General features: G+C 70.7%; 43 protein-coding genes and 1 tRNA gene (1 of these 44 running past the window's edge). 19 read left to right on the top strand and 25 right to left on the bottom strand.

Annotated elements, in window-relative coordinates; genetic code table 11:
* The 4 genes from H6726_29300 to H6726_29315 all read left to right on the top strand — a co-directional run.
* Window positions 1-478, top strand: the 3' end of a protein-coding gene (locus tag H6726_29300; GenBank protein MCB9661774.1) for an ABC transporter permease. 521 nt of this gene lie to the left of the window's left edge; only the last 478 of its 999 coding nucleotides appear in the window; its start codon lies beyond the left edge, outside the window; its stop codon occupies window positions 476-478.
* 111 nt (window positions 479-589) lie between these two features.
* Window positions 590-3652 (top strand): hypothetical protein, encoded by a 3063-nt coding sequence (locus tag H6726_29305; protein MCB9661775.1) that lies wholly within the window; start codon window positions 590-592, stop codon window positions 3650-3652.
* An 8-nt stretch (window positions 3653-3660) separates the two neighbouring features.
* A complete protein-coding gene (locus tag H6726_29310; GenBank protein MCB9661776.1) occupies window positions 3661-5439 on the top strand; it encodes an outer membrane protein transport protein in 1779 nt (592 codons plus the stop codon).
* Between the two features lie 173 nt (window positions 5440-5612).
* Entirely contained in the window at window positions 5613-6512 is a 900-nt protein-coding gene (locus H6726_29315; protein ID MCB9661777.1) for a hypothetical protein, read from the top strand.
* A gap of 112 nt (window positions 6513-6624) precedes the next feature.
* On the opposite strand, the gene H6726_29320 is transcribed toward H6726_29315, so the two are convergent.
* Entirely contained in the window at window positions 6625-7272 is a 648-nt protein-coding gene (locus tag H6726_29320) for a metallophosphoesterase family protein (GenBank protein ID MCB9661778.1), read from the bottom strand.
* 85 nt (window positions 7273-7357) lie between these two features.
* On the opposite strand from H6726_29320, the gene H6726_29325 reads away from it, so the two are divergent.
* Together H6726_29325 and H6726_29330 are read left to right on the top strand one after the other, a co-directional pair.
* Window positions 7358-7837, top strand: coding sequence for a hypothetical protein (locus H6726_29325; GenBank protein MCB9661779.1), 480 nt, complete (start codon window positions 7358-7360; stop codon window positions 7835-7837).
* The gene (locus H6726_29330; protein ID MCB9661780.1) at window positions 7834-8841 is read left to right on the top strand and encodes a tetratricopeptide repeat protein; all 1008 of its coding nucleotides are present in this window, start codon (window positions 7834-7836) and stop codon (window positions 8839-8841) included. Before H6726_29325 ends, H6726_29330 begins: the two co-directional genes overlap by 4 nt.
* A gap of 20 nt (window positions 8842-8861) precedes the next feature.
* Here H6726_29330 and H6726_29335 read toward each other — a convergent pair whose 3' ends face one another.
* Window positions 8862-9797 carry a DUF4388 domain-containing protein gene (locus H6726_29335; protein MCB9661781.1) on the bottom strand — a complete coding sequence of 312 codons (936 nt, stop codon included), beginning with the start codon at window positions 9795-9797 and terminating at the stop codon, window positions 8862-8864.
* Between the two features lie 152 nt (window positions 9798-9949).
* Here H6726_29335 and H6726_29340 point away from each other — a divergent pair, with 152 nt between their 5' ends.
* From H6726_29340 to frr, 3 genes are all read left to right on the top strand, one after another.
* Entirely contained in the window at window positions 9950-12853 is a 2904-nt protein-coding gene (locus H6726_29340; GenBank protein ID MCB9661782.1) for a PD40 domain-containing protein, read from the top strand.
* A 60-nt stretch (window positions 12854-12913) separates the two neighbouring features.
* Window positions 12914-13642, top strand: coding sequence for a UMP kinase (locus tag H6726_29345; GenBank protein ID MCB9661783.1), 729 nt, complete (start codon window positions 12914-12916; stop codon window positions 13640-13642).
* 74 nt (window positions 13643-13716) lie between these two features.
* Window positions 13717-14274: a ribosome recycling factor gene (gene frr / locus H6726_29350; GenBank protein MCB9661784.1), complete on the top strand. Its 558-nt coding sequence runs from the start codon at window positions 13717-13719 to the stop codon at window positions 14272-14274.
* Window positions 14275-14498: 224 nt separating this feature from the next.
* On the opposite strand, the gene tsf is transcribed toward frr, so the two are convergent.
* Together tsf and rpsB are read right to left on the bottom strand one after the other, a co-directional pair.
* On the bottom strand, window positions 14499-15176 hold the full coding sequence (gene tsf, locus H6726_29355; GenBank protein MCB9661785.1) for a translation elongation factor Ts: 678 nt from the start codon (window positions 15174-15176) through the stop codon (window positions 14499-14501).
* A 33-nt stretch (window positions 15177-15209) separates the two neighbouring features.
* Window positions 15210-16085, bottom strand: a complete 876-nt coding sequence (gene rpsB, locus H6726_29360) for a 30S ribosomal protein S2 (GenBank protein ID MCB9661786.1) — start codon at window positions 16083-16085, stop codon at window positions 15210-15212.
* A gap of 379 nt (window positions 16086-16464) precedes the next feature.
* On the opposite strand from rpsB, the gene obgE reads away from it, so the two are divergent.
* Complete coding sequence (gene obgE / locus H6726_29365; protein ID MCB9661787.1) at window positions 16465-17574, top strand: GTPase ObgE; 1110 nt, start codon at window positions 16465-16467, stop codon at window positions 17572-17574.
* A 97-nt stretch (window positions 17575-17671) separates the two neighbouring features.
* Here the strand turns inward: obgE and queG are convergent, their stop codons facing one another.
* The 5 genes from queG to H6726_29390 form a co-directional block, all read right to left on the bottom strand.
* The gene (gene queG, locus H6726_29370) at window positions 17672-18868 is read right to left on the bottom strand and encodes a tRNA epoxyqueuosine(34) reductase QueG (GenBank protein ID MCB9661788.1); all 1197 of its coding nucleotides are present in this window, start codon (window positions 18866-18868) and stop codon (window positions 17672-17674) included.
* A 4-nt stretch (window positions 18869-18872) separates the two neighbouring features.
* On the bottom strand, window positions 18873-20816 hold the full coding sequence (locus tag H6726_29375) for a TonB C-terminal domain-containing protein (protein ID MCB9661789.1): 1944 nt from the start codon (window positions 20814-20816) through the stop codon (window positions 18873-18875).
* A 176-nt stretch (window positions 20817-20992) separates the two neighbouring features.
* A complete protein-coding gene (locus tag H6726_29380; protein ID MCB9661790.1) occupies window positions 20993-21892 on the bottom strand; it encodes a hypothetical protein in 900 nt (299 codons plus the stop codon).
* Window positions 21893-21899: 7 nt separating this feature from the next.
* Window positions 21900-24005: an IgGFc-binding protein gene (locus H6726_29385; protein MCB9661791.1), complete on the bottom strand. Its 2106-nt coding sequence runs from the start codon at window positions 24003-24005 to the stop codon at window positions 21900-21902.
* Window positions 24005-26254, bottom strand: coding sequence for an IPT/TIG domain-containing protein (locus H6726_29390; protein ID MCB9661792.1), 2250 nt, complete (start codon window positions 26252-26254; stop codon window positions 24005-24007). Before H6726_29390 ends, H6726_29385 begins: the two co-directional genes overlap by 1 nt.
* A 177-nt stretch (window positions 26255-26431) precedes the next feature.
* Between H6726_29390 and H6726_29395 the strand changes: the two genes are divergently transcribed.
* From H6726_29395 to H6726_29410, 4 genes are all read left to right on the top strand, one after another.
* Complete coding sequence (locus H6726_29395) at window positions 26432-27538, top strand: metallophosphoesterase (GenBank protein MCB9661793.1); 1107 nt, start codon at window positions 26432-26434, stop codon at window positions 27536-27538.
* 100 nt (window positions 27539-27638) lie between these two features.
* Window positions 27639-28427 carry a tetratricopeptide repeat protein gene (locus H6726_29400; protein MCB9661794.1) on the top strand — a complete coding sequence of 263 codons (789 nt, stop codon included), beginning with the start codon at window positions 27639-27641 and terminating at the stop codon, window positions 28425-28427.
* Between the two features lie 125 nt (window positions 28428-28552).
* Window positions 28553-30190 carry a hypothetical protein gene (locus tag H6726_29405; protein ID MCB9661795.1) on the top strand — a complete coding sequence of 546 codons (1638 nt, stop codon included), beginning with the start codon at window positions 28553-28555 and terminating at the stop codon, window positions 30188-30190.
* A 63-nt stretch (window positions 30191-30253) separates the two neighbouring features.
* Window positions 30254-31000: a hypothetical protein gene (locus tag H6726_29410; protein ID MCB9661796.1), complete on the top strand. Its 747-nt coding sequence runs from the start codon at window positions 30254-30256 to the stop codon at window positions 30998-31000.
* 40 nt (window positions 31001-31040) lie between these two features.
* On the opposite strand, the gene H6726_29415 is transcribed toward H6726_29410, so the two are convergent.
* Window positions 31041-32915, bottom strand: a complete 1875-nt coding sequence (locus H6726_29415; protein ID MCB9661797.1) for a protein kinase — start codon at window positions 32913-32915, stop codon at window positions 31041-31043.
* A gap of 642 nt (window positions 32916-33557) precedes the next feature.
* Here H6726_29415 and H6726_29420 point away from each other — a divergent pair.
* Together H6726_29420 and mdoH are read left to right on the top strand one after the other, a co-directional pair.
* The gene (locus H6726_29420) at window positions 33558-34949 is read left to right on the top strand and encodes a glucan biosynthesis protein (protein MCB9661798.1); all 1392 of its coding nucleotides are present in this window, start codon (window positions 33558-33560) and stop codon (window positions 34947-34949) included.
* Window positions 34931-37387 carry a glucans biosynthesis glucosyltransferase MdoH gene (mdoH, locus tag H6726_29425; GenBank protein ID MCB9661799.1) on the top strand — a complete coding sequence of 819 codons (2457 nt, stop codon included), beginning with the start codon at window positions 34931-34933 and terminating at the stop codon, window positions 37385-37387. Before H6726_29420 ends, mdoH begins: the two co-directional genes overlap by 19 nt.
* 104 nt (window positions 37388-37491) lie before the next feature.
* Here mdoH and H6726_29430 read toward each other — a convergent pair whose 3' ends face one another.
* Genes H6726_29430 through H6726_29440 form a run of 3 tightly spaced genes read right to left on the bottom strand, consistent with a single transcriptional unit; the run spans window position 37492 to window position 40872 of the window.
* A complete protein-coding gene (locus H6726_29430) occupies window positions 37492-38202 on the bottom strand; it encodes an HAD hydrolase-like protein (GenBank protein ID MCB9661800.1) in 711 nt (236 codons plus the stop codon).
* Complete coding sequence (locus H6726_29435; GenBank protein ID MCB9661801.1) at window positions 38195-39058, bottom strand: hypothetical protein; 864 nt, start codon at window positions 39056-39058, stop codon at window positions 38195-38197. Before H6726_29435 ends, H6726_29430 begins: the two co-directional genes overlap by 8 nt.
* Window positions 39055-40872, bottom strand: a complete 1818-nt coding sequence (locus H6726_29440) for an acyl-CoA dehydrogenase (GenBank protein ID MCB9661802.1) — start codon at window positions 40870-40872, stop codon at window positions 39055-39057. Before H6726_29440 ends, H6726_29435 begins: the two co-directional genes overlap by 4 nt.
* Before the next feature lie 126 nt (window positions 40873-40998).
* On the opposite strand from H6726_29440, the gene H6726_29445 reads away from it, so the two are divergent.
* Complete coding sequence (locus tag H6726_29445) at window positions 40999-41877, top strand: tetratricopeptide repeat protein (protein MCB9661803.1); 879 nt, start codon at window positions 40999-41001, stop codon at window positions 41875-41877.
* Here H6726_29445 and H6726_29450 read toward each other — a convergent pair.
* From H6726_29450 to H6726_29470, 5 genes are all read right to left on the bottom strand, one after another.
* On the bottom strand, window positions 41867-44770 hold the full coding sequence (locus H6726_29450; protein ID MCB9661804.1) for a protein kinase: 2904 nt from the start codon (window positions 44768-44770) through the stop codon (window positions 41867-41869). The genes H6726_29445 and H6726_29450 overlap by 11 nt on opposite strands.
* Before the next feature lie 117 nt (window positions 44771-44887).
* Entirely contained in the window at window positions 44888-45481 is a 594-nt protein-coding gene (locus H6726_29455) for a hypothetical protein (protein MCB9661805.1), read from the bottom strand.
* Between the two features lie 123 nt (window positions 45482-45604).
* Window positions 45605-46648, bottom strand: a complete 1044-nt coding sequence (locus H6726_29460) for an alpha/beta hydrolase (GenBank protein ID MCB9661806.1) — start codon at window positions 46646-46648, stop codon at window positions 45605-45607.
* Window positions 46649-46696: 48 nt separating this feature from the next.
* Window positions 46697-47212, bottom strand: a complete 516-nt coding sequence (locus H6726_29465; protein ID MCB9661807.1) for a hypothetical protein — start codon at window positions 47210-47212, stop codon at window positions 46697-46699.
* Between the two features lie 33 nt (window positions 47213-47245).
* Window positions 47246-47632 (bottom strand): RidA family protein, encoded by a 387-nt coding sequence (locus H6726_29470; GenBank protein ID MCB9661808.1) that lies wholly within the window; start codon window positions 47630-47632, stop codon window positions 47246-47248.
* Window positions 47633-47656: 24 nt separating this feature from the next.
* Between H6726_29470 and xth the strand changes: the two genes are divergently transcribed.
* Entirely contained in the window at window positions 47657-48442 is a 786-nt protein-coding gene (gene xth / locus H6726_29475) for an exodeoxyribonuclease III (protein ID MCB9661809.1), read from the top strand.
* 10 nt (window positions 48443-48452) lie between these two features.
* Window positions 48453-49274 carry a hypothetical protein gene (locus tag H6726_29480; protein MCB9661810.1) on the top strand — a complete coding sequence of 274 codons (822 nt, stop codon included), beginning with the start codon at window positions 48453-48455 and terminating at the stop codon, window positions 49272-49274.
* 71 nt (window positions 49275-49345) lie between these two features.
* Here the strand turns inward: H6726_29480 and H6726_29485 are convergent, their stop codons facing one another.
* The 7 genes from H6726_29485 to H6726_29515 form a co-directional block, all read right to left on the bottom strand.
* A complete protein-coding gene (locus H6726_29485) occupies window positions 49346-50128 on the bottom strand; it encodes an enoyl-CoA hydratase/isomerase family protein (GenBank protein ID MCB9661811.1) in 783 nt (260 codons plus the stop codon).
* 190 nt (window positions 50129-50318) lie between these two features.
* Window positions 50319-52142 carry a hypothetical protein gene (locus tag H6726_29490; GenBank protein MCB9661812.1) on the bottom strand — a complete coding sequence of 608 codons (1824 nt, stop codon included), beginning with the start codon at window positions 52140-52142 and terminating at the stop codon, window positions 50319-50321.
* Window positions 52139-53224 (bottom strand): methylmalonyl Co-A mutase-associated GTPase MeaB, encoded by a 1086-nt coding sequence (gene meaB / locus H6726_29495; GenBank protein ID MCB9661813.1) that lies wholly within the window; start codon window positions 53222-53224, stop codon window positions 52139-52141. The genes H6726_29490 and meaB overlap by 4 nt, the downstream gene beginning before the upstream one ends.
* A 124-nt stretch (window positions 53225-53348) precedes the next feature.
* Complete coding sequence (locus tag H6726_29500) at window positions 53349-53864, bottom strand: type VI secretion system tube protein Hcp (protein ID MCB9661814.1); 516 nt, start codon at window positions 53862-53864, stop codon at window positions 53349-53351.
* A gap of 41 nt (window positions 53865-53905) precedes the next feature.
* Entirely contained in the window at window positions 53906-54457 is a 552-nt protein-coding gene (locus H6726_29505; protein ID MCB9661815.1) for a pentapeptide repeat-containing protein, read from the bottom strand.
* A 155-nt stretch (window positions 54458-54612) separates the two neighbouring features.
* Window positions 54613-54687: transfer RNA gene (locus H6726_29510), tRNA-Val, on the bottom strand.
* Window positions 54688-55316: 629 nt separating this feature from the next.
* Window positions 55317-57419, bottom strand: a complete 2103-nt coding sequence (locus tag H6726_29515) for a S1 RNA-binding domain-containing protein (protein MCB9661816.1) — start codon at window positions 57417-57419, stop codon at window positions 55317-55319.
* Window positions 57420-57671: the final 252 nt, after the last annotated feature.

Raw genomic sequence — 57671 nt, forward strand, 5'->3', positions numbered from 1 at the left:
CTTCCTGCTGGGGTGGTTCCCCATGGGCGGCTACGGCGTCGGCTTCTGGGACCACGTGCGGCACGGTCTGCTGCCCGCGATGATCCTCGCGGTCGGTGGTGCGGCGACCTACGCGCGGATCCTGCGGGGCGAGCTGGTCGAGACGCTCCGCATGGACTACGTACGCACCGCGCGCGCCAAGGGGCTGGCGCCGCGCGTAGTCGTCGTGCGGCACGCGCTGCGGAACGCGCTGATCCCGATCGTGACGCTGCTCGGGCTGTCGCTGCCGGGACTCGTGGGGGGGGCCATCATCACCGAGAAGATCTTCAACTGGCCTGGGCTCGGCATGCTCACCATCGAGGCCATCAACAAGCTCGACGTGCCCATCATCATGGCGACGGTGCTCATGTTCGGCGTGCTGGTGCAGCTCGGAAACTTGCTGGCCGATGTCGCGGTGGCGGCGTTGGACCCCCGCATCCGCATTGGCGAACGCGGCTGAGCGCCGACGCCCACGGGCGTCACCGACCCACCCTCGACCTCGTAACCTACGGTGGTGGAACCTTTTTCCATTCGTTACGCTGACCCGCGCCCCCCGCCACCTCAGGTAGTCATGTTGCGGATTCGTTCTTTCGCCCTCTCGGCGCTGGCCTTGGCGTTGGCCACTGCGCTCCTCTCCAGCTGTTCCCCTGCGTCGCCCGACTTCCGCGACCCACGGACAGGCACGCCCAAGAGCCTGGGCGAGCTGGTCTACCAGATCCTCCTGGCCAACTTGCAGGAGTCACCGACCTGCCCCGAGACGTACGTCGCTCAGCTCACGGCCCACCACGAGGACTTCGTCACGACGTTCGACTACTTGGTCGACGGAGAGGTCGTTCAGGAGCTGCCCGAGATCCTGGGTGAGGTCCTGCAGCCCGTCATCGACAGCGGCGACCTGCCGCGCATGACCGACGCCGTCGCCCGCGCGCTGGCCCTGCTCATCAGCGACGAGTTCGACCCCGAGCGGCTGACCATCCAGTCGGCCATGTCGCTGCAGGACACGCGCACCGTGCTCGAGGGGTCGATGGCCATCGAGTTGGTCAGCCGGCTGCTGGCCGACCCCGAGCTGACGGCGCGCATTCACGACCTGGCCGAGTTCGCGGCGCACGACGACGGAATCGACTACACCCTGGACGCGCTGCTCTACATCGCCGAGCGCCGCTTGGCGGACACCAGCGACGACACGAGCATGTGCCAGGGCCTGACGATCGGGCCCCTCGAGGACACGCTGCTGACCCAGCAGGGCTTCACCTTCGGCCCGGGGACGGGCGCCGCCGCGTGGGTTCCGCGCGTGGATGCGCACGGCAACCCGCGGGTGCGCGAGATGGGGGGAGCGTTGCTGGGACCCTTCGTCGATCTGGACCATGACGGCGACGCCGACGTGAACGCGGAGGGCGAGCCCATCGACGCGAGCGGGACCCCGATCGACCTCCCGGCGTTGGCGAACGCTGCCGGCGCCGGACGAGACAGCTACGGGCGCGCCATCGACGCGGACGGTGAGCTCATCTACGAATACTACGACGCCAAGCGCACGGGGCTGGCGGCCGCCGTCCAGATCGCGCGCGGTCTCCTCGAGGCGGACCTGCATCACGACCTGAACGGTGTTGCCGCGGCGGTGCTCGGCGGGCAGGTGCCCTGCAGCGACGGGACGGACACGTGCCGCGCGTACCCGTCCGCCGACAACCCCCTCGCCGACATCGCGTTCATGGTGACGGAGATCGCGAAGCTGGATCGCCCGAAGGCGCTGCTGGACACCCTGTCCGTGCTGGTCACGGACAACCCCGTGCTCGCCGAGGATCTGTTCGTGGCGGTCGGTGACCTCATCCACCGCGTGGACACGCAGACCAGCATCAGCATCACGGACCCTGCCCTGATCGACCTCGGCATGGAGCTCGTGCCGCTGATCGAGGACGTGCTGGACTCCAGCAACACCAGCGGGCAGAGCACCGCGCGTGTGCTGCTCGACGTGCTGGTGGAGGTGCGCGCCGAGCAGCCCGACTTCCTCGAGCGGGTGGCGTGGATGATCGACTACATCGACCTCGACAAGTCCAACACCTGCAGCGCACAGGACCCCAACCTCGCGACGAGCCGGCGCGTGGACTACGACCAGCCGCGGTGGACCGGGGCCGTCAACACGGGCACGGACAACCGCAGCATCCTCGAGCAGGTGGTGGAGCTGTTGTACACAGCCGACTGCGGCAACCTCTTCGGGGGCACCGTGGCGTACCAGATCCTCGACCTCTTGGTGGCCCAGGATCCGAGCACGGTCTGCCAGGTCATCAATGTGCTCGGTGTGATTGATGGCGTGTTCGCGAACTCGTGCGAGTTCCAGTGGTGGAACCCGCTCTCCTGGATCCAGTGCGTGGCCAACGCCGTCGCGAACGGCGCGCTCAACGCCATCGGCTGCTCCAACGGGCAGGCCGTGCTGAACGAGCTGGAGTCGCTCCAGGGGCTGGCCGAGAGCGGCTCCCTCGACGCGCTCATCCCGCTGGCCAAGCTCTTCGACGATCGCGGGCAGCTGCGCCTGTTGGTGAACCTCCTCAAATTCCTGCACGAGGAGACGCTGCTGGACGAGGACAACGACCCGAACACAGAGAGCGTCATCCGGCAGCTCCTCCCGGTCATCAGTGAGTTCATCCACAGCGGCGGCGCGGACAAGCTGCTGGACACGCTGGAGCTGATGGTGACCGTGCCCGCCAGCGACAACCCCAGCCAGACCATGGCCGACGTCGTGGTCGACACCCTCGAGCGGGTCACCGAGACACGCGTGGTCCAGACCCGCAGCGGCGGCCGTCCCAGCACCTCCATGCTGCGCGAGACGATGCTCCCGCTGCGCGTGATGGTGAACCGCATCAACCAGCGCGGCGCCAAGCCCGAGCTGGACCACATGCTCGACTACGTCCTGAGCGGCATCACGACGACGCGCATGGAGGGGCCGCGACGTCGCCTGAACAACCCGAACCTCCTGCCGCTCATGCAGGTGGGGCTCGAGGTGGTGCGCGACGCGGCCGACCTGCCACACGCCCAGTACCTCTGCTACGTCGGCGAAGCGCAGAGCAGCGCGGTGAACCTTCTGCTCGACCGCGACTTCGCGACCGTCGTCCGGTTGGCCAGCTCGCTCGAGTCCACCGAGGAGGGTCCGCGGCTCGAAGCGTGGGTCACCGAGCTGCTCACGCCGAGCCTCTCGTCGCCCGACACGGAGGCATACGGACCGCTGATGCAGATCCTCGCCGCAGCGCTGAGCAGCGAGCTGCCGGACAGTGACCTCAGCGCCCTGTTCCGGTACGTGGGCACGGTCAGCGGGCAGCTGCGCAACGACGGGCGCGACTTCGTCGGGACGCTGGACGAGCTGCTCGCGGGGGACCGGGACGGGGTCATCCTGCGCATCGTGAGGGACGCCATCTCCGAGGGGCCGCTGCCCAGCCGCGAGCTGCCAATCTGCACCATGGCGGATGTGTTCAGCGACGTCGCGACGGTGACCGACGAGCCCATGTGCATGGCCGGTGGCGAGGTGGAGTTCACCGCGACCGACGTCGAGTCCGTCCTCGAGGGCGTGGTCGGCTTCATGGACGACGACACGGGTGGTCTGGGCGCGGTATACCGCTTGGTGGGTGAGCTCTCCTCCGTGCAGAACTGAGCGGATTCATGACGAATGACAACACACGCGCGGCCGCGATCGCGCTGAGCGTGGCGTGCGCGCTGGGGGTGTCCTCGGCCTCGGTCCCGCGGGCCCGCGCCAACGCCCCCGAAGACGTGCAGGGTGTGGGCGCCCGGATCAACGGCATGGGGGGCGCGGGCACCGCCGCGGCGGTGGACTTCTCCGCCACGTACTACAACCCCGCCAACCTCTCCCGTTGTTCGAACAGCCAGGTGGGTGTGGACATCCGGCACACCTTCTACAACTTGGACGTGGAGGACGACGGCCCTGCCCTGGCCGGCGATCCCGACGGCGATCCCACGACCGACGCGGACTACCCCACCCCCAAGCCGCTACGCAACCAGACGCGCGCGACCATGGGCTTCTGCAACCACCTGCCGTTCGGACTCTCGTTCGGGATGGTGTTCGGCATCGGTCTGCAGAACCCGATGACCCTGGACCAGAGCACGCTCAACCAGCGCCCCCACTGGCTGCTGTATGGTGAGCAACTCGAAGCCCTGAGCATCGCGCTGGCGATCGGCTACAGGCCCATCCCCCAGCTCAGCTTCGGGCTCGGGGCCAGCATCCTCATCCACTCGGCGTTGAGCATCAACACCGACATCGCCGTGCTCTCGGACGAACCCTCGGAGGTCATCTTCCAGTGGGACCTGCAGCCGGCGGCGGCGCTCTACGTGGGCGTCGACGTCAACCCCGTCGACTGGCTGCACCTGGGCATCGCGTACCGCGGGGCGCTCTACCACGACCTGCAGACTCCGGTGAACGTCGACGCGAGCGCGCTCGGGCTGGCCATCCCCATCCAGCTGTTCGTACAGTCCGCCGCCTGGTACACCCCGCGCCAAGTCGCCGTCGGCGCCAGCGTCGACCCGCTGGACATGCTGACGGTGGCCCTGGACCTGACCTGGTACAACTACGCGGCGCACCCAGGGCCCTTCTTGGTGGCCACTCCGGACAACGACTTGACGGCGGCCGCAGTGGGCTTCCCCACCCGCGAAGACTACGGCCAGCGCAACGTCGTCGTGACACGCCTGGGCGCCGAGCTGCGGGTGCTCGATGACGCGCTCGCCATTCGCGCGGGCTACGGGTTCCGTCCCTCGTCGCTTGCGCGCCCGGGCACGAGCGCTGGGTGCCTCGAGCGCACGGGCACGAGCGACCCCTGCCGCGCCAACGTGCTGGACGCAAACACACACAGCATCGCGTTCGGCGCGGGATACCGCTTCGGGGACAGTCCTGACACCGTCGCGCATCCACTCGAGGACGCGTCCGACGTGCCCCCGGACGAGTCCGCGGAAGAGAGCGATGTCGGGAGCCCGGAAAGCGACCGGGCCTCGGCGGGGGCGGGTGGAGCCCAGGGAGCGACGCCGACCAGCGCGGCCGGTCGCGGAGGGCAACCAGCCTGGGCGACGCGTGGTGGCGCGGATACTGGACCGAGCACGAGCGCTGCGGCGCCCCCTGGCACGCCAGCGGCGCCTTCGGCTCCTCCTGGAACCGCAGCGCAGGGAGCCAGCGCACAGCCTGGGAGCGGGGCTCCGGCGGACAGCGGTGGTCGCGTCGCGCTCGACGCCGAGAACGAGCGCACGTACGACCCGCACCGCTCGGTGGGCGCCAACGCGTCAATCGACTTCTTCTTCCGCGCCAACATGATGCGGCACCGGCGCGTGACGCGCAGCGCCGAGGACGTCGCGAACGGCATCGACTATCTGCAGAGCTTCCGCTACGGCGGGGCCGTGCTGGACATCGGCATCACGCTCACGCTCGGCTGGTACTGAGCGTCTTCCTCGGCCGAAGGGCCAGGTGCGCCGTCGTCTGCGAACGGGGCAGCGGCGCGCCGGTGGCCCCGTCAGGCTGTGCAGCCTCTGCCCGCCACCGATTTACATGCAGACTGTCGCGCTCCTGGACGACGCGTGTGGACAGCAGCTCGGCGGTTCAGGTCGGTGTCCCCTTGTGCTGTACCAAAAATGAACAGTACCCTCGGGGTGATGAACGCCTCGACACCACGGTCTTCGAAGAGGTGGCGGGGCAGGACACGCCCACCATCCTGGGTGAGACGGTGCAGTTCCTGGCGGAGCGCTACGGCGTGATCGCGGCGTGTGCGCCCGTGCCGGTCATCGACATCAACAACTCGGACTTCATCACGGGCAACTTCGTGCTGGCCGACGGGGCGTTCGCGCTCTACACCGCCGACGACCTCGCGGGCGGCCCCTGCCCCCAGACGAACCTCGACCCGCGACAGCCCTCGTTCTACCTCGAGACCATCGAGCAGTCGGGCGACTTCGAGGTGTCGCTCAGCGCGCGCGGCATCCCGCTCCCCATCCACAGCGATGTGACCCTCGTGCAGGTGCTGATCCTCCCGGCCAAGAGCGGCCTCGTGCTCGGCGGCACCTACGCCGCGGACCACGGCCCCTACGAGCTGATCCCCCTCGACCCGTCCGACCTGACCGTGCCCTACGACGACCTGTTGTACGGCACGATGGTCGTGGACTGGCGCGCGCGTCGCACCCTCATCCACTTCGAGTCGCTCGAGCCCAACACCACCACGCCCGCGGGCGGCAAGCGTCAGACCATGCTGCTCGAGAGCCCGCTGTTCGGCACCGGCGTGTACGAAGCGACCTACCGTGCGATGGCGCGCTCCTGGGCCGAAGACCCCGAGCTGACGGGCAACCCCGTCATCGGCGTGCCCCGCAACCCCATCCTCACGCCCCGCCGCGTGGACTTCCGCTACCACGGCGCCGCGCGCTTCCCGTACGTGCCCGAGACCGGCGTGCACGCGCCGTGTGAGAGCGACTTCAGCGACCCTGCGCACCTCGAGATCTGCCCGAGCAGCGCGCCCACCGCTCCCTGACCATCGAGCATCCGCTCGCTCACCCGTGTGAGCGCGACGTGAACCGCACGAGAGCCCGCCGTCGATGGCGGGCTCTCTGCGTCTCGGCGTGGTGTCGCCCTTGGCCCGTCGGTCAGAGCGTGACGAAGTCCTGGAGGATCTCCGTGCCGTCCATGCGCGGGTGCACGATGGTGAAGTGCGCCACGCCGCCCCCTGGCGCCTGCCCGACGGAGCCTACGTTGATGACATGCGCGCCTGTCAGCGCCCGCTGGAACGGGACATGGGTCGACCCGACGACGAACAGGTCCGCAGGGTCGCTGTCCAACAGCGTGATCAGCTCCTCGTCGTCGAGGTCGTGGCTCAGCTCCGCGCCCGTGCCCAGAGGCGACTCGTGGGTCATCAGGATCTCGCGGCCGTCGATCATCGGGATGCGCAGACGCTCCGGCAGCCGCCGCAGGGACTGGAGCACAAGCTCTCCGAGGTCGCGGCGGGTGCGCGCGAAGCGCTCGGCGCTCCTGCGTTCGGCGTCGTCGCTTGGCTCGAGCGAGCTCGGGTCGATCATGCACAGCGCGGTGTCACTGGCTCCCCGCGTACAGCGAGCGCCCACCGCCTGCAGCCGGCGCCACACCTCGAGCGGCTCGTCGCCCCCCAAGAGCAGGTCGCCAGCGACGTAGATGTCGCTCACGTCGCGCCGGGCGAGCTCTTGCAGCACGGCCTCGAGGGGCGCGAGCGCACCGTGGACATCGGAGAGGAAGGCCATCGACTTGGCAGCAGGCAGCATGCTGGTGCGTATAGCAGCCCGGCACGCCCAAGGAGCGCTTGTCACGATCTTGGTAGGCCGATGTAGGCAAAGGTACGCTTCGTCGATGCTCAGCCCAGCGCGTGTCCCCCCGCCCCGCCCTCAGCTCGCCCGCGCCACGCGCGCTCGCCTCGTACGGCACGCCGAGCCTCGCTGCACGCTCACGCGCGAAGCCGAAGAAGCCATCTTCGCGTGCGGAGAGCTCTTGTCGGAGGGCTCCCAAGCGCTCCGACCGGGCGCCGACGGTTGCGCGCGCTACTTCGGGACGTCGATGTTCAGCGTGGACCTGGGCCGCGTTGCGCGGCTGCTCGGCGCGCGCAGCACGCCGACCGAGTTGGCGGCGCTGCGAGACGCCATCGATGGGTCGATGCGGGTGCGCCTGCGGCTGATGCGCTGGGCGCGGGCCGAGGCCGCTCGTCGGGTCCCGAGTCACATGCTTGGCACGGCCACGGTCGAGACCCGGATGCGCCTGACCGAGAACGAGCTACACATCGACATCGATCTCGAAGTCCCCCTTGAAGTATTGTCGGAGCGGAGCATCCCTTGAGCGAAGAGCGCGACAACGTCATCCACGTCGCTTTCAGCCGCGATGGCGTGGGCACGCGCATCGCCGCGCCCGCGCCCCTGGCTCAAGGCACCGACGACGCGCCGAAGCCGCAGCGCCGCGCGGACGACCCGCTGGCGGACCTGTACGGAACCGCCGACGTCGCCAAGCTGTTCGACCTGAAGGAGAGCCGCCTGCGCAGCTGGGCGCGCTCCGGCTTCATCACGCCGTCGGCCACGCTCGGGAAGCGGCAGCTCTACACCTTCCAGGACCTCGTCAGCGTGCGCGCCGCCAAGGCGCTGCTCGAGCGCGGTGTCCCGCTGCAGCGCGTGAAAGACTCGGTGGCGGCCATTCGGCGCACGCTGCCCACCATCAGCCGGCCGCTGGCCGAATTGCGCGTCACCGAGGAAGGCGGCTCCGTGGTCATGCGCGACCGCCGCGGCGCGTTCGAGCCCACGACTGGGCAGCTGGTGATCGACTTCGAGGTCGAGAGCCTGCGCGACGACGTGGTGCGCGTGCTGCGCACGGGGCCTACCGCCGAGGCCCGCCGCACGGCCTACGAGCACTACCTGGAGGGCTGCCGCCTGGACGAAGACGAGGCCACGTTCGAGCGAGCCGAGGCGGCGTACTTGGCCGCGCTCCGCCTGGACGCCTCGCTAGGCAACGCGCACACCAACCTGGGCAACCTCTGCTACCGACGCGGGCGCGTGGAGGAGGCGCGGGGCCACTACCAGAACGCGCTCCGCATCGACGCCGAGCAGCCAGAGGCCCACTACAACCTCGGCTTCCTCGCGCTGGACGCCGGAGACGCCTCCAGCGCAGTGCGTTCGTTCGAGCGCGCCCTCGGGTCGGACCCGTCGTTCGCGGACGCGCACTTCAATCTGGCGATGGCGTACGAAGAGCTGGGCCGCCCTCGGGACGCACGCCCGCATTGGGAGACGTACCTGGCCCTCGAACCCGCTGGAAGCTGGGCGTCCATCGCCGAGCGGTACCTGCTGCCGCGCTGATCCCACCCCGGGGGGGCGCCTCAGATGACCTTGAGGTAGCCCGCCTTGAGCAGCTTCACGATCAGCTCGCTGGTGTGGACGTCACCCGCCAGGCTCTTGTTGAGGACGGTCTCCACGCGCGAGTAGTTGTGCGCGATCTGCAGGATGTCCAGCTCGTCCGGGCTGAGGTCGCGCAGCGGTGGGATGAGCGGGGAGCACATCTCGAGCTGGGCGCTGTGCGGCGGCACCTCCGGGCCGAGGCGCTTGACCTCGTCCAGCTGGCGCATGGCTTCCATGAGCAGCCCCTCGGTGCTCATCTCGATCTCGCCAGGGAAGTCGCGCTCCTCGACACCTTCCATGTCGAAGGTGCCCTCCGCCCACGTGAGGATGCGGTAGAAGCTCTTCTCGGGCGCGACGTCGTAGTTGTCGTTCACGGCCGCGTAGTGCAGGCGCCCCTTGTCGAGGTGCAGCTTGCCCACGTCCGTGTCGGTGCGGACCACCAGGGTGCCGCTCTTCTTGCTGGCCGCGAACAGCTGCAGCAAGTCCGGGAGGGGCACCTCGGCGATGGAGCCGGTCATGGTGCGCACCTGCGACGTGCGCTTGCCCGCTGCCACGTCCTCCAGCGCGGCCTTGGCCTCGCGCATGGTGGCGGCGCCCTCCGTGGCGACCACCTTGATGATGCTGGTGCCGATGAGGACGCGGTCGCCCTCGGAGAGCTTGGAGCGCTTGATGCGCTCACCGTTCACGAAGCTCCCGTTGGTGGAGCCCAGGTCCTGGATGAAGATCTGCCCGTTGGTGACGGTGATCTTGGCGTGACGGCGCGACACCATGTCTTCGACGAGCACCATGTCGAGCTCGCCGGAGCGACCGACCACGACCTCCCCGTTCTCGGGCAGCGGAAACTCGCCACCCTGGTACTTCCCGGAGATGAAGCGGAGCGCAAAGGCACGGGCGGGCCGCGAGGGCGGCGGCGGCATCATGTTCGGGATAGGAGTCTCCACGTGGCGTATCGCTGCGAGTCACAACCCGCAGAGCGCAAGGCTAGAAGGCCAAGGGGCACCCGGTCAAGGACGAGGTGCGCAGAAGCGTCGTTCCCATCGACATTCGCCGGTCATGTTATAGGAGCCCCATGTTCGTGCCGCGCCGCGTCGGCGTTTCGACGCTCTTGCTCGCCCTCTGGCTAGCCGCGCTGCCCAGCACGGGGGCCGCCCAGCTGCGCGATCGAAGTGTGCGCTGGCGCACCGTGAACACCGAGCATTTTGCCGTCCACTATCCCGCCCACCTGGGGCCCGTGGCGCGTCGCGCGGGCTACGCGCTGGAGCGGGCGCACGCGCGTGTGTCCCCGGTGGTGGAGAACGAGATGAGCGGTCGCGTGCAGGTGACGCTCTCGGACGACTCGGAGTCCGCGAACGGCCTGGCCACCGCACTCCCGTACGACGCGATCCGACTGTTCGCGACCGCGCCCGAGGACATGAGCGCCTTGGCCGACTTCGACGACTGGCTCACGACGCTGATCACCCACGAGCACACGCACATCTTGCACCTGAGCAACATCTCGGGGCTGCCCGCCATCATCAACCGCATCTTCGGTCGCCTGCTGGCTCCCAACCAGACGCAGCCTCGCTTCATCGTCGAGGGGCTCGCCACGTACATGGAGTCGCGCGAGACGGCGGGCGGCCGCATGCGCTCGACGCAGTTCGAGATGTACCTGCGCATGGCGTTCCTGGAGGACCGCGTCCTGACCCTGGACCAGCTCGCCAACGACATCGACCAGTGGCCCCGCGGCGCGACGTGGTACCTGTACGGCTCGCGTCTGATGGCGCACATCGCGCAGCACTACGGCGATCACGCCATCGCCGAGATGGCCGACATCTACGGACGCAACCCCGTGCCCTACGGGCTGAGTCGCGCTGCGCGGCGGGCCACGGGTTCCACCTGGCCCGAGCTGTACGCAGCGTTCCAAGAGGAGATGCGCGCCCGCTATCGGGCCGAACAGGAGGCCGTGGAGGCCGCCGGGCGCGTCGAGGGTGAGCGCCTGACCCACCACGGCGAGACCGCGCTCTACCCGCGCTTCGCGCCCGATGGGAGCCTGATTTACATGGCCATGGACGGCCGCAGCGATCCCCAGCTGCGGAGACTGCCCGTAGGCGGTGGCGCCCCCGAGAAGATCACCCGCGTCGCGGGCGCGGCCGCGCCCAGCGCACTGCCGGACGGGAGCATCGTGTACGACTCGGTCGACTTCGACCGTGGCATCTACGCGCGCTTCGACCTGTTCCGCAAGCGCCCCGGACGGCGGCGCCCCGAGCGCCTGACGACGGGCTTGCGCGCTCGTGCCCCCGACGTCTCGCCGGACGGAACCCAGGTGGTGTTCACGGTGAACGATGGCGGCACCTCGCACCTCGAGGTCGCGCAGCTGGACGACGTCGCGGGCACGCGGAGACGCCTGGTGACGAGCGCGCCGTTCGAGCAGGTCTACACGCCGCGCTTCTCGCCGGACGGTCGACACGTCGCCTACTCGGTGTGGCGCGCGGGGGGATATCGCGACGTGCACGTGATCGACGCCGTGACGGGCCGAGTGCGCGAGCTGACCCACGACCGCGCGCTCGATCTCGGCCCGACCTTCACGCCCGACGGGGCACACGTGGTGTTCTCCTCGGACCGCACCGGCATCGCCAACCTCTACGCGATCGCGCTCGACACGGGCGTCACGCGCCAGCTGACCAACGTCGTGAGCGGCGCGTACTGCCCCGTCGTCTCGCCCTCGGGAGACCGCATCGTCTACGTCGGCTACACGAGCTACGGCTTCGACCTGTACGCGCTCCGCCTGGACGGTTCTCCCGAGACGTGGGGGCGCCCTGCCCTGCCGTACCGAGACACGCGCCCGGAGCCCAGCGCGACAGGGGTCCTCGGGGGCCCGAGCCATCGCTATCGCCCGGTGGAGACGCTCTACCCTCGCAGCTATCGTCTCGGCTTCGAGAGCAACACGCTGTTGGGCGGCAGCATGCTGAGCCTCTCGGTCGACGGCGAGGACGCCGTGGGCTGGTTCGTCTGGAGCGCGAGGGTCGACCTCACGCTCCCGGCGGGAGAGGTCGACCTGACCACCAGCGGCCGCTACCAGCGCGGGACGGTCCCGGTCGCGTGGCGCTTCTTCCGTCGACACGCGGCGCGCAACGACTTGGTGGTGGAGGGCGTGCGACAGCCGTGGCGCGAGCGGGCCCTGGGCGGTGACATCTCGCTCTCGCGGAGCTTCCCGCGGTCGTTCCACTCCACCACGCTCTCGGGAGGCTACGCGGTGACACACATCGCGAGCGTGAGCCCCTTCCGCGGCGAGCTGGACCCGAACTTCCCGCCTCCGAGCGTGCCGGAGCGTGGGTTCTTCACGCGAGCCCGGGTGGGCTTCGCGTACTCCGACGCGCGCGCGCAGATCTACGACATGACCACGTCGGTGGGGCGCTCGCTGAACGTGACGATGAGCGCCGCAGACCGCGCCATCGGCAATCCCTACCGGGCGGCGGCGCTCAGCTGGGGCTTCTCACGGTACTGGGAGAACCCTCTCATCCATCACCACATCTTCGCGCTGCGCTACAGCGGTGGGCTCTCGGCCGGCGACCGAGGCAGGCGCGCTCTCTACAGCATCGGCGGGTTCCCCTCCCCCGACTTCCAGGAGCTGCTGTTCGAGCATCCGGTGTTCGGTGGGCAGGCGCTCCGGGGCTACGCGCCCGGGGACCGTCGCGGGCTGCGCTTCCAGCTCGTCCAGCTGGAGTACCGCTTCCCGATCGTGCGCATCCAGCACGGCCTGCAGACCAACCCGTTCTACCTGAACCGTGTGCACGCGCTGGTGTTCGCGGACTACGGCGACGCCTACAGCACGCGCCTCGATCTCTCCACGTTCCGGCTGGGCGTCGGGGCCGAGCTGTTCCTCGACTTCACGGTGGGGTACGTCCTGCCGTTCACGCTCCGCCTGGGATTCGCGTACGGCGCGAACGAAGGTGGGGGCCCGCGCATGTACTTTCACTTGGGCCGCCCGTTCTGACGCGGGGGGCGGCTGCGAGCGCGGTTGCGCCTCTCCCCGCCGGACGCTAGACCCGTCCCCATGGCGGAACTCAAGCACAAGCGCGTGTTGCTCAAGCTCTCGGGCGAGGCCCTCTGTGGCGAAGTGGGCGGCTTCGGGCTGCGCCCCTCGACGCTCAGCGACATCGCGTCGGAGATCGCCGAGGTGCACCACGCGGGCGCCGAGATCGGCATCGTGATTGGCGGCGGGAACATCTTCCGTGGCCTCAAAGGCAGCGCGAGCGGCATGGACCGCACGTCGGCCGACCACATGGGCATGCTGGCCACCGTCATCAACGGCCTCGCCCTCCAGGACGCGCTGGAGAAGAAGGGCGTCCAGACGCGCGTGATGAGCGCTCTGGCGGTCAGCGCGGTGGCCGAGCCCTACATCCGCCGGCGGGCCATCCGGCACCTCGAGAAGCACCGTATCGTCATCTTCGTGGCGGGCACGGGTAACCCGTACTTCTCGACGGACACGGCCGCGGCGCTGCGCGCGATGGAGATCCACGCCGACGCGCTGATGAAGGCCACCAAGGTCGAGGGCGTGTACGACGCGGACCCGGCCACCCACGCCAACGCGCAGATGTACCGCCGCCTCAGCTACGACCGCTTCCTCGCGGACCGCGTAGGGGTCATGGACAGCACGGCCGTCACGCTCTGTCGGGACAACAAGCTGCCCATCCGGGTGTTCGCGCTGCACCAGCGCGGCAACATCAAGCGGGTGGTCATGGGCGAGGACGTCGGCACCCTCGTCGCCGAAGAGGGCGAATGACGCACCACGGCCGCGCGGTTTTTTGATAGGACTGCGCGGCACAACGGGCTCCGCCAGCCCGAGGGAGAACGGACATGCTCGACGAGACACTGGAAGACCTGAAGCAGAGCATCGAGAAGGCGCATGACGCCCTGCGACGGGACCTCGCGAAGATCCGCACGGGCCGCGCGAACCCCGGCATTCTGGACGGCGTGCGTGTCGACTACTACGGCGTCCCCACGCCGCTCAAGCAGATGGCGGGTATCAACGTGCCCGAGGCGCGCATGATCACGCTCAAGGCCTTCGAGCGGAATCTCATCCCCGTCATCGAGTCCGCCATTCGCTCCGCGCAGCTGGGCCTCAACCCCAGCAACGACGGCGAGCTCATCCGCATCCCCATCCCGCCGCTCACCGAGGAGCGCCGACGTGACCTGGCCAAGACGGCGCGCAAGGAGGGCGAGGACTGCAAGATCGCCATCCGCAAGGCCCGGCACGACGCCAAGGACATGATCGACGAGCTCGAGAAGTCGGGTGAGGTCGGCAAGGACGACGCGGCCCGCGCGCTGAAGGAGCTGGAGGCCATCGTGAAGGACGGCGGCGCCAAGGTGGACGAGATCGTCGCCAACAAGGAAGAAGACATCATGAAGGTCTGAGCCTCGGCTCGACCTCGGCGCGCGGGCTCGGTCCGCTGCACCACGAAGAAAGCCCGGCGCGCATCAGCGGCCGGGCTTATTCGTACCGTGCAGGGTCGACCCTCGACCCCGCGGTGTCCTCGTCGGAGCGGGCGTCGTGGGTTGGGGGCCCGCCACCCACCCCAAACGAACGAAGCCCGGCACGCGCGAGCGGCCGGGCTTCTTCATGTGCAGCGAAAGCTGGCTCAGCTGCCCGCGAGCGTCTCGGCCACGTCGGCCGCGAGGTCCGCCTTCTTCTTCTCGATGCCCTCGCCGAGCTCGTAGCGCACGAAGCGGCGCACCGAGATCTTCTCGCCGATGCGAGCCGAGAGCTCGTCGCAGATGTCCCCGATGGTCTTCTTGTCCTCGACCATGATGGACACCTGATCCAGGAGGCAGTTCTCCTTCTTCCACTTGGCGATCTTGCCCTCCAGGATCTTCTGGGTGGCCTCGGCGGGCTTGGACTTGCCCGTCTCGCGCGCCTCTTCTTCCATCTGACCGGCGAAGAGGTTGGTCTGCGCCTCGACGTCCGCCTCGGGGATGTCGGACTCGCGCACGTAGAGCGGCGTCATGGACGCGATCTGCATGGCGACGTCGTTCACGAAGGCCTTGAACTCCTCGTTGCGCGCCACGAAGTCGGTCTGGCAGTTCACCTCGACCAACACGCCCACGCGGCTGCCCGCGTGGATGTACGCGTGCACCACGCCCTCGGCGGCGATGGCGCCGGCCTTCTTCGCCACCTTGGCGAGGCCCTTCTTCTGGATGTCCTCCATGGCCTTGTCCTCGTCGCCATCTGCGTCGATGAGGGCCTTCTTGCAGTCCATCATGCCTGCGCCCGTGCGGTCACGGAGCGCCTTTACCTGTGCGGCTGAGATCGTCGCCATTTGCTCGTCCTGTCTTCGAGGTTTGGGAAAGGTTCAGCGGCGGGGCCCTGGCGCACCGCGCCCGGGACGCTTGCGCGCCGTCTCGACCGAGGGGCCATCGCCCACCGCGCCGCCCACGTGGCCCACGTTGGCGTTCTGCACGACGTGGTCACGACGGGACTGCGAGCCCTCGATGCACGCGTCGGCGATGCGCGAGGCCACGAGCTTGATGGAGCGGATGGCGTCGTCGTTGCCGGGGATCAGCAGGTCGACGAGGTCGGGGTTACAGTTGGTGTCCGTGAGCGCGATGATCGGGATGTTGAGCTTGCGCCCCTCCTTCACCGCGATGTGCTCGTTGTTCGGGTCGATCACGAACAGCGCGGCCGGCAGGCCGTCCATGTGCTTGATGCCGCCGAGGAACTTCTCGAGGCGCTCGCGCTCGCGACGCAGGCCGAGGGCCTCCTTCTTGGTGAGCAGCTCGAGCGTGCCGTCCGCCTCCTGGCGGTCGAGGTCGCGCAGGCGGTCGATGCCCTTCTTGACGGTGGCGAAGTTGGTGAGCGTGCCGCCCAGCCAGCGCCCCGTCACGTAGAACTGACCAGCGCGGATGGCCTCCTCCTGCACCACGTCGCTCGCCTGGCGCTTGGTGCCGACGAACAGCACGTGGCCACCGCGACCGACGGCTTCGGTGACGAAGCTGAACGCGCGGCGGAAGAGCACCGCCGTCTGGTCCAGGTCGACGATGTGGATGCCGTTGCGGGCGCCGTAGATGTACGGGCGCATCTTCGGGTTCCAGCGCTTGGTCTGGTGACCGAAGTGGACGCCGGCGTCGATGAGCGCGCGCAGGCCGATGGGGAGGTCGCCGCTGGCGACGTCGGGGCGACCGAGGGCCGCGAGCTCAGGGGCTTCTTGCACTTCTTGTTCGGTGGTCATGGCTCTTCTTTCTTGGTTGTGCGTCTGCCCCCCTGCGCGTGGCCACCCCGAGGAGGGGCACCAGGCCACGCGTTTGAGCCGGGAGACATGTGTGATTTCGGCCACTTGGAATCAAGTAACCGGCCGCAGCGGAGCCGCGAGCGGGGCTGACGTAGCACGGAACGCTCCCGCGGGCCAGCCCTTCGGGGGCCACGCCCACGACCCGGACGCGCAGCGGTCCCTGGGGCTCGGGGCCTCGGCGGAGCGCCCCAGCCCAGGCCGAGCACCACCCACCGCCGTCGTCGCGGTCAGAGACCTTCCGACACATCGTACGCTCGCTCGTCGCGCGCGCCGTCGCGCCGGCTTGCAGCGAACCCGACGCGAACGCACCTTGCGCCCCGTGCGTTTCGTCGACCAAGTAGAAATCGAAGTCCAGGCCGGGAACGGCGGCAACGGCGCCGTGGCGTTTCGTCGCGAGAAGTACCGTCCACTCGGCGGTCCCTCGGGCGGCGACGGAGGCAAGGGCGGCGATGTGGTGCTCCAGGCGCACGAGCGCATGTCGACGCTGATGGACCTGCACTATCGACGCACGCTGAACGCGCCCGACGGCGAGAACGGCCGCGGCAAGGATCAGTTCGGCGCGGCAGGGCGCGACGAGCTCGTCCAGGTGCCCGTCGGCACGCAGGTGTACGACGCCGACACGGGCGAGCTTCTGGTGGACCTCTCGGAGCCCGAGCAGACGTTCGTCGTGGCGCGAGGCGGTCAGGGAGGGCGCGGCAACATGCGCTTCGCGACGCCGTACGATCGCGCCCCCCGGCGTGCCGACCCTGGCGAAGAGGGCGAGCACCGCATGCTCAAGCTGGAGCTCAAGCTCATGGCGGACGTGGGCGTGGTGGGCTTCCCCAACGTGGGGAAGTCCACCTTCATCGCCGCGGTGTCGCGCGCGCGGCCGAAGATCGCGGACTATCCGTTCACCACGCTGGTGCCCAACCTTGGCGTCGCCTCGCTCGGCCCTGACCGCAGCTTCGTCATCGCGGACATCCCCGGCATCATCGAGGGTGCGTCCGAAGGCGCGGGCCTCGGTCTGCGCTTCTTGCGCCACGTGGAGCGCAACCGCGTGCTGCTGCACGTGGTCAGCTACGACCCGGACCCGGACCGCGACCCGGTCGCCGACTACCGGACGCTCCTGAACGAGATGGAGACCTTCGACGCGTCCCTGTCCGAGCGGCCGGCCATCGTCGCTTTCAGCAAGCTGGATCTGCCCGAGGCCCAAGCTGCGTTCGAGGCTGCTCTGGAAGAGTTCACGGCCATGGGGGTGACGGTGATGCCGTTCAGCGCGGCGACGCACACGGGGCTGACCGAGATCCTCGAGGCGCTCGAGGCCGTGTTGAAGGAGACCGACCCCACCCGGGTAGCCACCGACACGCTGGACCTCGGCGCGCGACCGCAGGACCTGCACGCGCCCGCCGACGTGGAGGCACCGGACGCGCTTGACGACGACGACGCGTAGCAGGCGGTTGCGGTGCCGCCGCGCGAGCCCGGCTCGGGATCACCGGCGGGGCGTTCGGACGAGCCAGCGCTTCCGTCGATCTTGAATCTTACTCGAGCTACGCGTCACGCGTGTCGCGCGCTGCCTCGCTGGCGTCGCGCTCTTCGCTGGGTGTCGCCGTGCTTCGTGCCGTGGCGTGGGGCCCCTCTGCGCCACGCTGGTCGGAGACCACCTGCGCGCCGTCGTCCGTCGCGCGCCCTGCAGCGCGTGCCTCGATGCGGCCCAGCGCCCAACGCGCAGCCGCGCGCACGTGCTCCGACGGATGACGGGTCGCCGCGTGCCCGAGGACCGGGAGGTGCAGGCGTCCCCCCGTGTTGCCCAAGACCACCGCCGCGTTGCGCGCCATGCGTGCGCTACCCGCACGACGCAGAGGCGAGCCCTCCGACCACTCGCGGAAGCGGGCTTCGTCCATGCCGAGGAGGTCCTCGAGTGCCAGCGCGGTCAGCCGTGGGTGCGGCGCGAAGGCGGGGTCGAGCACACCCGGGCGCGTCTGGTTGTAGGGGCACACGTCCTGACACGCGTCGCAACCGAACAGCCAGTCGCCCGTCTGCGTCAGCAGATCCGTCGCGGCGTTGTCCTCGCGCTCGATGGTCAGGTTGCTGATGCAGCGGGGTGCAGACAGAACGCGGGGCGCGACGAACGCCCCCGTGGGACACGCGTCCAGGCACGCCGTGCACCGCCCGCAGCCCTCACGCAGCGGCGCGTCCACAGGCAGCGTCGCAGTGGTGACCAGCGTGCTGAGGAACACGTGCGAGCCCAAACCCGGGACGATCAGGCAGCAGTTCTTGCCCACGAAGCCGACCCCGGCGCGCACGGCCCAGGCGCGCTCGAACACGGGCCGCGAGTCCACGGAGTGCCGCACGGCGTGCCCTTGGTCGCGCAGCCAAACCTCCAACTTGCGCAGACGTCGACCGATCACGTTGTGGTAGTCGCGGCCCCAGGCGTAGCGCGCCACGCGCCCCACCCCCACACCTGGCGTGCCCGGCTGTCGTGAGAGGAACGGTGTCGCCAGCACCACGACGCTCGCGGCGCCCGGCAGCATCCCCGCGTGCCGCGGGTCACGGCGCACCTCGCGTGTGTTGGACATCCACGTCATCTGGTCGTGGTGTCCGGCCTCGAGCCACGTGTTCAGGCGCTCCCCTTCCAGCTCCAGCGCTTCGGCGCGCGCCACGCCAATGCGCGCGAAGCCCAGCGTCAGGGCGCGCTCGGTGAGCTCGCCGCGTAGCGCATCGGAGTCGAGGGCTGCTTCAGCCACGCGCCTACAGCCGTGGTCCGCGGCTACGTGGGGTCGCAGCCCGCGGAGGACTGCCCGTCCCCCCCGATGCGCCGGGCTCGGCGGCCGCTTCTTGGTCCGTGTCGTCCTCGTCCGGCCCGTCGTCGTCGTCCTCGCTGTCGGTCGCCACGCCGGACACCCCGTAGTTCGCCTGCGCGCCGCTGGGCACGACTGCGCTGTCTTGTAGTCGCTGCACTGGCGCGTCGTCTTCGCCCCCGCGTACGTTGGGGAGCAGGTACGGCCGCGCATGGCTCTGGTGGCAGTAGGGCTGCTCTCTGTGAAAGTCCCAGTGCATGTAGACGCGCCCGTCACCACTCAGGATGGCGTCCGGTGCGACCGGGTACGGCTGGCCGCGCATGACGGCGTTGTACGCCCCGTAGTCGAACATCGACAGGCCAGAGGAGCGCACGACCCCCACGCGATGGACGCTACCGTCGCGGTTGAGAACGATCTCGAGCAGCGTACGCAGGTTGGGGTCCCCGAAGGGCCCGCTCGGGTCGAGCGGAAGGTTCTCCACGAAGCCATGGTACGTCTGATGGACGCGGTCGTGCATGCGGGCGATGTACGTGGCGAAGGGTGAGCGCGCTGCGTTGAGCGCCGTCTGCGTGCCGGGCCGCACGCTGGGCATGTAGTTCTCGAGCGCCGCCCGGAATTGCTCCCAGCGCGCCCCGCTCGAGCTGCCCCGAATGCGCGACCGCTGCTCCTGGAAGTAGGCCTCGCGCTCTTCCGTCAAGCGCTCCTCACCCACGATGTCCGACAGCTGACTGAAGCGCAGCGTCAGGTCGGGCCCGGGTCGTCCGCTGCGCTCACCTGGGCGCCGGCCACTCCGCGCCGAGCCCCGCTGTGACCCCCGCTCTTCGCCTTCGCGTCCCGCGCGCTCGGGGACGGGTACACCCGCCGCGCCATCGCGACCGCCCACCCCGAGTGCGCCCTCGCCCTGCACCGACCAATCGCTCTGTGAGCTCGCCAGCAGCCCAGGCGCGCCACCGGCCGAAGCGCTCCCTCCCCCAGCGCGCCCCTGTTGCGCTTCCTCGCGACGCGCGACGGCGCCTGCGCCATCGCCCTGGGGCGTACTGGACGCTCGTGAGTCGGGAGGGGCCTCGCTGGTGGTGCGGCCCTCGGCGCGCGGGGGCGTGATCGGGCGGTCCCGTGGGCGGCGCGTGACCTCCTCTGGCGTGGGTCGTCGCTCGTCGCTCCCATCGACGTCTTCGGACTCGGCCAGCTGGGCATCGTCCGCGTTCCCGCGTTCCTCCGTCGCCTCGCTAGGCGGCTCGATGGCCGCTCCGACGCTGGTCTCCGCGTCGTCGCGATCGAGGTTCGTGACCTCCGCGACGGTCTCTTCTTCGACCGTGTTGTTTTCGTCGGCGATGAAGGCCGTATCGGGGGGTGGGTCGTCAGGGTTCTGCGAATGCTGACGCACCGCGATGCGAGCCTGGTCCTCCGGTGGCGGCGTGGGCGGAGGCGCGGGACGGGCGGGCTCGGGCAGCAGCTCGGGCTCGGGTTCCGGCTCGGGCTCGGGCGTCGCCTCGGGCGGAGTTTCGAGCTGGGCGACTCGTTCGCGACGACGCGTCTCCTGCTCGGCGCGGCGCCGAGCACGTTCCTGCGCACGGCGGGCAGCGTCGGCGGCGTCCGGGGTTTCCTGAGGAGGCGGGGCCTCAGAGACCTCGGTGATGTCGACAGGCTGTCCGTCCGCGGCGGGCGGCGTGCGCACGGGTCGCTCGGAAGCCGCTGCCGGCTCGTCCGCCAGGTCGAACTCCAGCGTCGCGCGGCGCGCGTCCCGCTGCTGGGCCTGGGCGCGAGCCAGCGCCGCGAGCGCCTGCGCCTTCGCCAGCTGCCCCAGCTCGTAGTGCACGCCAGCATGCGCGACGACCGACGCGACGAGCATCGAGACGAGGATGAGCGACGTGGAATCGAGGGTGGAGAGGCGCACGTACCGACAAGTGGATTATGGCCGCGAAGGCCGCGTTGGGAAACGCGCGGGACCCCACTATTGTTCGAACGTGTCGAAATGACACGCCCCGAGGGTCTGTCGACCACTGCGTCTCACCGTGTCGGCAGGACGACCGTCTCGCCCGGCATCGGCCCGCGACGCGCGTTCGCGCCGGGTCAGGAGTGCGGCGCGGCGCGATGGCGGGAAAGCACCTGCGTCTCACCGGAAGCCGCCGGAAAACGCGTGTCGCGCAGGACGCCCGCCACGCAGGCGACGACCGAGGGCGGCGCGCCGGGGAGCTGCACGACCGGGTCCTCGCTCAGCCGACCGTCGCCACCGATGCGCAGCGACAGGAGACCCTCCCAGGGCGCTGGGGTCCCTCCCCCGGCAGGTGGGACACTGACGCACCGTCTCAGCGCGGCCGTCTTCGTCCTCAGGACGCGCGCGACGCGGGCCTCCGTCAAGGCGCCAGTGACGCGCAGGCCACCGTCCACCGGAGTCCACGTGCGGCGCACGACCCGTTGGCGCTCGCCGTTCGAGCTGGTGTTGCGCGCCTCGGCCGGGAGGTGCCCGTCGTCGCGCTCGCTCGAGGCGATCACCGCGCCCACGTCCCGATCGGTGCCTGTCGGCGCCCCGTGTCCCACGCGCATCGTGAAGGAGACCAGCGTCGCGGCGTCCCGCTCGGGCAGACGCCACGCCTCCGTGGCGGCCGTCACGCAGCGCTCGAGGGGTCGATCACCGACGTTGGACCAATCGACGCTCGCGGCGATCGGGACCCCGTTGGCCTCGATGTGGACCCGCAGGTGCAGCTCCCCAGCGACGCGTCCGCGCTCGGCCGCGCGAGCGTGCACGCACTGACCGTACGTCTGCAGCGCGCCCTCCATCGCCTCCTGGACAGTGGCGCGCGGCAGCGGACCGCGGACGCGTAGTGAAGCGAGCGCGACCGGCGCTGCGGCGGTCTGGCCTGCCAGCACGTCGAGCGCGCCGTGCCAGGCGATCAGCGTGAGACCGAGAGCCGCGACGTGAGAGCGAGCGCGCACGCAGCGTGGAATGGCTTGGTGGTAGGCGATGGACACGTCGGGCTCACTCGAAGAGAGGCTGCAGGTTGAGGCCTCCAGCGTAGGCATAGCTGACGAACGCGTCGAACCCATAGACCACGATGCCCACGGGGGCGCTCGCGACGATGCGGTGCACGCCGTCCGCCTGTGACCCCGGACGAACCAGATCTCGCTCGACCTCCGGAAAGCTAAGCTGACAGCGATAGATGACGCGCTCGGGGGGCGCCTCGCCGACGCCGCGCACGATGCCGTCGGCTGGCGCAACGCTGCACCCCTGCGCCTGCATGCCAAGGTCGTCGAGGCGCACGTCGGCCGTCGCGGGAGCCACGATGATCACATAGTCGAAGGCGTACCGGTCGGGTGTGAGGAACACGTACTCGCGCCGGTACTGCTCGATGGGTGGGACCATGATGAGCGAAGGGTCCCCGCCGGGATACCGCACGGGCGAGCTCGGGATACCGACCGCCTGCTGACTGGGGAGCGCTTGCAGCACGGAAACCTGACGCCCCTGCGTACTGAAGAGCTCGAAGTCGCGCGTCGCGTTCAACAGGCGGGACTCACGGGCCGCCAAGGTGAAGCGATCGTCCGGGGCGGGCAGGGTCGTGGTGACCTCGGTCGCGCCCTGGACCGCGATGACTCGGACGTACTCGACCTCGTTGCCCTCGGCGACGCTGTCGAGGTTGGGGTCGACGAAGGCTGCGTTGAGCGACGCTGCGCGGCCAGGCATGCGCGCGATGACGTACTGCGTGCCCAGCGAGCCGTCGCCGAAGAGCTGCTCTTCGAGGTGGTCGGCACAGCACTGGCGGTTGGCGTAGGTCGTGAACATGGGCGCGTCGCTCGCCTCGCCGCCCACGAACACGGCGACTGGGCGGTTCGACTCGACGAGCGAGCCCGTGAAGTCCGCCATGAACCCCGCCGTCTCGAGGTTCAAGACGTCGAAGGGACCGAGCGTGGCGGTGAGCTGGTCTCCGGCGAGCCCCATCGGGAGCCCTCCGCCTGGCAGCACGCGCACCACGTCCGGGCCGAGGGTGACGCTCACCTGGGTCGCTGCCTCCGTGCCCACGATGGTCAAGAACGCACGCAGCCCCTCGTCGCGCGACGACGTGTCGAAGTCGATCTCCGGACACGGCATCTCTGGCGGGCAGTCCGAGTCGGCGATGGTCTGCGGCCACGACACGACCGTGTACTGCGCCGCAAGGGCACTGGCGGGCAGGAGCAGCGACGCGTCGTTGCTGAAGACGGAGACGTTGTCGAGCGGATTGAACTGGTAGGCGATGATGGGCTGGTCGCTGGTGAGGCGATACGCGTTGGACGTCAGCGCCGTGTGCGTCCCGTCGTTCTGGCCGCCCGACTCGGCCGTGGTGCGGCAGAAGCACGGGGCCACCGTGTCCAGCGCGGAACACACACAGGTCTCGGTGCCCCGACACTCGCGCGCGGCCACGTCGCACGGGGCATTGCTGCTGCTCCCGTCGACCTCCCGGCGGGGCAGCTCGAAGACCTCCAGGTCCCCTGGTAGGACCACGGCGGTCGCGACCTCGCGGAGCGCGGGCGGCACGCCTGGGGGCGCGTCGTTGACCTCCACCACCACGGCGGACGGGACCTGGCCGGGGTTGGACACCACCACCGCGAACTGCTGCGACGACGCGTCGCGACCGCCTCCGAGCGCCGCATTGTCGAGGTCGACCGCGTAGAACTCGCAGCCCACGTAGCTCTGTTGCCGCTCGGCCAGCCCGCACGCGTTCACGCACTGCCCCTCACTGCAGACCTGCTCGGCGTCACACGGCTCGGTGAGGTCGGCGCCCATCCCGTCGGGACGACACACCCCAGGGCGGTTTCCGTCGCACAGCGCGGCATCCGGGAGGCACACGCGACACCCGAGCTGCGCCACGCACACCTCCCCGCGTGCCCCGCACTCGTCCCGCTCCTCGCGCAAGAAGGTGCCCGACCCCACGCACGTCACGAACACGCTTCCGTCGCAGCCCGTCTGGCCCACGCGCTCGCACACGAAGCCGACCACGGGGCCCAGGTCGGGTCGAGACGGAGGTGGTGCACCGCAGCCGGACACGACAAGCGCCGAGAACGCGAGGCAGGCGCCCGCCAAGGGGAACGACCGGAGCCGATGAGCAATCATCAGCGCTGCGCCGTCATGGTGTCCACGGACCAGGCCGTCCAGCGGCGCGACGAGAGCGTGGAGTAGGTGAAGGTGTCGTAGTCGAAGTCGGTCACGTTGATGCCGTAGATCGAGATGGTGAGGGGCCCTTCGGTCACGTCGCGGATCTCGTCCTCTCCGGACAGGTCCGGCATGGGCGCTTGCCGCGCGTCGCCCCGAACGAAGTAGCGCCACTGGGCGTTGCCATCGCTCCCCTCGACGAAGATCATCCACACGTCCGGCTCCGGCCCGCTCACGTCCCAGCGCAGGACGCGGTCCAACGGCAGCAGCTGTCCGTACGCTGGCGCCGTGATCTCGGGGACACCCACGAACCCCGTCAGCGCGACCGTCCCGCCCAGCGGACGCACCCCCGACCGGACGACGTGGGTAGAGGGGTCCGCGAGCCCAGTCCCTGTCACCCACGCGGCATCGACGAAGTAGCGCCCGTCGGCGAGCGGACCTGTGAGCGGGGGCTGCGCGACGAGCCGGATGACGCTGTCGCTGCTGAGGCGCACCACCTCGTCGAGCGCGACGAAGCCCGCGAACGGGCGCAAGAAGCCCTCACCCCCCAGGTCGAGGGTCGCGCGCACCTGGAAGCGATCGGGTCCGCGCGACGTGGGCGCCGGCAAGCCCGAGAGCTGCACGTCCAGCGGCTGGTCGAGCGGGATGTTCATGAGCAGCTCGACGTCACGCAGCTCCTGCTCGGGTCCGAGCAGCACGCCGCGCCGAATGCCCATGACGTACGGCGTGAACTGGTGCGTGTGGATGTCCTCGACGCCGGCCACGGCGAACACGGCGAGCGCCGACGCCCGCGAGGCGATGCGGAACGGGTTGCCGCGCGCGCCGAGCATGTCCTCCGTGATGCGGTCGTTGGTGTCCGCGGCACCCCCCGGCGACGAGTTGCGGCAGGTGCTGCACGCCGTGGTGGTCTGCACGTATGCCACCCGGATCTCGTTGGCGCCCGGGGTCGGCAGACTGCCCCACCCGTTGGGCGCGTTCTCGTTCGGTCCCGGAAAGCGCAGCTCGCCCGCGATGAACGCGCCGTTGCGCGCCACCCCGACCCGCGGAAACCCAGTCTGCATGTCGCCCAGGTCGATCTCCACACAGCCAACGTCCAACCACGGGTCGAGGAAGACCGTCACGCTGGCGGCGTCGAAGTCCACGATGGTCGTCTTCTCGTGGCAGTAGGCCGCGACGGTGAGGGTGGTGGGGCCCGTGAGGCCGTCGGCGGCGAGCGTCACCTGCCCCGTGACCCCCGTGCGTCCGCTGACGCTCGCGGGGAGGCCGTCGCCCAACATGACGAAGGCGTCGGGCAGCACGCCCCCCGTGAAGCGACTGATCACCGTCACGTTCACGCTGCCCTGGATGGAGCCTCCCCCGAGCCCCCCCTCGACCGGATCGGAGGCCTCGAAGTAGGTGAAGCCGTCTGCCAGCGCGATGGCCTCGCCCCCCTCGGGCGTGTACGACACGTCGACCGTCCCGGCCGCGTGCTGGGGTGTGACGCACACCAGGCGGCTCGGGGATGGAACCTCCACCGATGCGCACGGCAGACCATCGATGCGGACCGTGTCCGCTAGGGAGAAGCTCGCCCCGAGGCCGGTGAACTCCACACGCGTTCCGCCCGTGACGCTCCCCCGCTGCGGCTCGATCGCGATGGCGTCGTAGACGAAGCCCCCCACCAGCGTGGACTCCTGCTCGCCGGCACGGACCCGGACGTCCACCGCGCCGGGCGCGGCCGCGGGCGTGAGGACCACGATGCGGTTGGCATCGACGTAGCGCACGTCGTTGGGTGGCAGCGCGACGCCCGCGAACGTGACCTGACTGGAGGGCAGGAACCCGGCGCCGCGGAGCGTCACGCTCTGGTCGCCAGAGAAGGGACCGTGCGCAGGCTCGACGCGCGCCAGCAGGACGCCCTGCGGTCCGATGTCGGGCAGGCCGCCTAGGTCTTGTGGCCCGCCGTCGCGCGGCGTCGGGTTGCCGAGCGGCGGTGGGTCCTCGAGGGTGGGACGGCAGCCAAGGGAACAGGCGACGAGCGCCATCACCATCAGCGCCCGCGAGGTGTGCCACGGCTGCGGCGAGCGCGACCGCGACCGCGTGGGCGCCACTGCCCGCGCGTCGAAGGAGTGCTCGCCATCGCGCCGCTGCGGTGGACATGCAGCGTAGGCGAACGGTGAGAGGCCACGCCGCTGGGGCTCCGCCGCGACGTGGACTATGGTGGAGGGGACGCGCATGCTCCCGCTCAGTGTGACGTGCCGGACTACGCACTTCAACGTCGGCCAGAGCTGGCCAAGCCCCTCCTCCAGACGTCGCGAACGTGACGCCGTCCGCGGCCCAGCCCCCCGTCTGGCGTCGCCTCGCAGCCCTTCCCACGCCCTCGACCACGCCCCCCGCTCACCCCACGTGCTCCGATGACGCTCACGCGACTCGTCCTCAGCGACCTCCACCTCGCCAACGGCCGCAAGCTGGGCGAGCCGAACCCCATGGAGGACTTCTTCCACGACGAGCGTTTCGCGGAGCTGCTCTCGCACTACGACCTCGAGCACGGCCAGACCGGCGGGGTGGAGCTCATCCTGAACGGGGACATCTTCGACCTGCTCAAGATCAAGATCGACGGCGTGTGGCCCCTCGAGATCACCGAGCACGTGGCTGTGGAGAAGCTGCGCCCGTGCCTCGAGGGTCACCCCCGCTTCGTCCACGCGTTGAAGACTTTCCTCGAGAACCCGGAGAATCGGCTGACGTATCTGCCCGGCAACCACGATCTCGAGATGTGGTTCCCAGGCGCGCAGGAGCTGTTCATGCGCTACGTGGCCCCTGGCGAGGCGGCCGAGCGCGTGCGCTTCATCACGCGCTCGGACACGTACTACCTCCCCGAGGGCATCCAAGTGCGGCACGGGCACCAGTTCGAGCGCATCCACCGCGTGGACTACGACCACATGACCCGCAAGCGTCGCGACGGGAGCGAGATCCTGTTTCTCCCGTGGGGCACGCTGTGGATCCTGGAGGTGCTCAATCCGCTGAAGGAGCTGCGCAGCCACATCGACCGCATCCAGCCGCTGTCGCGCTTCATCCTGGGGTCGCTGGTGTTCGACCCGCGCATCGCCCTCACGTTCTTCTGGCGCTCGACGGTGTATTTTCTCCGCCATCGCGTGTTCGCGCTGTCCGCCTGGACGGACCGTATCCGCAAGCTGCCGCGCATGGTGCGCGAAGATCTGCTCGAGCTCGGCGGAGGCTACCTCGCGCACTCGGAGCGCGCGCTGCGCAAGGTGCGCGGGGTGCACACGCTGATCGTCGGACACAGCCACAACCCGCGCTACAAGCAGTATCAAGATGGCAAGGTGCTCGTGAACACGGGGACGTGGGTGAAGATGATCAACCTCGACTTGAAGCACCTGGGTCAGGCGAGCGGCCTCACGTATGCCGTCATCGAGTACGAAGACAGCGGGAAGCCACGCACATCGCTGATGCGCTGGATCGGGCGACAGCTGCCCTGCGAACAGGTGCCCTACAGCGAGTAGACGGGCCGACCAGACCAACGGGAGTCCCCCGCGCCGAGGGTCACATGCGCGCAGGATGTGGGATTTCAACCGCGCCTCGGTTCACGTAGGCTTGGGTCCCATGCGGAGGTCCCCCCTATCCTGCGCGCTGACGACGGTCTTGATGGTCAGCATCGGCCCTGTTCCGATGGTCGCGAGGGCGCAGGCAGCTCCGCAGACCAGCGACGCACCGCCAGCATCGAACCCGAGCGCAGCGCCAAGTGATGACGAGCGCGTGGCGCGTGAGCTGTTCGAACAGGGCCGGGACGCGTACACGGAGGGCCGCTTCGAGGACGCGCGCGAGTTGTTCGAGCGTTCGTACGAGCGGAGCGGGCGCCCCGAGCTGCTGTACAACATCGCCCAGGCTGCCGAGCGCACGCGCGACGACGAGCACGCGCTCGAGACCTACCGCGCGTTCCTCGAAGCCCTGCCCGACGCCCCCGAGCGGGACTTCGTCGAGGCACGCATCGTGTTCTTGAGCGAGCGGCAGCGCGACCGCGCCGCCGCGGCGTCCGCGCAGCCCTCGCCGCGATTCGACCTCGGGCCCGCGCCGGTCGCGCTGCTGGCTGGAGGTGGCGCGATCGCGGTCGGCGGCGCCGCCCTGCTGGCCGTGGCGCTGCGGGGACGCAACCAGGTGGAAGGCGCCTCCGAGGGGAGCTCCTATGCCCGCGTCCGAAGGCGCGGCGAGCGCGCGAGGGGCCTCGGCTACGCGGGTCAGGTTGCGCTCGGGCTAGGCGTCGTAGCCGCCGTCACGGGGGCCGTGCTGTTCGCTCTCGACGGCGACGGGGATGGCGCAGTGACCGCCCCGGCATCCGCACGCGTCACCGTGGGGGTCGGGCTCGGACACGTCAGCGTGTCGGGGAGCTTCTGATGCGGCTTCGCTGCTTGGTCGCACGTCCATGCCGCAGCCTCGCGCTCGCGAAGCGAGGCACGGTCTGCGGACCGGGGCGCGACACGTGGCGCCACGGGCGCAGGGCGTGGACCTCCTGGACCGGGGTGCGCGGGCTCCTGCTCGCCGCGCTCCTCTCGACCGGCTGCGATCTCCGGCCCGACGTCCCGAACGGCATCTTCGCGTGCGAGCGCGACTCGGACTGCCCAGGTGGACAGACCTGCATGGGCGCTGGCGCATCTGCGCGCTGCTTCGCGCCCGGCACCGCGGGTGATCTCGGCCCCCCCCCGTGCGTCCCGGATGGCGCGCTCGACCGCCCCGACGGCGACTACACGGACTCCGACTGTGATGGCATCGACGGAACGCTGAGCGCATCGGTGTTCGTGAGCCCCTCGGGCGATGACCTCGCAGACGGAACGCGGGAGGCCCCTGTGCGGAGCGTGCAGCGGGGCATCGCGCTCGCCGTTGCGGACAGTGGTCGCGATGACGTACTCATCGCGACCGGGACGTACCTCGAGGCCGTCACGGTCGTAGCGGGGGTGAACCTGCACGGAAGCTATGGGCTCGACTGGGTTCGCCGCCCCGGCGCGACCACCACGCTCCGCGCGGACGGCCCCGTGTTGCGCGCAGACGACATCGACGCGCCGACCCGCATCACGGGCCTGCGCTTCGTCGCCAACGACGCCTCCCAGCCAGGCACCTCGTCGATCGCGGGGCGCGTAGCCGCCTCGAGCGGGCTGCGACTCGAGCAGGTCGTCTTCGAGGCTGGCGACGGGGCGGGGGGCGCTGCGCCTGCGCCCACACCCGCGCGTGACGCGGACGGCCAGGACGGGGATGACGGGGGGGACGGTGGGCTCGTGCACGTCGACTCGCCCCCGCCCCAGCCTGGCGCAGGGGGCGTGGCGACGTGCGGGTGTGTGGACGGTGGGCGTGGCGGCGCGCCAGCCCTGAGCGCGGGACCCCGCGCCGGCCTGCCTGGGAAGGCCGCCACGACCGACATGTGTATCGACGGCGCGATGGGCGGCGCCCTCAACGTCGAGGGCACGCGCGGCACCGACGGCGCGCGTGGTGCTGGGGGCGCGCTGGCCACGGAGGGGCTCTTCGACGGGGACGGCTACCACGCCTCCTCCGCAGACCCAGGGCAGGCGGGCGAGCGCGCAGGCGGCGGTGGCGGCGGCGGCGGGTCCACCGCGTTCCTCTGCGATGTGAACAACCAGGTGAACGCGTTCGGCGGCGCAGGCGGCGGCGGCGGAGCGGGCGGCTGCGGGGGCAGCGGAGGCGCGGGCGGCGCGGGCGGGGGCGCGTCCGTCGGGCTGCTGCTGACGGGCTCCGAGGTCACCCTGATCGACGTACGCATCACCTCGGGCAGCGGCGGCGCCGGTGGCGCTGGGCAGGCTGGACAGGACGGCGCCCTTGGTGGGAGCGGCGCACCGGGTGGGCTGGGAGGCACCTTCTGCGCGGCGACCCCCATGCAGAGCTACCCCCCGGGAGCCCGAGGGGGCGACGGCGGGACGGGCGGCGGCGGCGGCGGCGGCGCCGGTGGCGCGGGCGGGCCGAGCGTGGCGCTCCTGCTCCTGGACGGCTCGACGCAGGCCAGCGCCTCGAGCGGGGTCCAGCTCGTCGTTGGTAGCGGGGGCGTGGGCGGCGCGGGCGGCGCAGGGGGGACAGGCGGCAGCGGAACCGAAGGCGCGGGCGCGCATGGCTCCACGGGCAGCGCCGTGCTCGACCGTGTCATCCTGCCGTGAACGACGGGTGGGTTCCCGTGCGACCACGCCACCACCGCTGGCGTGGCGTAGTACGTTGCGCGGATGACGCGCTTCCTCCTGGGGTCGAGCCTGGCTTGCTTGCTGGCGTGCGCCGCGACCGTCGCGTCGCCCAGCACGGGACACGGCGACTGCATGCCGATGGGCCTGGTCGCGACGGTGCTGTCGGACACCACCTCGGTACCGCGTCAGGGCGCGCTCCTCGGGGCCCTCGTCGACGGTCCGCGCGAACACCACCGCGACGCGTTCCCGGCGCAACTGCACCTCCAGCGTGATGCGACCCGCATTGCCGTGCGCGTCGAAGCGCTCTCCCCTGGCCTGGTGCGCCTGACCCCGGATCGCACGCCCGAGCTCGGGGCGTGGCAGCTCGTCGGCCTCGATGAGGCTCACACCGTCACGTTCGTGGACTCGGCCGTGCCTGCGCCCCCTCCCACGCCGCGCATCCAGCATGCCGAGCTGCGGGTCAGGGAGAGCCGCGGGTTCGACAACGGGCGCTACGAGAGCAACGTGGCGGTGTTGAACACCCCCGTGCCCGACGGCGCGCTGGCGCTCATCAACTACGTCGATGGCGTGGCGTCGCCGCGTGCGTGGGGACGTGCCACGCGGGCCGCGCGCGAGGTGTCGTACTACACCGATCCAGTCCGCTGCGGGCGGAGGGTGCCCGGTCAGCGCGCGACCCCCGTCCGGACGGAAGCGGGGGTCTTCGCGTACGTCGATGGTTGGGGTCAGCTGAGCGCTCCGGCCCGCGCCAACCGGGGTCCGGTCGAGGCTCCCGCCAGCGCGCCCCCTTGAGCTCCCGGCAGCAACGCGATCCGCGGGCCGCCACACCTCGTCACGGCGCGGGGGCGTCCAGCACCGGCAAATCCGTCCCGCGGTAGAAGTTCTCCAGCTCGCGCACGCGCGCCTCCAGGCTCGCCCGACGCCGCTCCGACGCCGCGAGCTCATCCCGCGCCGCACCGAGCTGCTCTGCCTGCCGCGTGGCGTCGGCGACCCGGGCGCGCTCGCGCTGCAGCGCCTCGCTTGCCTCCGCAAGCTGAGCCTCCGTCGCCTCGGCCCGCCGCCGCTGCTCCGCCTGCGCACGCTCGAGCGTCGCGATGGCGTCGACCTGCTGACGCGCGCGAGCGCTCTGCACCCGCTCGCGCTCCGTGAGCAGCGTCAGCTCACCGTCCGCACGCGCCAACCGGGAAGCCAGCTGCTCACGCGTCATCCGGCTCGTCTGGTACTCCTCCTCGAGCCGCGCGACGTTGGCCTCCAGCTCGGCCCTCCGCGCCGCCGATTCGCTCAAGCTCTGAGAGATGCTGTGTGCGCGTGCGCGCGCGAGCTCGGCCTCCACGCCAGCCCGAGCCGCGGCCTCGCGCGAGACGTGCGCCTGCCGTCGCAGATCGGTGACGACCGCGAAGAACACGGCCAGCACGACGGCCCCAACGGGCACGACCCAGCGCACGGTGGACTGCAGCCGCGCGCGCCGCTCTGCCGGTCGGGTGAGCGCACACAGCTCGTCACGCAAGCGCTCTGCGGTGGGGCGTTCGTCAGGGCTCACCGCCAGCCAGCGTTCGAAGCACGGACGGAGGTCGGCCAGCGCCGCGGACGACGGTACCGGAGGCGGGTGAATCGCCCGGTGCCCGATGAACGCGTCCACCGCGCCTGCGGGGACTTGGTCCTGGGGCCTGGGATGGAGCGCGTGCAACAGCGTGAGCGCCAGGGAGAAGACGTCGGCTTTGGGGCCGACAGGCGGCGGATCGGGGACATGCGCGAAGCGCGCGGCGACCTCGGGCGCAAAGTACGCTGGCGTCCCCGCCAGCACCAACTCTGCGTCCTTGGCTGCGACTCCAAGGTCGAGCAGGACCGGGAGCACGCGCGGTCCGCTCGTTCGAGGCTCGCCAGCCCCATGGTCTCGGTCGAGCGTCGCCAGGAAGACGTTCTCGGGCTTGATGTCCTGGTGGCGGACACCGGCGCGGTGCATGCTGGCGAGCGCCTCCGCCAGCTGCTCGAAGATCTCGCGCGCTTCGACTCGTGAGAGCGGCCCGCGCACGAGACGCGTGGCGAGCGTCTCTCCCCGATAGAGGGGCATTACGAACCAGAGGTGCTCGTCGTGCCATCCGTGATCCTTGAGCTGGACCACGGAGGGATGGAAGACTGAAGCGATGTGCTGCAGCTCGCGGAGGGCTGCGCCGATGGAGCGCGCGTCTGCGCTGCGCGCACGCAGGATCTTCAGCGCGACGACATGCCCCGTGACCTCGCAGTCGCGAGCCTCGTAGACGTCGGCGAACGCACCCGCCCCGAGCAACGCGCGAACTTCGTAGCGCTGCGCGACGACGGATCCGATGGGTAACACGGGCTCACGTCGCACGCGACGCGGAGCGGGGGTCGTCGCGGGATCCAGCGCGAACGCCTCCAGCAAGGCGCCCTCCACGGTCCCGTCGAGGCTGGGCGGGGCTGTGCCGAGCAACGCGGTCGCCCGCGCCACGCCCCGCTCGATCTGGGCACGCACTGCGCTCGGCTCTCGCCCCACGACATGCGCGACGTCCACGTCAGACAGCCGCCGCGCAAAGCGCAGCTCCAGCACCTCGGCCTCCTCCGACGTGAACGCGGCGCGCAGCGCGGCGAGGTGAAGGCCGTCCGCCCCCTTCCACCAACACTCCGAACGCAACGGCAACGGCGACGCCGGACACGCGCTGAGCTGCTCCCGTAGCTTCCGATAGTGCATCGCGCGCACACTCGGACCGCCCGACGAGAGCTCTGGTGCGGCACACGCGTCAGACAGAGTGTCTACTTGCCGACGTGCCTCGGCGGCTCCCACGCGAATGAGCGCATACTGGAAGAGTCCAACATAGGCGTGATCGAGGGCCCTCTCTGCCACCAGCCCCGCGACGGTGCCCGAGATGGCCTGGCTCGCAAGAAGAGACCGCGCGGCGATGTCGAGGGTGCTCCGACCGGCAGGTTCATCGAAGCGAACGTCACCTGAATCAAGGGACGACGACGCGCCACGTTGCGTAAAACTATGCATTGAGTGTACTCGTCGGGCAACTGGCATACAGGCGTTTGAGAGCTTGCACTAGACGCATTCAGCTGGAAACTATGACCTAGTTTCAGCGACGCACCCATGACGATCAAACGATTTTCACACCACGATCTTGGCCGGGGATTTATTTCATATTGGTTCAACTCGCGGACGGCGGCGCGCGCGCTGTGGATCGGCGCCGCCATCCTCCAGCTCACGGCGTGCGCCATCGCGCCAAGCGCCCCGAGCTGCCAGGACCCCTCCCGTGCGCAGAACCCGTCCGCGCCACACGACGCGAGAGCCACGGAGGTTGCCACTGCATTCACGGCACCCCCGGCGTACTTCGACGTGTTGGTGCGCGCTGCCCAAGCGCGCGCGGCCGCCCCTCACCGGCCACTCCCTAGCTTGAACGACGACGGCGCCCTGGCTCGGCTCAGCTACGACGAGCACCGCCAGATTCGCTTTCGCCCCGCGGCCAGCCTGTTTCGAGAGGGCGCGGGCGCGTTCGAAGCTCAGTTCTTCCACCTCGGGGGCACGTCTCGGACGCCCGTCACGTTGTTCCGCCTCGAGCGGGGCGAGCCCACGGTCATCCCCTACGACCGCTCCTTCTTCACACGCGGCGACGGTGAGCTCCCGGTCGAGCTCGCTGCCTCCGCCTATGCCGGGTTCAGGCTGCACGGCCCGATCAACGGAAGCGGCTATCGCGACGAGGTGATCGTCTTCCAAGGCGCCAGCTACTTCCGCTCCCTGGGCCCAGGGCAGGCCTACGGCCTATCGGCACGAGGCCTCGCCATCGACACCGGCACCCCCCGTCCGGAGGAATTCCCGGTGTTCGATGCGTTCTACCTGCTCCCCCCTCTGCCGGGCGAGCACACGGCCTGGGTGCTCGCGTCGCTCACTTCCCCCCGCGCCGAAGGCGCCTTCGCCTTTCATGTCACGCTCGGGGACGCCACCATCGTCGACGTCACCGCGCGCGTGTTCCCGCGCGGCGAGATCGAGGCGCTGGGCATCGCGCCCCTCACCAGCATGTTCCTCTTCGGCGAAGAGTCGCTCGGTCGTGGTGGTGACTTCCGCCCCGAGGTACACGACTCGGACGTCCTCGTGAGCGTGGGTCGCGGGGGCGAGCACTTGGCACGCCCCCTCCGCAACCCCGCGCAGACCAGCGTCTCGTCGTTGCGCCTCGACTCCCCGCGCGGTTTCGGGTTGCTCCAGCGAGACCGCGACTTCGACAACTACCAAGACCTCGAGGCCCACTACCACGCTCGCCCGTCCGCGTGGGTGGAGCCGCTCGACGACTGGGGACCCGGCGCGCTCCGGTTGCTCGAGATCGCGACCGAGCTGGAGACGGACGACAACATCGTCGCGATGTGGGTGCCGGACACGGTCCCGGACGACGGCCTCGCGCTCCGCTACCGAATGGCCTTCGGGGACGCCGTAGGCCCCACAGCCGCGTCCCACGTCGTGTCCACACGGGTCGAGCCTCGGGCGACAGGGCAGGTGCGCTTCCTCGTGGACTTCGTGGGTCCCGGGCTGGTCGACACGTCGAACGTGGAGCTCGTGCTCACCTCGGGCGCAGCCACCATCCTCGAAGCCCACGTCGAGCCGAACCCACACACTGGCGGGGTGCGCGCATCCTTCGTGCTGGAGGCGACACGACCCGCCGAGCTGCGTGCGTTCCTGCGCCGCGGTGACCACACAGTGAGCGAGACGTGGAGCTACCCATGGCGTCCGACCCCGTGAACCTCGCGCTGCTGACGGACAGCACGGCGCAGCTGACGGCGCACCTGACGGACCGGTCGCGGCGACTCGACGCGCGCGCCAGCGCGGAACACAGGGTCATCGAATACCTGTTGGCGCTCGGTCTGACCGACACCCGACGGCTGCTCGAGGTCACGCACGAGCTGCTCGCGACGGTCCCCACGCCGCTGGACGACACGGCGCTCGCCGAGGCCGCCGTGACGCAGGCTCAGGCGCGCGTCGCGGCCTTCTTGCACGACGTGTTCGACGGGCGGGAGGACGAGGTGCACCCGCTCTGGCTGCGCGCCTTCTTCTCGACCCACCCCGCGGAGTGCCTGGGCGACGTCTCGTCCGCGCGTGCGTGCGCGCTCTCGTTCGGTGACCCGTTCGCGGGCCTCCCCCCGGCGTCCAAACGCTTCGCGCAGCAGTCGCTCGAGCCGGCGGGGCTGCCCAGCTGGTTGGTGGGCGTGCTGCCGCCAGCGCTGATCGGAGGCGCCCTCACGGCGCTCCTCTCGCGCGCCCTCGCGGCAGGGGGCTGGAGCCTGGCCGAGACGGCGTTCATCGTATTGTTCGCGTTCCTGTCGACGCTCGGCGCAGCGGGCTTTTGGACGGCGCTCCGCGGCTTCGTCGCGCCACACCACGCCCAGCCCGAGGTCCCGCGGGATGCTCCTCTACCCCGGACCGCGCTGCTGATGCCCATCTATCACGAGAGCGCCGAGCACGTGTTCGCGGCGCTGCACGCCATGCGCGAAGCGCTCTCCCGCGAGCCGGCCGCCCGCGCATTCGAGGTCTTCGTGCTCAGCGACTCACGGATCGCGGAGTGCATCGCCGACGAGGAGCGCGCGTTCCGGCGGACGGCCGCGCTGGGGGAGCTACCCATCCCCATCTATTACCGACGCCGCGCGCTGAACGAACACCAGAAGGCCGGCAATCTGGCGGAGTTCTTCGAGCGCTTCGGGCACCGCTACGAATACGCCATCGTGCTGGACGCGGACAGCGTGATGCGCGCGGAAACGATGCTGTCGCTGGTCCGCCGCATGGAAGCGAACCCGCGCCTCGGGCTGTTGCAGGCGCCCCTTTCGCTCCACGCCGCGACGACCGTGTTCGCGCGCACCCACCAGTTCGCCGCGAGCGTCTATGGTGGCGTGTTCATGCGGGGGCTCGCGGCTTGGGCGGGGCGGCACGGGAACTACTACGGGCACAACGCCGCCGTGCGCGTCCGCGCTTTCATGGATTGCTGCGCTCTGCCCAAGCTGCGCGGTGAACGCCCGTTCGGCGGTACCATCCTGAGCCACGACTTCGTCGAGGCCGCGCTGCTCTGCCGAGCGGGTTGGGAGGTGCGCACCGCCACGGATCTCGAGGGGAGCTACGAGGAGCTCCCGCCCACCGTGCCCGAGTACGTCGCGCGAGACCGCAGGTGGTGTCAGGGCAACCTGCAGCACCTCCGCATCGCCTTGGCCGAGGGATTGCTCCCGATGAGCCGCATCCACATGTGGATCGGCGTGTCGGCCTACCTGGCTGGCCCGGTGTGGCTCGGCTTCGTGGGCTTGGGCGCGTGGTTGGCCTCCCAGGCACACGGCCCGCTGCTGCCTCACACGCTCGCGCTCGGCCTATCGGGGGCCGCGGCCACTCTCATCGTGGGGCCACGCCTCCTCGGGCTGCTGGACACGTGCCGGACGTCAGCGCGTCGGGCCGCCCACGGTGGCGCGGTGTTGGTGCTGCTCGGCGTCCTCGGCGAGCTGCTCACCTCCCTGGTGTTGGCTCCGGTGCTGATGTTGCACCACGCCCGCATCGTGACCAGCATCGTGCTCGGGAACGTGGTCACCTGGGGACCCCAGGCGCGACGCGGGGACGCGCCGCTCGCGGCCGTGCTGCGCGCCGAAGCCACCACCTCCGCGTGCGGGGTCGGGCTCGCGCTCGCTTGCGCATCGTTCGCGCCGGGCCTGCTCCCCTGGCTCGCGCCCGTGTACGTTCCGTGGGTGTTGGCCATCCCGGTGACCGCCATCGTGTCCAGCCCCGCTCTTGGCCGTGGTGTGCGCGCCCTGGGTCTATTCACCGTGCCCACCGAAGCTCGCCCGGACGACCTGCTACGGCGCGCCGACGCGCTGAGAGCGTTGACGGCTGCCGACGCCACCGCCCGCTTCCGAGACGTCGTGCTCGACCCGGTGCTCGTGGCCACCAAGCTCGCCGCCGCCCCCGCACCGCGCGCAGCGACCCCTCGGCTCGAGCACCTGGCCGAACTGTCGCTGCAGCGAGGTCCAGCTGCGCTCACGAAGCAAGAACAAGAGCTGCTGGTCAACGACCCGGCCAGCCTGAAGAGGCTGCACCGTGACGCGTGGCGGCGCTGGCCAGTGGAGTCGTGGGCACAGGGCCGCGACCGCCCGCAGCTGCCATCAGACCAGACCCCGCCGGCGCACGGCGCACCCGCCGTGACGGTGTGACCTGCGCGTCGAACCGCCTCGTGTACCCGCGCAACATCGAGGCCCTCGACCGCGTGGGCAAGCGCGGGCGAGCTGCGACCATCGGGGGCGGCCCCCCCCGGCCGCTACCCGCGCGTGCGCAGGCGCGGCACCACCTCGGGGTGCGTCAGGTCGGGCACCACCCACGTCGCCCCAGCCGCATAGAGCTCCGCGTCGCTGAAGCCACCCGTGAGCACCGCCAAGCACTCCGCGCCGATGCCGCGCGCCGCGAGCGCGTCCTTCGGAGTGTCGCCGATGATGACCACGCGACACCCCTCGAGTGGCTGCCCGAGCGCCGTTGCCCCCCGCGACGCCCCGGCGCGCACGAGCGCGACCCGCTCCGCGCCGTCGTCACCGTAGCCACCAAAGCGGAAGTAGTGCGAGAGCTCACCATGCCGCAGCTTGGTGTGGGCACCGGCCTCGCTGTTGCCCGTCCCGATCCCCATCGCGATGTGGCGCTCCGCGGCGAGCGAGGCCAGCACCTCGCGCACCCCCGGCAGCACCTGATACGACGGGGAGGCCGGAACCTCCCGAGCGAGGTGGCGCAGATAGGCCGCGGCGAGGAGCGTCACGCGGTCCGGGCTGACCGGCTCCCCGATGCTCTGTAGACCCCCCTCGAAGATGAGGGGATCGGTCATGCCGCGGAAGTCCATCGCGTCGAGCGCGTCGCCACGACCACACACCTCGGCGAACGCGGCTCGCATGCTGCGCCGTCCGGCCCCGCCCGTCTTGAGCAAGGTTCCGTCGATGTCGAACAACAGCACGGTGGGGCTGTCAGCGGACGGGCGTTCACTCATCGTCGTTCTCCAGCTCGCGCGGCCCATCCACGCCGGCGCAGGCGGCCACCAACCCGAGCTCGCGCAGCGCGGGCGCGATCCTACGCGCCTGGTCATCGTCGTCGAAGAGCACCCAGACCTCGTCCACGGGCTGCCCTGGCGCGAGCCGCCCTCGCCGGTCGATCTCGACGGCGCGCGCCAGGTCCGCGGGACGCAGTCCAGCCGCCCCGCCGACGTAGCGAAAGTAGGCGCGCGCCTCCTCGGGGTCATAGTCGGCCGCCTCCAAGGAGGGCCCATCGCGCGTGGGCTCGGCGGGGGGCAGGGCCCCCGTGAGCACGCCGTCCGAGACGCTGAACACGGTCGGAGTGACACGGGTGTCGAGCGACCGCGAGAACGCGTCCCGCGCCCACGCCTCGAGCTCCCGCGCGTCACGCGTCGCGCGCTCCTCGTCTCGCCCGCGCGCGCGCAGCACCAACACGCCCTGCGTCGGGATCGCCAACCAAGCGCGGTCGGTCGCGAGCCGCTCGTGCGCGTCCCTCAAGTGCTCGCGGGCCAACACCGCGGAGGAGGCGTACTCGTCCACGGTGACGAGCGCCTCCGGCCAGCCGTCCTCACGGCGCGCGCGCACCTCCCAAGCGAGTGAACGCCGCCTCAGCTGCGCGAGCGCCTCCCACTCCAGCGCTTCCCGCGAGCGACCTTCCTCCTCGAGCGCCGTCGGGGTCACCGTGAAACGGCGCTGGGCGCCCGTGTACGCGAAGGAGACCCACGGGGTGTGCGCCGCGTCGAAGTCGACCAACGGACGCACCACGGCGAGCGACTGCCCGCTCCAATCCAGCTCCTGCAACACGGGCAGCAGCACGCCAGGGGGCCGGCTCACCCGAACCACTCCGGCCGCATCTTGACGTACGAGTCCTCGGCGCTCCGACAGAGCGCCGCAAGCAGCGCCACGCGAGGCAGCTCGGTGGTCAGGAAATACTGCGCCGTGCAGCGCAGCCCCTCGTCACGCGCGGCGTGCTGAGTGGCGCCCGCAGCGGTGGAGCGCTGCGCGACGACGTACAGCGCGAGCCACTGCCACCCCACCACCAGGGTTCCGAGCAGGTCGAGGAAGTCCGCGCTGTGCGACAACATGCCTGCGGCATCGCCGCGCATGCCGCGCCCGAGCAGCTCCGGCACCAGCGCGCTCACGGTACCCGCCGCGTCGCGCAGCGCGGTCACCAGCGCGGCGGGCACGGCGTGCGCCTCCGCGTCGGCGAGCGTCTTCCGCACCTCCTCGGCCAGCGCCGTGAGGCCCGCGCCGCCTTTCGCGCCGAGCTTTCGACCCACCAGGTCCAAAGACTGGATGCCGGTGGTGCCCTCGTGGATGCTGTTCAGGCGCTGGTCGCGCAGGTAGCTCTCGGGCAGGTACTCGCTGGTGTAGCCGTAGCCGCCGAGCACCTGCACGGCGAGCGCGTTGGCCTCGAAGCCACGCTCTGCAGGGAACGTCTTCGCGATGGGCGTCAGCAGGTCCAGCAACACCTGCGCACGCTCGCGTTCCGCCTCGCTCACGCCGTGCTGCGCCACGTCCGCGTAGCGCGCCGTGGTCGCCAGCACGGCGAGGCTGCCCTCCACGAACGCCTTCTGACGGATCAGCATGCGCCGCACGTCCGCGTGCTCGATGATGGGCACGATGGGAGACGAGGGCAGCTGCCCGAGGCCGCGCCCCTGGGGGCGTGAGAGCGCATAGAGGCGTGCTTCGTGGTACGCGACGGAGGCCGTCGCCGCACCGTTCATGCCGACCATCAAGCGCGCCTCGTTCATCATCTGGAACATGTAGCGCAAGCCCTGGTTCTCCTCGCCCACGAGGTAGCCATGGCAGTCCCCATCGTCGCCGTACTCGAGCGCGGTGCTGGGCAGGCCGCGCCAACCGATCTTGTGGATGACCTGCGAGACGCGCACGTCGTTGGGCACCAGCTGCCCGTCCTGCCAACGCCGCTTGGGCACGGCGAAGAGCGAGATGCCCTTGCTGCCGGCCGGCGCGCCGTCGATGCGCGCCAGAGTCAGGTGCACCACGTTGTCGACCATCGTGTGGTCGGCGCCCGAAATGAAGATCTTGCTCCCGCGGATGAGGTGGTGACCGCGGTCGGTGGGCATGGCGCGCGTGGTGACGTCTCCCAGGCTGCTCCCGGCGTGCGGCTCGGTCAGCGCCATCGTGCCGTTCCAGTCCCCCGCGTACATGGGCTTCATGTACGCGTCCTTGAGCGCGTCGCTGCCGAAGGCCTCGATCAGGTGGGCTGCGCCGTGCGTGAGGCCCACGTAGCCGTAGGCGCTCAGGTTCGCGGCCATGAGATACGCCGTCGCCAGCGTCGCCACCACGTGGGGGAGCTGTTGCCCGCCAACCTCCTCGGGGCGCGTCGCGGTCAGCACGCCCAGCTCCACCATGCTGCGGAACAAGCGCGGCAGCGTTGGGTGGGTGATGACTTGGCCATCGCGCAACACCGGCGGCTCGAGGTCCATCGGCTTGTAGGTCGCGAACAGCTCCTCGCGGGCGAAGCGGCGCACGGCACCGAGGTACAGGTCGAAGGTTTCTCGGGAGTGGTCCGCGAACGCCGGGAGTGACGTCAGGCCCGCGGCGTCGAGGTGTTCGTAGAGCAGGAGATCGACGAACGCGTCATCGACGAGGGGGTTCGAGGCGGACGAAGCAGAGGCGGCCATGCGCGGCAAGGTCGCAGAAGCGCCCCCCTGTGCGCAACCTGCCGGGGTCGGCCCTCCCCGTCGCGCAGGGACCAGCGTGTTCGGAGAGCGCTCCCGATACGCGACGAGGGCCGCTATAGTCCAGGGATGCGATCCTCACGGACCCTCCGCCTGCCTCCTCTCCTGCTCGCGCTGGGCCTCGGCGCGGCCCCGGTCGTCATGGGCGCATCCGTCCCGGCGGCCGCCCAGGTGAGCCCCGCTCAAGCCCACTACCAGACGGCGCTCGCCCACAAGCGAGCCGGCCGCTGGAACGAAGCGCTGGCCGAGGTCGACGCCGCGCTCGCGATCGACCCGAACCTGGCCGCCGCGCACCTGACCCGTGGCTCCATCCTGCGACAGCTGAGCCGCTTGGACGAAGCCCTCGGAGCGTATCGGCGCGTCGCCGAGCTGCAGCCCCAGCACGCGGATGGGCACGCCATGGTGGGGGCCACGCTGGTGCGCCTGAGGCGCTTCGAGGAGGCGGTGGCGTCCCTTCAGCGCGCTGTGCAGCTGCGCCCCGACGACACCTCGAGCTGGGGCAACCTCGGCATCGCGTTGCGCCGCCTGAACCGCATCGACGACGCCGTGGCCGCGTACCAATCTGGCCTCTCCCACGCTCCGAACGACGCCAACCTGCTGAACAACCTGGGCGTGCTGCTGCGGAACGCAGGCCGGTACCAAGAGGCCGCGGATCTCTTCCGGCGCGCGCTGCTGACGGAGCCCAACGACCACGCGATGATCCTGAACCTGGCCGTGGCGCTGCGGTCCCTGGAGCGCTTCGAGGACGCCATCCCGCAGTACCGACGGGCGCTCGAGCTGCACCCGCAGTATGAAGACGCGATGTTCGACCTGGCCGCCTGCTACGACCAGCTGGGACGCAACGCCGAGGCCGCCACCTGGTACCGCCGCTACATCGAGGCCATCGGCAACCGCGAACCAGACAACGCCGCGCGCGCCACGACGGCCCTCGAGCGCGTCAGCCGCTGACGCCCGCCCCTCCGGTCGCCCCGCTCCCCGGTGAGTCCGTGCGTGGCCGCCGCAGGATGGCACCGCTCGCCCCCACCAGCCACACGTCGCGGTCGGTGCGCAGCATCCCGAAGAGCGCCACGTCGACGCCGAGGTCCAGCTCCGTCCAGCTCCCGTCGGTCGCGCGCACCACCGCAGCTCCGTCCTCGCCCGCCGCGAACACGCGCCCCTCGTCGTCCAGACCCACCGTGAACAGCGTCGCGGCTCCTTCGCTGGGCGCGCGCTCGACCGTGCAGCTGCCGTCCGTGATGCGCAGCACCGCGCCACCGACCCCCACCGCGAACGACTCGGTCTCACCTTGCAGCACACCGCGCAGCTGAAGCCCGCGCGCCTCGTCGCAGCGGACGGGCGTAACGGTGGTCTGCGTCAGGCGCACCACGGCGCCACGGTCCCCGACGGCGACGGCGCGCTCCGGTGTGCCGGAGATGGCCCACAGCGTCGGCTCCCCCTCGACCGTGGTGGTCGAGAGACCCTCGAGCGGCCCACGGACCACCGTTCCCCGCGCGCCCACGGCGGTGAGCCAACCCTCGCGGGCGACGATGGCGCGCAGCGGCTGCTCCGTGGGGCTCTGCACCTCGCGCACGGCGCTCCACGTGACGGCCAGCATCACTCCCTGGTCACCGACCGCCACGAGCGTGTCGTCACGGTAGGTCGCCAGCCCCGCCAGCGCGGCGTCCGTGCCGCTGACGCCAGCCGAGAACGCGTGCTCACCCTCACGTAGCAGCGTGCCCCACTCGCCCACCACCACCAGGCGTCCGGCCAGCACCGCAGCGGCGCGCAGCGTGCGCGACGTACCTTCCGTGAGCAGGATCAGGTGGTCGGTGGCCATCAGGGCGAGCCGGCCCGCGTCACCCACCACCCAGGTAGCCGCCCCCTCCGCGCCCGCGATGTCCCGGAACGGTTGGTCGGTCCCCGACGCGAGGCGTACCGACCGATCGCCAGCGAGCAAGAGCACGTTGCCGTCCGTGCCAGACGCCGCGGCACGCCCTTCGTCGCAGCTGACGCCCGTGAAGCCCTCGCGGCCTGTCCCGGGCACACGGCGCCAGCTGCCATCTTCGATGCGACGCATGACGTGGCCGTCGTCTCCGACCGCGTAGAGGTCACTGCGCGGGCACCCCCCCACCGCGCGCAGCGTGCTGCTGCCAGCCGGGCGCTCCGTGACCACGTGGTCGCCCTCGACCCGCAACACCAGGCCACCCTGCCCCACCGCGAACACCACCCCATCGCGCGCGTGGGCGCCGAAGAGGGTCTCGCTCACGCCGGTCGCCACGGACGTGAGGCGCTGCCCTACCACACGCAAGAACGTGCCGCGATCGCCGACCGCGACCACCTCCGTCGGCGACACCACCACCACGTCGCGCAGCGCGGCCTGCGTGTCGGTACGAACGACCTCGGGTGCCCCCGCGCCGAGGCGCTCCAACAAGCCACCCTCGCCTACCACCCACGCCGAGTCGGCCGTCGCCCACGCGATGCCGTGCAGGTCCGCGCGCGTACCGGTGTCCCAGCGCACCAGCCGCCCGCTGACGAAGCGCCCGGCTTGCCCACGGTTGCCGACCACGCCGACGAGCCCCGCTCCCCCCACGGCGACAGCCCGCCACGAGGGCATGGCGCGCGGCCGAGGGTGCTCGAAGCGCCAGCCCAGCGACGTGGGCGGAGGCGTGGTCAGAGGAGCGATGTCCGGCTCGTCGGGCGTGGGCAACGCGACCGTCGCGACGGGGTCGTCGAGCGTGTCCGGGCCCTTCAGGTACAGCAGCCCGCCTCCGACCACAGCGACCGCCACGAGCACGATCAGCGCGATCATCCACGGCCGTAGCCCGCCCCCGAGCGCGCGCTGCTCCTCGGCGTCGAGGTCGAGCCCCTCGTCGTGCGGCAGCGCGCTGGACGAGATGGCGGTGTTGGCCAGCGCGAGCGGACTGTGGACGCGCGACAGGGCAGATGGCGTCACGTCGCGTGTGGCCCCGCCGGGCGTGACCACTGGCGCCACGTCGTGCGTGACGAACGGCGCGAGAGCGGCGGCCACGTCCGCGCACGTCGCGGGGCGCTCGGCTGGGGTCTTGCTGAGCATCTTCGAGATCAGCGCGTCGAGCTGCACCGGCACGTCCATGCGGTACTTGCGCACGGGAGGCGGTGGCTCGGTGCAGATCTTGAGCACCAGCATGGGGTAGGAGTCGTCTTCGAAGGGGTGCTGGTCCGTGAGCAGGCGGAACAGGATGACGCCCAGTGAGTAGATGTCGGCGCGCGCGTCGATGCCGCGCTTCCCCTGCGCCTGCTCCGGCGACATGTAGAACGGCGTGCCCATGGCCGTCCCGGTCTTGGTCATCATCGAGGCGCCCTCGACGGGCGCTTGGAACTTACTGATGCCGAAGTCGAGCAGCTTGATGGGCTGCGCGCCCTCGCCCGCAGGCAGGAAGATGTTGTCGGGCTTCAGGTCGCGGTGGATGATGCCCTTCGCGTGGGCCGCGCCCAGCGCTGCGCAGACGTGAGTGACCAACTGACACGCGTCACTGACACGCAGCGCCCCGTCCCTCGCGAGCTTGTCCGCGAGGTCCTCGCCCTCGAGCAGCTCCATGGCCATCACGATGGATCCGTCGCTCAGGGCGCCGAAGTCGAACACCTCGACGATGCCTGGGTGGCCAATCTCCGTCGCAGCGCGGGCCTCGCGCCGAAAGCGCACCACCACGTCCGCGTCGGCCGCGAGGTGCGCGTGCAGGCACTTCACGGCCACTCGCCGCCCGGCCTCGAGGTCGTCGGCCGCGTAGACGGATCCAAACCCCCCTTCGCCCAACACGGACACGATGCGGTAGCGTTCGCCGAGCATGTCGCCCACGCTGCGCTGCAGAAGGGACGCGCTCATCGGTCAAGCCTGTCGTCGGAGGTCCACACACCCTGACGCTATCATGGGCGCGGGGTCGCGCAGGCGGCGGAACCACACTGCTGACCCCGGGCCACCACCGCGCCCACGCCGCTCGGTTCAGGGGATGTGGATCACCATTCCGAACAGACCGGCGATGGAGCCGCTCCCGAGCCCGGCGGTCGGGTCGTCGCCCAGATAGTGCGCGTACTCCACGCGCAGCTCGAGCGTGACCGCATCCGCCACTGCGACGCCGAGGTTGCCCGCCACGCTGACGGCGAAGGTGCGCGCCGCCTCGGGGCGTGGCTGACCGTCCAGCTGGTCGAGGGGCAGACGCAGACGCGCGAACGACGCGTCGAGCGACGGGCGTACGCGCATGAGCGGGATGCGGGGGCGCACGGACAGGAAGAGCCCCCCCCCTGGCTGCGCCGAGCGCAGCGGCAGCTCGTACCCCGTGAGTTGGACGAACCCGCCCATGTGTAGCGGCCCGGCCACTTGGACGCCGAACGCACCGCGGACGACGGGCCGGTAGCGCGCGTCCCCGTGGCGCTCCAGCCGCAGTACGCCCGTGTGTACCTCGATTGTGCCGAGGTCCGCGGCCGCGCGCTGCGGCGTCAGGGACAGGGCAACGACGAGGGCGCTCGCGAGGACGACCAGACGTCCGACGAACGAGGGGGCAGTGCGTGGGTTTCGGGCGCGAACGACGGGGCGCATGCGGACCGAGCGAAGCAGGCATCGTGCCAGCCTCGAACATGGCCAAAAACACGCCCTCGAGCGCGGGGCGTCGCGCGCCACTGACGACGAGCGTTCACACGCGTGAAGCGCAGGCCGTCATGCTCAGCCCGTGGCGAGCAGCCGATTCAGCCCAGGCACGCTGCGCCGTAGCAGGCTGACGCGCGGGTAGACTTGTTGGGCCGCGACCCAAGCGCCAATCTCGTGGAACGCTCGCTCGGCCTCGGGGATGAACATGCTGAAGCCGTGGAACGCATGGCACATGCCCTCCCACTCCTGGAGCGTCACGTGGACGCCCTGGCGCTGAGCGCGGCGCACCAGAGTGCGGATCTCCGACAGCAGCGTCTCGCCCCCGCCCGCGTGCACGAGCATCGGCGGGAGCCCCGACAAGTCGGCGTGCACGGGAGAAGCCTGGGGGTCACGTGGATCTGCCCCCTGCAGATAGTACGCCGCGAAGAGCTCGAGCAGGTCGCGCGAGAGGTAGTCGTACGGGTCGTTGAACTGCACGCTGTCGCCGCGGCACTCGAGGTCCACCCACGGCGAGAGCAGCAGCACCAGGCGCGGGAGCGGCTGCCCGGCCGCGCGCACGCGCTGCAGGGTGGCGAGCGCGAGGTTCCCGCCCGCGGAGTCACCGGAGAGGATGATGCGCGAGGGATCGATCCCCGTGTCGAGGAGTGCGAGGTACGCGGAGTAGCAGTCCTCGATGGGCAACGGAAAGGGGTGCTCCGGTGCCAAGCGATAGTCGATGCCGACCGCGCGAGCTCCGACAGCCCGGGCCAGCTCGGAGATGAGCATGCCGTGCACGTGCGTGGAGCACAGCGCGAAGCCCCCCCCATGGATGTGCATGATGATGGGCCCCTCCGCGTGGACGCCGCGCGGGGTGAACCAACGCGCGGGCACACCACCGAGGGAGCCGGCGCGCTGAGACACTCCCCAGGTCGGAGGCGCGAGGCGCGAGAGGTTCTCGAGCGCCAGCCGCGTCTGGATGGGCGAGCGGTGATCGGTGACAGTGCGCGCAGCGCGCTTCAGCGTGCGGACCAGGGCGGTCGTGCGGACGCCCCACGCGGGGTGTCGCTCGAACGGATCCCGAGCCTTGTTGGTGTGAGGCTGCGGAACGCGCTCCTTCGGGGGGGGAAAGGAACTCGTCACGTCCGAGAGAATAGCCGCAACCTGTGAATAGTAAAGCTCGCCCGCCTGCTAGGGGCACGCGCTCCGCAGGCGCGCCTCCGAGCGGGTACAGCGCGCACGCCCCTCGTCGCAGTGGGCCTCCGCGTCGTCGTCCCGCGCGGCGACCCCCGGCTGCGCGCACACGCGCTCGGCCAGGTAGCAGATGCGCTCGACCAGCTCGCGGGCCTCACTGCAGTCGACCGACGCCTGCGACAGCGCGACGTCGTAGCGGCTGGAGGCCTGCAGCAAGCGCTCGAACGCGTCCTCCTCGGTGCGGGTGGCTTCGGTGGGCGGCGCGCCCGGCCCCTCTCCCCCTTCGGACTGGAACCCGTCGTTCGTGGCGTCCCCGTCCCCAGCGACGGCGCTCTCCTCGAGCGATGTCGGCCTCTCGGCTCCGCTGGCAGGAGACGCCTCGGCCTCGGCCGCCTCGTGCGGCGGCGAGCTCGCGCCACAGCCCGCCAGCAGGGCGCACAGCAGGATCATGACGTAGACCAGCGCAGGGCGCGTCGCATCGAGCGAGGTCCGGGGATGGATGGAGGCTTGCATGGGACGGAGAGAGTGAGGCATGCAGTCCGGATGTCACGGCAGAAGCGCGACCAGCTCGATCTCGACTTTGGCTCCCTTGGGCAGCGCGGCGACCTGGACGGCGACGCGCGCGGGAGGCACGAGGCCGTCGAAGTAGGTCGCGTAGACGCTGTTGATGGTGGCGTATTCAGCGAGGTCCGTGCAGTAGACGGTGGCCTTCACGGCGCGCGAGAGGTCCGTGCCGGCGGCATGGAGGATGGCGACGATGTTGTCCATCACGCGTCGCGTGGCGGCAGCGATGTCATCGACGATCAGCTCGCCGGTGGTGGGGTCCATCGGGAGCTGGCCGGAGCAGAAGAGGAAGCCGTTGGCGGCGATGGCCTGCGAGTAGGGCCCGATGGCGGCGGGGGCCCCGGGCGTGCTGATGGCTTTGAGCGACATGGGAGCATGCTACACCAGCGTCCGATGAAGCTCGCGACCTGGAACATCAACTCGGTCAAGGCGCGCGGAGACCGCCTGGTCGCGTGGCTCACGGAGCACCGCCCCGACGTGCTGTGCCTGCAGGAGCTCAAGGGGCTCGAGGACACCTTCCCGAGCGTCGAGGTGGCGGCGCTGGGCTATCACATCGCGCTCAACGCACAGAAGACCTACAACGGGGTGGCGATCCTCTCGCTGGACCCGATGAGCGACGTGCGACTCGGCTTGGACGACCCGACCTTCGACGAGCAGGCGCGGGTCATCTCGGCGCGCATCCGCGGCGCGACGGTCATGTGTGCGTACTTCCCCAACGGCGGGGCTCTGGACTCGGACAAGTACCCCTACAAGCTCGCTTGGATGGCGCGCCTGCGCGAGGTGCTGGACGCGCGCTTCGACCCCGAGAAGGACGCGCTCGCCCTGTGTGGTGACTTCAACGTGGCGCCCTTCGACGACGACATGGCGCGGCCGGAGGAGTGGCACGGGGGGGTGTTGGCCAACCCCGACGTGCGCGCTGCGCTGCGGCACATCGCCGACTTCGGCTTCACGGACGTGGTGCGCGGGTTCCATCCAGATGGCGGTGTGTACTCGTGGTGGGACTACCGCGGGTTGGGCTTCGAGCGTGGCAACGGGCTGCGCATCGACCACGTGTACTGCACGCCTCGCTTGGCCACGGCCTGCGTCGGCGCCATCGTGGACAGGGTCGAGCGCGCGGCGGACGAGACCAAGAGCGGCCCCTCGGATCACGCACCCGTGATGGTGGAATTCGACGCGTGAGCGTGGCCCGATGAGCCCCGACGACTTCGTGATGCCGTCCTTCGCGCTGCTGCTGGCGCCCCTCGTCCCGCAGGCTCTGGGTCGCGGTGCGAGTGCGGCGTTCGAGGGCCACCCCGCCGTGTCGAACGTCCGCGCCGCCGCCCTCTGGCCGTGTCTGACCTGGGTAGCGTTGATCTCGTTCTGGGCCGTGCGATGGATCGGGCCCGGGCTCGTCGAGACGCCGAGCGCGCCTCCATCGCTGGGCTTCGGGGCGCTTGTGGGCCTCTTGGCTGGAGCCTCGGCCTATCGCGCGACGGCCGCGCTCCCAACGCGACGTGTCAGCGGGCCGCCGATCGGCGCCGCCAGCGGAGCCATCGTCGCGGCGCTGATGCTCGTCGCGAGCGTGCTTCTACACCAGCGCACGGACCTGCGCCTCGAAGACGCGCTGAAGCCCGCGTTCGATGACGAGTCGGTCGCGGCACAGGTCGCGTCCATCGAACGGCGCGCGACGATCGACCCGTGGGACCCCGAGGTCTACCTGGCGCGCGCGAGCATCGCCATTCGCGGCAACCACCTCGCGCTCGCGCGGGAGGATCAAGCTCTGGCTCGCCGGACGGGCGCGGCCGCCGCGCCATTGCACGCTCTCGAGGCAGACACGCTGGCCGCAGAGGGGCGCTGCGACGAGGCGCGTGTGGCGTATGACGCATGGCAACGGGCACGCACGGCCGACGCGATGACCACACACTTCGGGCACGAGCTCGAGGTGCTCGTCGAACCCGAGGAGGACCTGAGCGCGCCAGCCAAATACTTCTCCGACTGCGACCACGGGCACTACTACTACGTGGGGGAGTAGGCCGACGGTGTGCTACGGCGCCGCTCTCCCACCACGGGACGCAGCGGGCGACGCGCGCCGTGCGCGCGACCTCAGCGGTCCTGGAAAGCAGCCTTGCGCTTGTCGAGGAAGGCGGTCATCCCCTCGCGCTGCTCGGGGGACTCGAAGGCGCGACCGAACGCGTCCACTTCGAGCGCGTTGCCATCCGCCAAGGGGCGCCCCTCGCCGCGGTGCATGACCTCTTTGCAGAGCGCCACGGCGCGCGGCCCCTGCGTGGCGATGGTGGCCGCCGTCTTGCGCGCCTCGTCCAGCAGCGCCTCGGGCGCGAACACGGCGTTGGCGAGGCCGATGCGGAGGGCCTCGGCCGCGTCGATGACCTTGCCCGTGTAGAGCAGCTCGCGCGCCATGCCGTCGCCCACACGACGGCTGAGCCGCTGTGTGCCGCCGAAACCGGGGGTCACGCCCAAGCCCACCTCGGGTTGCCCGAACTTGGCCCGCTCGGACGCATAGATGAAGTCGCACGCCAGCGCGAGCTCGCAGCCTCCGCCCAGCGCGAAGCCGTTGACGGCAGCGATCACGGGGCACGGCAGCTGCTCGAGCGAGGTGAAGACCTGATGCCCGAACGACGAGAACGAGCGCGCTGCGATGGGGTTCATGTCGCGCATGCCCGCGATGTCCGCGCCCGCGACGAAGGCCTTGCCCTCGCCCGTGAGGATGACGGCGCGTGTCGCGGCGCGCCCTCGGATCTCGGTGACGGCCTCCTTCAGGTCGGCGAGCACCTCTTGGCTGAGCGCGTTGAGCTTGTCGGGGCGGTTGATGGTGACGAGGCTGAGGGGCCCCTCGTGGTTCAGCTGGACAAAGGCGTCTGCGCGCATGAGCGGGCCCTTCGGGCGACCGGGTCTGGATCCACGCTGCGTGGTCGCGAACCGCAGCGGGCCGAAGGATAACGCATGAGCGCCGAGCGCGCGCGCCTGCTCTCCGTCGAGAGGGCTCCCCTCGCCCATGGCGGACGCGCCTCGTGTCTGTAGGGCGCGACCGCGTCCTTCAGACGCGCCACGCTCTCCGTCACACGCGCCGGGGCGCTTCGAAACGAGCCCAGCGCGCGTCGTCCTCGCGGCGCAGGCGCACGCGGCTGGCGTATGCGCCCGGCTCACCGACCAGGGCCTCCTCCAGCTCCGCCAGCGTCAAGTACAGCGCATCGCTCGGCACCTCGAGCACGGCGCGGTCCACCAGGCGCTGCCCAGCTTGCAGAGCCGCCGCGCGCAGGCGCAGCAGCGACGCGGCCAACTGCTCGGCGACCACGCCCTTCACCACCGCCACGCGCTCGGCGAGCCCACCCAGCGTGTTCACCAGCCCTTCCCGCGAGCGCCCCATGTCGCGACCGCGCGCCGTCGCCAGCAAGCGCCGCATGGCGTCCTTGCGCGCGCGCTCGGAGGCGCCCAGGTCGAGGTCGCGCAGGCGCAGCAGCTCGGCGCGGAAGGTGGCGTCGTCTTGGCCGAGCGCACCGGGCCGAACGTCGATACCCAGCGCGCGCAGGCCGATGACCGTGTCCCGCAGCCGGTCCCAGTCGCGTCCGAGCGCCGAGGCCAACGACGCGCGCTCGGGGACGTTGCCCAGCTCCGCCGTCAGGCGCGTGGCGAAGCGGTTCATCGCCGTCAGCGTGCGCTCGCGGGGCCGCGTGCGGCGCGGGGTGGCCAGCGCGCCATAGCACTCACGCGGCAGCGGCCCGAGCGTCATCTCGAGCGCCTCGAGGATGCTCAGACTGGTGACCCGGCCGCGGTCGAGCAGCAGCAGGCACTCCGCCGTGAGGCGCTGCCGCCGGCGCAGCGCGTCCAGCAGCCCCTCGTCGCTCACGTTCTCGAGGCTGATGGCGTCGACGGCGATGATGCGCGCGGGGTGCGCGCGCTCGTGGCGCTTGGCATCCGCCACGTAGAACGCCGCGACCTTGGCCGCGCGGGCCGCCTGGGCCGCCGCGCGAGGTACCGACGTGCGCGCGCCGCCGAGCGCCCCACCCGACTCGAGGCGTCGATAGGGGCGCGCGAAGACGCGCTTCACGGCGCGCTCGACGTGCGGGCCCGGCTCGCCGGTGCCCAGCGCGCGGTCGAGGGCGTCGACGGTGAGCGGCGACACGGCCCCTTCATCCGCGGCCATCAGGGCTACGCGGCGCCACGGCGAGTGCGGCGGCACTCGGAACGTCAGCGTGCGCACGCTGGTGATGACGTCGCGCCCCTGGTCGCGCCCCCACTCGAGACGCAGCGGGCGCCCCAGGGTGAGCTGTGCGCGGTCGGCCAGGTCGGCCAAGCGCTCGGCCTCGTCTCCGCTCAGCCCCTCGCCCTCGGCAGTGGTGCGCATGGAGCGGCGGTCGATGCGGAACGGCGCCGCGCCTGCCACGCGGCTGCTCACCAGCAGGCGGTCGGGCTCGCCTGCGTGGGCGTCGGCGGAGATCAGCTCGCCCGCGTCACGCGCGTCGAAGCCCAGCACGCGCACGTGCAGGCCCAGCAAGCTGCCGCCGAGCGCGGCGGAGAGCTCGGGCGAGCGCAGCGACTCGATCAGCGTCCCCACCACCTGCTGCAGGTCGCTGTCCGCGTCCATGTCCGCCGGCAGCACGGCGCCCCGGTCGAAGCGGCGCGCCGCGTGCTCGGTGGGGAACAGCGTCCGCAGGCGCGCGAAGGGGCGCTCGTCCATGGTGCGACGCAGGGCATCCAGCAAGCGCTGTTCGGGGTGGTCGCCGGCCAGCCGCACGATGCGACCGCCCGCGATGGGCAGCCCAGCGCGCAGCAGCTCGAACAGGCCGAGCGCCTCTTCGCCCAGCGCCTCCGCGTCGGACGCCGTCAGCGAGGCGAAGTCGCGCACACCCGAGGGGCCCTGCGGCTTGAGGACGGCGCTCACCCGGTCGCCTCCGAGCTCGCGCCAGCGTCGGCCGGAGCAATGGCACGCGCCAGGAGGGCTGCCGCCGCCGTGTACGCGTCCACCTCGCCGCTGCGAGCGCTGTCCAGCGCCTCGGCGAAGGCGTGCGCGTGCCGCAGGCTGGCCTCCTCGAAGAGCAGCTCGCGGGCCAGTGTCAGGAAGCGTCGCTCGCGTCGCTCGTTGGCCCTGCGCGCGGCTTCGCCCGACGCGTCGAGCGCGTCCGCGTGCGCCGCGCAAGCGCGCAGCAGGTCCTCCACGCCCTCGGCGCGCGAGGCGACGGTCTTGATGATGAGGGGCTCCCAGCCCCGCTCACTGAGGCCGCCAGTCTCCGGGCGCATGATGGCGGCCACCCCGCCGTGACCGTGACCCGTGTGCGCAGGGCGCGAGCCCGCGTGGGCCAGCACGCCGCCGAGCGCGATCATCTGCTGCAGGTCCGCGACCGCCGCGTCGGCCCCGTCGCGGTCCGACTTGTTGACCGCGAACACGTCCGCGATCTCGAGGATGCCCGCCTTGATGGCCTGGATGTCGTCGCCGAGCCCCGGGGTGACCACCACGACGGTGGTCTGCGCCAGCTGGGCGATCTCCAGCTCGTCCTGACCCACGCCCACGGTCTCGACCAGGATCAGGTCGAAGCCCGCAGCGTCCAGCACGGTGATGACGTCCGCCGCGGAGCGAGAGAGCCCGCCGAGGTGCCCACGTGTGGCGAGTGAGCGGATGAACACCCCCTCGTCCAGGAAGTGCCGCTGCATGCGGATGCGATCACCCAGGATGGCGCCGCCTGTGTAGGGGCTGGTGGGGTCCACCGCGACGACGCCGACGCGCTGCCCTGACTTGCGCGCACACGCCACCAGCTCGTTGACGAGGGTGCTCTTCCCGGCGCCGGGCGTCCCCGTGACGCCGATCACCCGCGCCCGGCCCGCGTAGGGGGCCAACGCCTGCAGCAGCTCGCGATGCTGCGGACCGCGTTCGTCGATGACCCTCATCGCTCTCGCGATGGCGCGCTCTCTTCCAGCCCGCACGCCTTCGACGACGTTCGCGAGCCGCTCGACGGGGGTCGGGGACATCGGAGCGGGGAGTGTACACCGGACCGTCGCGCGCGCACGCCCGCATCGCCCGTGGGCCGCGCACCGCACGCCCACATCGCTCGTGGGGCCCACACGAGGCGCGACGCCGTCGCGCTCGGGGCGCTCAGATGACGGGCGACTCCCAGTCGTCGGTGAACTGGCTTCCGTCGCGTGAGGTGTACGTGATGCGCTGATAGGAGAGCTGGATCTCGTAGACGGCCTCGCCGTTCTCCGACCACGCCGTCCGATACGAAGCGATGCTCGCGTTCATCAGGTCGATGGTGAAGACCGTCTCGCCCGTCGACGAGAACGTGACCAGCTGGACCGTCAGCGACTGGTTCGCGATGAGCGCCGCGACGAGCCCCGGCGTGCCGTTCGACACGGGCATGCGCACGACGATCGGCTTGTGCTGCCGCCGGCCCGTAGGCAGACCGCTCGCGGCGTCGCGAGGGCTCACGATCTCGTGGCGGACCACGTTGACGTCGTGCCAGCCCACGTAGCCGCTGCGCTGGGAGTCCCCTTGGATCGCGGTCCCGCCTGCGTCGAAGTACGCGACGCCCGCCGCCTGGGCGGACGCGCTGGCAGACGCGGTGAGCACGATGGCCGCAGCCAACGCTCCGAACAGGGTCTTCTGGATCATGGCGGTCTCCTCTGGCTTGCGCGACGTGCGCGCGGCATGGATCACAGGGCCCCCGTGAGGTCGGCCCCGGTGAAGTCGGCTCCCTGGAGCTCGGCACCGAAGAGCTCGGCCCAGTACAGGTTGGCGTCGCGGAACGACGCGGACATGACGTTGGCGCCCTCGAAGTTCGCGCCCTCGAGGTTCGCGCCGTCGAACCGGGCGCAGCGCAGGTCGGCGTCCGAAAAATTCATCCCCGCGAGGTCCACGTCGCGCAGGTCGGCGCAGCGCAGGTCGAGCATCGCGGGCAGCACCATGTCGGGGAAGTCCGTGCCGTGAACGTCCACCACGACCGCGGGGCACGTGAACGGGCACGTAGGACCAACCACGCCGCCGTCCGCGCCGCCCCCGTCGGTGCCGCCGCCGTCACCGACGACGCTCCCATCGCCGGGTACACCGCCATCTCCAACCGCGCCGTCTGGTGTCCCGCCGCCCGCGTCCAACGCGGCCATGTCGACCCCGCCGTCAGCGCCGCTGGACCCCGACGACCCGCACCCGAACGCGACGGTCGCGAGGGCGAACAGGAGCAGTGGTGCCGTCGGCCGGAGGACGCGCATGCAGGGCACGATACCAAAGGTCACCGTGATGTCCTACCCGTCATCCGCTCCCCATGGCCGGCGACTCGCCCTTCGGCCACGTCCCAAACACAGGCTCGCGCCAGGAGCACCGCCCGAACGACCAATTGAAAAACGCCGCTCTCGAGAGCGGCGTCTGGTGGGCGATGCTGGATTTGAACCAGCGGCTTCCTCCGTGTGAAGAAGGCACTCTACCCCTGAGTTAATCGCCCGATGGGGTCCCGCTCGATGACGATGTCTCGTCGTCGAACGGGCGCTGTGTATAGCCGCGCCCCGCAAGGGACGCAAGGGATTGTTGTGCCCTCCACTGCCTTCTCGCGCCCCGGCCCCGAACACCCGACCCCCGAGCCGATGACCGCCTCTAGGCACGTCCGGCGCGCGTAGCGTCCGGGCGCACCCACCCGTCGGATTCGGCACACCGAACCAGAGCGCACCGTCGCAACCATGAGAGCCCCCACGCGCCCCGCAGCATTCATCGCGCTCCATTGGTTCCACGCGAGCCCCACACACGCGCCCTCCAGCGTTCGTCGAGCCAGGCGCGCAAGACTCTCCCGTACGCCGCGCTCAACCGACCTCCTCGCGCCCAAAAGCGGATCCCGCGCGTCCCCACCGACTCAGCCGCGCCCCGCGAGCCCAGACGTCCGTGAGGGAGAGGGGAGCGCCGAACTCGGGTGTTGGGGGGGCCCCATTTCACGCGCCAAAGGCGCGTAGAAATGGGGGAGGCACCACAGGGAGCGCCAGCGCGACCGGGCCCGAGCTCGGCGCTCCCCTCTCCCGTTCCCGATCCCGCCACCGGCTCGCACGCGCACCCAGTCGACCCAGACGCGCGCGATCCGCGCGACTAAGCCTTGTCGGACCCGCCGTCCAGCTTCGCGCGCAGCAGGTCCGCAAACGTGCCGAGACCCTGCCGGCCCGCCTCCTTGCGGTAGTCCTGCACGGCCTTGCGCTCGTCGTCGAACTCACGGTGCTTGACCGAGCAGCGCAGCTGCCCGTCGCGGTCGGTGCCCGTGATCTTCACCTCGAGCTCCATGCCGGGCGCCAGCTTCTTGTACGCGGTGCCCTCCGTGCGCTCCGGCAGGTCGCGGTTGGACAGGTAGCCGCGGCCGCGCTTGCCGACCACGCCACGCACCTGCACGAACATGCCGTGGTGCTCGACGCGCTCGATGACCACCTTCACGTGGGCGCCGGTGCGCAGGCTGCGCGCCAGGGACGGGTCGTAGTCGCCCGCCTCCATGGCCGCCTTGTCGGCCGGGCTGAGCCGCGACAAGCCGACGCGCCGCGCCTTCTTGTCCACCCGCTCGACGATGACGTCGATGAGCTCGTCGTCCTGCAGCACCTGGCTCGCGTGCTTGATGTCCTTGCCGCCCAGCTCGCTGATGTGCAGCAGGCCCTCGATGCCAGGACGCAGCTCCACGAAGGCGCCAAAGTCGGTGGTACGCACCACGCGGCCCTGCTGGAAGTGGCCCTCCTTGAGAATGTCCTTGGCGTCGTCCCAGGGGTCCGCCGCGCAGGCGCGGATGGACAGGCTGATCTTGCCGTAGCGGTCCTTCCGGCTGGCGGGCTGCACGCGCAACACCTGCACCTGCACCTCGTCACCGGGCGAGACCACGTCCGACATGCGCGCACCGCGCACCCAGCTCACCTCGGACTGGTGCACCAGGCCGTCCAGCCCGCCGCCCAGGTCCACGATGACGCCGAAGTCGCGCACGCTGAGCACCTTGCCGGGCAGGCGCTCGCCCACCTTCAGCTGCTTCATGCGCTCGCGAGCCGCCTTGCGCGCCTCACGCTCCAAGATGCCGCGGCGCGACACGATGATGCTGCGGCCGCCGCCCTTGAGCGGAGGCAGCGAGAAGTCGAGCTTCTGACCGACGTAGGACTCGGGGTCCTCGATCTCCGTGAGCGACATCGCCCGCGCGGGACAGAAGGCGCGCACGCCATCCACCAGCACGTCGAAGCCGCCACGGTTGAACCCGTACACCATGCCACGGACGCGCTGCTTGGCGTCACGCGCCGCCGCGATGCGCGCCTTGGTCGCCGCGCGATCGATGATGCGGTTCACCAGGACGATGTGGCCGCTCTCGGACACGGAGCTGATGCGGCCGCGCACGATGCCACCCATCATGGGCAGGTCCACTGGCGGCCCTGCAGCCTCCATGGCCTCGAGGAAGCCCACCGAGGTGGTGCCCTCATCGTCCGAGTCGTCCGAGTCGTCCGAGTCGTCGTGATGATCGTCGTCGTGGTGCTCTTGCGAGGGGTCGTGATCGTCGTCGTTGTCGTCGTCGCTCGACGTCGCGGGTGCGGCCGCGGCCTGCGCGACGTCGGTCGCGGCGGCTTCCACGTTGGCTTCCTCGGTCGTGGCTTCCGCGCCGCTGGCCTCGCCGCCCTCGACAGCGCTGGCGCCCTCGCCTTCCGTAGCCGCAGGCGCCTCGGGCTCGGGCAGCGCCGGCACTTCGCGCGGCTCGTACACGTCCACCACCGCTAGCGCCTTGCCGAACAGATCCACGTAGATGGTGGTGTCGGTCAGCTTGGATACGCGGCCCGCGACGACCTCGCCCGCGGCGAACGCGTGCGCCTTGCCGCTGCGGCCCTCGAAGTAACGCAGGAACGGCACGTGCGCCGCCTGCTTCACCGGGTCCGGCTCGGCCTTCTTCTTCTTGCGGCGACGACGCTTGCGCTTCCCGCCTCCCTCGGTGCCCTCGCCCGCGCCGGCCTCGGCCTGCTCGTCGCCCTCACCATCGCCGTCACCCTCGTCACCGCCGTCGCCTTCTTCGCCCGCAGCATCGCCCTCGTCGGACGAAGCCGCGTCGGCGGCTGCCGTGTCGTCTGCGACCGGCGCAGGTGCCTCGGCTGCGGTGGTCTCCTGCGTGGGTGCTGCGCTTTCGTCGACCTGGGCCGCGTCGTTGTCGGTGGTCGGGGCGGAGTCGTTGGAGTTGGAGTCGCTCATGTGTCGGAACCTCTCGACGGTCCGCGCGCTGCGGTACCGGGTGGTCTCGGGTCGCACCGGAGCGTGAGCTCCGATAGTGGAAGCGGAGCCAGGGGCTCCTCTGAGGAACGAGGAGCGCTGAGCTCCGGGGGGCGCAAAGTGGGGCGGACTCTAGCTGGCCGTCCGACCCACTGCAATTGCAGGCTGACGTGCGCTTCGACGCCGCGTGTCGCCGAGTCGAAGCGCTCAACGCGAAACCCCCCGGCGGTTGCT

The organism is Sandaracinaceae bacterium, from assembly GCA_020633055.1.
Classification (GTDB): Bacteria; Myxococcota_A; Polyangia; order Polyangiales; family Houyiibacteriaceae; genus JADJJE01.

What these genes read in the sequence shown, in the direction of transcription:
- H6726_29305 (MCB9661775.1), top strand. Translation starts at nt 590, where the DNA reads ATGTTGCGGATTCGTTCTTTCGCCCTCTCGGCGCTGGCCTTGGCGTTG.
- H6726_29310 (MCB9661776.1), top strand. Translation starts at nt 3,661, where the DNA reads ATGACGAATGACAACACACGCGCGGCCGCGATCGCGCTGAGCGTGGCG.
- H6726_29320 (MCB9661778.1), bottom strand. Translation starts at nt 7,272, where the DNA reads ATGCTGCCTGCTGCCAAGTCGATGGCCTTCCTCTCCGATGTCCACGGT.
- H6726_29325 (MCB9661779.1), top strand. Translation starts at nt 7,358, where the DNA reads ATGCTCAGCCCAGCGCGTGTCCCCCCGCCCCGCCCTCAGCTCGCCCGC.
- H6726_29335 (MCB9661781.1), bottom strand. Translation starts at nt 9,797, where the DNA reads ATGCCGCCGCCGCCCTCGCGGCCCGCCCGTGCCTTTGCGCTCCGCTTC.
- H6726_29340 (MCB9661782.1), top strand. Translation starts at nt 9,950, where the DNA reads ATGTTCGTGCCGCGCCGCGTCGGCGTTTCGACGCTCTTGCTCGCCCTC.
- H6726_29345 (MCB9661783.1), top strand. Translation starts at nt 12,914, where the DNA reads ATGGCGGAACTCAAGCACAAGCGCGTGTTGCTCAAGCTCTCGGGCGAG.
- frr (MCB9661784.1), top strand. Translation starts at nt 13,717, where the DNA reads ATGCTCGACGAGACACTGGAAGACCTGAAGCAGAGCATCGAGAAGGCG.
- tsf (MCB9661785.1), bottom strand. Translation starts at nt 15,176, where the DNA reads ATGGCGACGATCTCAGCCGCACAGGTAAAGGCGCTCCGTGACCGCACG.
- rpsB (MCB9661786.1), bottom strand. Translation starts at nt 16,085, where the DNA reads ATGACCACCGAACAAGAAGTGCAAGAAGCCCCTGAGCTCGCGGCCCTC.
- H6726_29385 (MCB9661791.1), bottom strand. Translation starts at nt 24,005, where the DNA reads ATGATTGCTCATCGGCTCCGGTCGTTCCCCTTGGCGGGCGCCTGCCTC.
- H6726_29390 (MCB9661792.1), bottom strand. Translation starts at nt 26,254, where the DNA reads ATGCGCGTCCCCTCCACCATAGTCCACGTCGCGGCGGAGCCCCAGCGG.
- H6726_29395 (MCB9661793.1), top strand. Translation starts at nt 26,432, where the DNA reads ATGACGCTCACGCGACTCGTCCTCAGCGACCTCCACCTCGCCAACGGC.
- H6726_29400 (MCB9661794.1), top strand. Translation starts at nt 27,639, where the DNA reads ATGCGGAGGTCCCCCCTATCCTGCGCGCTGACGACGGTCTTGATGGTC.
- H6726_29410 (MCB9661796.1), top strand. Translation starts at nt 30,254, where the DNA reads ATGACGCGCTTCCTCCTGGGGTCGAGCCTGGCTTGCTTGCTGGCGTGC.
- H6726_29415 (MCB9661797.1), bottom strand. Translation starts at nt 32,915, where the DNA reads ATGCACTATCGGAAGCTACGGGAGCAGCTCAGCGCGTGTCCGGCGTCG.
- mdoH (MCB9661799.1), top strand. Translation starts at nt 34,931, where the DNA reads ATGGCGTCCGACCCCGTGAACCTCGCGCTGCTGACGGACAGCACGGCG.
- H6726_29430 (MCB9661800.1), bottom strand. Translation starts at nt 38,202, where the DNA reads ATGAGTGAACGCCCGTCCGCTGACAGCCCCACCGTGCTGTTGTTCGAC.
- H6726_29440 (MCB9661802.1), bottom strand. Translation starts at nt 40,872, where the DNA reads ATGGCCGCCTCTGCTTCGTCCGCCTCGAACCCCCTCGTCGATGACGCG.
- H6726_29445 (MCB9661803.1), top strand. Translation starts at nt 40,999, where the DNA reads ATGCGATCCTCACGGACCCTCCGCCTGCCTCCTCTCCTGCTCGCGCTG.
- H6726_29450 (MCB9661804.1), bottom strand. Translation starts at nt 44,770, where the DNA reads ATGAGCGCGTCCCTTCTGCAGCGCAGCGTGGGCGACATGCTCGGCGAA.
- H6726_29455 (MCB9661805.1), bottom strand. Translation starts at nt 45,481, where the DNA reads ATGCGCCCCGTCGTTCGCGCCCGAAACCCACGCACTGCCCCCTCGTTC.
- H6726_29465 (MCB9661807.1), bottom strand. Translation starts at nt 47,212, where the DNA reads ATGCAAGCCTCCATCCATCCCCGGACCTCGCTCGATGCGACGCGCCCT.
- H6726_29470 (MCB9661808.1), bottom strand. Translation starts at nt 47,632, where the DNA reads ATGTCGCTCAAAGCCATCAGCACGCCCGGGGCCCCCGCCGCCATCGGG.
- xth (MCB9661809.1), top strand. Translation starts at nt 47,657, where the DNA reads ATGAAGCTCGCGACCTGGAACATCAACTCGGTCAAGGCGCGCGGAGAC.
- H6726_29480 (MCB9661810.1), top strand. Translation starts at nt 48,453, where the DNA reads ATGAGCCCCGACGACTTCGTGATGCCGTCCTTCGCGCTGCTGCTGGCG.
- H6726_29485 (MCB9661811.1), bottom strand. Translation starts at nt 50,128, where the DNA reads ATGCGCGCAGACGCCTTTGTCCAGCTGAACCACGAGGGGCCCCTCAGC.
- meaB (MCB9661813.1), bottom strand. Translation starts at nt 53,224, where the DNA reads ATGTCCCCGACCCCCGTCGAGCGGCTCGCGAACGTCGTCGAAGGCGTG.
- H6726_29500 (MCB9661814.1), bottom strand. Translation starts at nt 53,864, where the DNA reads ATGATCCAGAAGACCCTGTTCGGAGCGTTGGCTGCGGCCATCGTGCTC.
- H6726_29505 (MCB9661815.1), bottom strand. Translation starts at nt 54,457, where the DNA reads ATGCGCGTCCTCCGGCCGACGGCACCACTGCTCCTGTTCGCCCTCGCG.
- H6726_29515 (MCB9661816.1), bottom strand. Translation starts at nt 57,419, where the DNA reads ATGAGCGACTCCAACTCCAACGACTCCGCCCCGACCACCGACAACGAC.